Source organism: Micromonospora inositola (assembly GCF_900090285.1).
Classification (GTDB): domain Bacteria; phylum Actinomycetota; class Actinomycetes; order Mycobacteriales; family Micromonosporaceae; genus Micromonospora; species Micromonospora inositola.
In genome coordinates this window covers 3,037,529-3,093,914 of record NZ_LT607754.1, presented here as the reverse complement: position 1 = coordinate 3,093,914, position 56,386 = coordinate 3,037,529, and the positions used below count along the sequence as shown (strand labels likewise).

Sequence of the window (56,386 nt, the reverse complement as noted above, 5' to 3'; positions counted from 1 at the left end):
CGGCCGGTCGCGGAGTACCCCGGCTCGCGATGTTCATCACACTGTCACAGTCCCCTCTTTCCGCACGTCGGAGCGGTGGCGGGGCGGTGGGGAAGCGCGGGCCGTACTAGCGTGCAGGGCAGTTTCGGACCGGAGGGACAGCTTCATGCTCGTGTCGTACCCCGTTCGTCGTCGCCGATCCCAGCTCCGGCCGATCTTCACCGCGGTGACCGCGGCCGTGCTCGCCGCCGGCGCGCTGGCCGGGTGCTCGACGGAGGACGGCCCCGAGCGCAGCGTCGACGCGTTCCTGGCCGGCTGGCGCTCCGGCGACCTGCACACGGTCGGCTTCATCGACGCGACCGGCGCCCGGATGCCGGCGGCCGAGGTGACCAAGGAGATCCGGGCGCTCTCCGGGGAGCTGGTGGACACCCCGCCGGCGCTGAAGCGCAAGGGCGACGCCAAGATCACCGCGGACACCGCGACCGCCCAGGTGGAGGTCGCCTGGACGCTGCCGGGGCAGACCCGCTGGGCGTACGACCGGCCGGTCCGCCTCAAGCGCGGCGGCGACAACCAGTGGCAGGTGATCTGGGAGCCGGCGCTGGTGCAGGAGCAGCTGGAGGAGGGCGACCGGCTGGCGCTTCGCCGGCAGGCCGCGCCCCGGGCCGGGATGCTGGACGCCGCCGGCGACCCGATCGTCGCGCCCCGCCCGGTGGTCCGGGTCGGGCTGCAGCCGAGCGAGGTCACCGACGTGAAGGCGCTCAACCGGCAGCTCGACGCCGCGTTCAAGGCGATCCGGCCGGCGCTCACCCCGCCGGTCGACCTGTCCGACCTGCCCAAACGGCTCGCCGAGGCCGATCCCGGAGCCTTCGTCGAGGTGGTGACGCTGCGCGACGAGGCGTACCGGCAGATCCGCCCGCGGATCCATGACCTGCCCGGCACCAAGTTCCAGGCCGAGAACCTCGACCTGGCGCCGACCCGGGAGTTCGCCCGTGCGCTGCTCGGCTCGGTCGACCCGGCACAGGCCGACGACCTGAAGGCGCACCCCGACCGGTACGTCGCCGGCGACCTGGTCGGCCACGGCGGCCTCCAGGGCCGGTACGACGACCGCCTGCGTGGGGTTCCCGGGCTCACCGTCGTCACCGAGCGACCCAAGCCCGGAGAGCCGGGGATGACGACCGGGGCCGAGGTGTTCCGCAGCGAGCCGAAGGCCGGCCAGCCGTTGAAGACCACCATCGGCGTTACCACCCAGAACGCCGCCGACGCGGCGCTGCGCGGGGAGAAGCGCCGGTCCGCCCTGGTGGCGGTACGGATCAGCGACGGCGCGGTGCTCGCCGCCGCCAACGGACCCGGCCCGGCCGGGGAGAACCTCGCCTTCACCGCTCAGGTGCCGCCCGGCTCGACGTTCAAGACGGTCAGCGCGCTCGCCCTGCTGGACAAGGGCGCGGTGACCCCGGAGGCGACGGTCGCCTGCCCGAAGGCGTTCGTGGTGGACGGGCGGCCGTTCAAGAACTCGGACAACTTCGAGCTCGGGTCAGTGCCGTTCAGCACCGACTTCGCGAAGTCCTGCAACACCGCCTTCACCTCGCTGGCCCCCAAGCTCGGCCCGGACGGGCTCGCCGCCGCCGGCCGTACCCTCGGCTTGGAGGCGAAGTGGGACCTCGGCGCCGACGTCTTCACCGGCACGGTCTCCACCGGCGGCTCCGCCACCGAGCAGGCCGCCGCGGCGATCGGCCAGGGCACCACCGTGGTCAGCCCGCTCGCGATGGCCGGCGCCACCGCCGCCGTGGCCCGGGGTCAGTGGGAGCAGCCGAAGCTCGTGCTCGACCCGGCGCCGCGGCAGCCCGCCCCGCCGGGTCCGGCCCTCAAGGCGGAGTCCGTCGCGGCGCTGAAGACGATGATGCGCGCGGTGGTCACCGCCGGCACGGCCAGCGCGCTGCGGGACGTCCCCGGCGAGCCGGTGTACGGCAAGACCGGCACCGCCGAGTACGACAACAACCCGGCGCACACCCACGCCTGGTTCGTCGGCTGGCAGGGCGACGTCGCGTTCGCGGTCTTCGTCGAGCAGGGCGGGTCGAGCACGGACAGCGCGGTGCCGATCAGCGAGCGCTTCCTCCGCGCCCTCGCCGCCCGCTGACCGCCGGACGCGGGACCGGTCAGGCGATGCCGGCGCTGGGTCCGGGGGAATCGTCGTCGCCCGGCTCGGGCGTGGCCCCCACCTCCGGCGGCGACGTCCGGCGCAGCAGCGCGGGGCCGGCCGAGGCGGGCGGCCCCACCGGCTCCCGGCCCGCGAGGCTCTCCTCCTCGGGCGCGGCGACGCGACGCAGCAGCCCGGGTCCCGCCGACGCCCGGGACCCCAGCGGCTCCGGACCATCCGGCTGGGCCGGCGCGGCGGCCTCCACCGGCGTGGCGTCCTCGACGACCGGACCGATCGGCTCGACCGCAACCGCCGGGGCCGGCGTGACCAGGGGCGCCGGTGCCGCCAGCCCGCTCGGCTGGGGTCGCCCGTTGCCCCGCCTCGGGGACGGTGGCGCCGGGGTGGCCGGCAGCAGCCGCGGCGGCATGGCGGCCGGCGCGGAGACCGGCGCCAATCCGGACACCACGGTGTTGACGATCTCGGCCGCGTACGAGCCGTCGGGGTCGTAGTCGGGGTCGAAGACGGTCAGCTCGACGCCGAGGCAGTGCGGGGTGTCGACCAGGCCGGCGAGCAGGATCTCCAGCTCGGCGAAGGCGATCCCGCCGGGGTCCGGCGCGTCCACCGCTGGCATCACCGCCGGATCGAGCACGTCCACGTCGATGTGCACCCAGTAGCCGGCGCAGTCGGCGAGCTGCTCGTGCGCCCACTGCGCGGTCCGCGCGGCGCCCTCGGCGCGCAGCGCCGGCACCGGCCGGGTGGTGATCCCGGCGGCCTGCAGGTCCAGACGGTATTCGTCCTGCGCCCGGACGCCGAGGACCACCACGTCGATGTCCCGGAAGTACGGGCGGCGTCCCTCGATGGCGGCCAGGTCGGCCTGCCCCCGGCCGGTGACCAGGGCGAGGTCCTCCCCCGCCGCCGCGCCGACGTAGGAGGCGTTGCCGGGGTGCCGGAAGTCGGAGTGGCCGTCCACGAAGACCAGCCCGATCCGGCCGCCGACCGCCTCGCCGAGCCGGTGCATGGCCAGCGCGGAGCCGAGCAGCACCGAGCAGTCCCCGCCGAGCACCAGCGGGAACTCGCCGCGGTCGATGATCGCGCCGATCCGGTCGGCGAGTGTCACCGAGTATCCGGAGATCTCCGGGGCGTGGCAGACGCCGTCGCCGGGGCGCCAGTCACCGGGGTCGTACCGGGGCGGGGTGAGACAGCCGGCGTCCCGGGCCCGCAGCCGGGCGAGCAGGCCGTGGTCACGCAGCGCGCCGGGCGCCTTGGCGCAGCCGGGGACGGAGGTGGCGGTGGGTGGGCGCAGCCCCAGGTTGGTCGGCGCGTCGAGGACGGCGATCCGGCGCATCATGGGGCTCCCGTCCTCGATGGTCGGGCGGGCCGGCCGGAACGCCGGCCCGCGCTGGCGTGCTGTGAACTCAGAACAGTGCGCTGGCCAGGGCCCGGCGGGCCGAGGCCACGGCGGGGTCCTCCGGGCCGGCGATGGTGAAGAGGCTGACCAGGTGCTGGCGTACCTTCTCCCGGTCGTCGCCGGCGGTCCGGCGGACCAGGCCGACCAGTCGCCGGTAGGCCTGCTCGGCCAGGCCGCTGAGCACCTCGATGTCGGCGGCGAGGAGCTGAGCCTCGACATCGTCGGGGGCGCCCTCGGCGGCGGTGAGCGCGGCCTGCGGGTCGGCGCCGGCGACCCGGCGGGCCAGCCCGACCTGGGCCAGCCCGGCCTCGGCCGCGGCGTCCGCCGGGGACTCGGCCAGGATCTTCCGGTACGCCCGCTCGGCGGCGTCCAGGTCGCCGCTCATCAGCGCGTCGTCGGCCTCGTCGAGGCGGGGGTCCTCCGGCTCGGCCACGTCGACGCCGCCGGCCTTGAGCACGGCGGAGATCCACTGCCGGAGCTGGGCCTCCGGCACCACCCCGGAGAAGGCGTCGATCGGCTGCCCGCCGACCACCGCGTAGACCATCGGGATGCCCTGCACCCGGAACATCTGGGCGATCCGGGGGTTGGCGTCCACGTCCACCTTGGCCAGCACCCACGCGCCGTTGCCCTCGGCGGCCAGCCGTTCGAGCACCGGGGAGAGCTGCTTGCACGGCTCGCACCACTCGGCCCAGAAGTCCACCACCACGGGGGTGCTGAGCGAACGCTCCAGCACCTCCGACTGGAAGGTCGCCTCGGTCACGTCTATCACGAACACCCCGCCGCCGCCGGCGGGAGCGCCCGGAAGGCCGGTGGGCGGCCCGGACTGGGCCGGTGTGGCGGGACGGGCGGGGGCTGGTGTGCCGCGCAGCGCGCTGAGGTCGACCGCGCCGCGGGTGAAGATCGACGAGGTGATCCGTGGGTCGCTCATGGTTATCTAGTCTCGCACGGCCCCCGCCGAACTCAGATCCACCGCGACGGCGACAGTTGCGGTTCTCACCCTGCTCACCGCCCCTCCCACCGCCACCCCCGCCACCCCTCCGCGATCTTGCACTTTCCGCCCCGGCAAATGCGACAGATGCGGCATCAGGAGGGACCGAAGTGCAAGATCGCGGAGGGTGGGTGGGTCAGAAGCGGGCGGGTTCGCGGTAGACGCCCCACTCGGCGCGGAGGGCGTCGCAGATCTCGCCGAGGGTGGCCTCGGCGCGGACCGCCTCGAGCATGGCCGGGATCATGTTCTCGTCGGTGCGGCTGACCTCGACCAGGCGGGCGACGGCGGCCTTCACCGCGGTTTCGTCGCGGGCGGCCTTGCGCTCGGCCAGCACCCGACGCTGCTCCAGCTCCACCTCGTGCGAGATGCGCAGGATCTCCAGGTCCTTGGCGACCGTCCCGGTGTGGCAGTTGACCCCGACGATCTTCTTGTCGCCCTTCTCCAGCGCCTGCTGATAGACGAAGGCCGACTCGGCGATGTGGCCGGTGAACCAGCCGTCCTCGATACCGCGCAGGATGCCCGAGGTCATCGGCCCGATCTGGTGCGGCCCCTCGCCACCGAGCTGCCGGATCCGGGCGAAGATCTCCTCGGCCTCTGCCTCGATCTTGTCGGTGAGCGCCTCGACGTACCACGACCCGCCGAGCGGGTCGGCCACGTTGGTCACCCCGGTCTCCTCCATCAGCACCTGCTGGGTACGCAGGGCGATCTCGGCAGACTCGTCGGTGGGCAGCGCCAGGGTCTCGTCGAGGGCGTTGGTGTGCAGCGAGTTGGTCCCGCCGAGCACGGCCGCCAGGGCCTCGACGGCGGTCCGCACCACGTTGTTGACCGGCTGCTGGGCGGTCAGCGACACCCCGGCGGTCTGGGTGTGGAACCGCAACCAGAGCGCCTTCTCGCTGGTGGCGCCGTAGACGTCGCGCAGCCAGCGGGCCCAGATCCGGCGGGCGGCCCGGAACTTGGCGATCTCCTCGAAGAAGTCCACGTGGGAGTCGAAGAAGAAGCTCAGCCCCGGGGCGAAGACGTTGACGTCCAGCCCGCGCGACAGCCCCAGCTCGACGTAGCCGAACCCGTCGGCCAGGGTGTACGCCAGCTCCTGCGCGGCGGTCGAGCCGGCCTCGCGGATGTGGTACCCGGAGACCGACAGCGGCTTGTACCGCGGGATCTCCCGGGCGCAGTACTCCATCAGGTCGCCGATCAGGCGCAGGTGCGGCTCCGGGTCGAAGAGCCACTCCTTCTGCGCGATGTACTCCTTGAAGATGTCCGTCTGGAGGGTGCCGTCCAGGGTGGACAGATCGACGCCCTGCCGCTCGGCGGCGACCAGGTACATGCAGAAGACCGGCACGGCCGGGCCGGAGATGGTCATCGAGGTGGTGACGCCGGCCAGGCCGATGCCGTCGAAGAGCGCCTCCATGTCGGTCGCGGTGTCGATGGCGACGCCGCAGTGGCCGACCTCGCCGAGCGCCTGCGGGTCGTCGGAGTCGCGGCCCATCAGGGTCGGCATGTCGAACGCGACGGAGAGCCCGCCGCCGCCCGCGCCGAGGATCATCTTGTAGCGCTCGTTGGTCTGCTGGGCGTTGCCGAACCCGGCGAACTGCCGGATGGTCCAGGTCCGCCCGCGGTAGCCGGTCGGGTGGAGCCCCCGGGTGTACGGGAACTCCCCCGGCCAGCCGATCCGCTCGAAGCCCGGGTACGCGGCGCCCTCCGGCGGGCCGTACACCGGGTCCACGGTCATCCCGGAGAGCGTGGTGAAGTCCGCGTCCCGCTTGCGCGCGGCGTCGTAGCGGGCCTGCCACCGTGCCCGTCCGGCGGCGATCTCGTCGGCGTTCATCCGCGGAGCTCCTCCTCGAGTCCTCGACTGAAGACCGAGTGTAGAACGGACTCCTGAACGATCGCTAAGGATGTTCGTACCGGCCGGTAACCTGGTCAGGCCGAGGGCGCCGCCGGACCGCCCAGGGCCACGTCATCGACCCGGATGTTGATCTCGTCGACCCGCAGCCCGTACGCCTCGACCGCCGCCGTCACCGCGGACCGCACCGCGTCGGTCACCTCCGGCACCGGCCGGCCGCCGGAGATCACCAGCACCAGGTTGACCACCGCCGCGCCGTTCGTGACGTGTGCCGAGCAGCCCCGCCGGGCATCGCCCACCTGGTCCAGGCCGACCTTGTCGAGCACCGCGTTGAAGAACCGGGCCACGTCCCCGCCCAGCTCGGCCACCCCGGGCACGGACTTCGCGGCGGCCACCGCGATCTTCTCCACCACCTCGTCGGAGACGTGCGTCGTGCCGCCCGCCACCGCGTCCGGCGTCACGGACAGCTCCTGGGTCGCCTCGTCAGCCATGCTCTCCCACCACAGACACGCGCACCGCCCCACGGGTTCGTGAGGCGGTGCGAGCGTACTGGTTGACGCGGGTCGGGAGTGGACGGGTCAGGGCCGGTCCACGACCCGGCCCTCGGCGATCCGGGCCACCGCGTCCGGGGTGGCCAGCTCGTCGCGCAGCTCCGGGTGGGCGTCATAGAAGGTCAGCGCCCGCAGGACCGTCTCCGGATCGGCGGCCAGCCAGTACGTCCGGACGACCAGGAAGGGGACGAACCTCAGCTCCCCGGTGTCGAGCCGGCCCGTGTGCCGGCGCAGGACGCTCTCCTCCGACGGGTATGCCTTCACCACGATCACGGGTGTGCCCAGCCGCTGCGCCTCGACCGCGAAGACGGCGGACCAGGGGACGGCGTACAGGTGGGTGAGGCCGCGGTGCGCGATCCCCGCCGGCGAGAGCACCAGCTCACCGGGCGCGAGCCGGAGCATGGTGACCAGGAACCAGCCGAGCAGCACCGCTACCCCGGCCATGACGACGGCCACCATCCACCCGAAGACCGTGCCCGACGTCCCCGCCGCCAACGCCATGGCCAGGAAGATCAGGATGCAGGTCGCCAGCAGCGCGCTGAACCAGACATACGTCGCGGTCGAATAGCCGAACCGCACCCCCGAGGTGCCGCCGCCCGGCCACGGCGTCAGCGCCGGAGCCGGACCGGACCGCCCGCGGGACGAGCCGACCACGACGAGGAACCCGAACACGGAGGCAAGCAGGACGGCGGCGACGCCGCCCACGACCACCGTGGCCCAGTCTCCGGCCCGGACCGCCGCCACCGTCCCGGCCAGCACGCAGAGCGCCGCGACGAGGATTAGGACCATTCCCAGGATCGCCGACCCCGGCACGCGCCGGCCGGACCAGCCGACGGCCCCGGGCGGAGTCGACGTTCCACCCGGGCCCGCCGCGCTCTCGTCCGCGTCCATGCCGCCACCCCCACCGCCCCGGACCGTCGGAGGCACTGTGCCCCGGACGCCGTCCGGTCAACCCTCGCGGAGCGGGGGTCAGGAGCCGAGCTGGGCGAGCAGCTCGTCCGCCGCCGCGTACGGGTCGATGGCGCCCTCGGCCACCTTGGCGGCGAGCGTCGACAGCTCCGTGCCGTCGCGCAGGGAGCCGATCCGGGCGCGGAGGACGCCCAGCGCGATGGCCTCGATCTCGGCGGCGGCCCGCGTCTCCCGGCGGCGGCGCAGCTCGTCGTGCTGCTCCAGCCAGCCGCGGTGCTTGTCGATCGCGGCGGCGATGTCGTCGATCCCCTCGCCCCGCGCGGCGATGGCCCGCACCACCTGCGGCCGCCACTCCCCCGGCCCCCGCTCGCCCAGGGCGATCATGCCCTGGATGTCGCGGACGGTGGCGTCGGCACCGTCCCGGTCGGCCTTGTTGACCACGAAGACGTCGGCGATCTCCAGGATGCCGGCCTTCACCGCCTGGATCGCGTCGCCCATGCCCGGGGCGAGCAGCACCAGCGTGGTGTCGGCCAGCGAGGCGACCTCCACCTCGGCCTGCCCGACGCCGACGGTCTCCACCAGCACCACGTCGCAGCCGGCGCCCTCCAGCACCCGGACGGCCTGCGGGGTGGCCGCGGAGAGCCCGCCGAGGTGGCCCCGGCTGGACATTGAGCGGATGTAGACGCCCGGGTCGGTGGCATGGTCCTGCATCCGGACCCGGTCGCCGAGGATCGCCCCGCCGGTGAACGGGCTGGACGGGTCGATGGCCAGCACGCCGACCCGGTGGCCGCGCGCCCGCAGCGCCCGGACCAGCTCGTTGGTGGTGGTCGACTTGCCCACGCCCGGGGACCCGGTCAGGCCCACCACCTGGGCCTGACCGGCGTACGGCGCGAGGGCCCCCGCGACCTGCGGCAGCACCTCGTCGCCGGACTCGACCAGGGTGATCAGCCGGGCCACCGCGCGGGGGTCACCCGCGCGGGCCCGCTCCACCAGCATCGGGACGTCCCGGCTGCGGCGCACCGATCCGACGGCCGCCGCCGGGGCGTTCTCGACGGTCTCACTCACTGGTCATGTCCCCTGTTCGGCCCGCGGGATCGACTGGATCCCGCGCTCACTGCTGGGCTTCGCCGCCCGCCGGCACGTGGATGATCAGCGCGTCGCCCTGGCCGCCGCCGCCGCAGAGCGCGGCCGCACCGGTGCCGCCGCCGCGCCGCTGGAGCTCCAGCGCCAGGGTGAGCACCAGCCGGGCGCCGGACATGCCGATCGGGTGGCCGAGCGCGATCGCGCCGCCGTTGACGTTCACCTTTTCGGTGCTGACCCCGAGGTCCCGCGCGGACTGGATGCCGACCTGGGCGAACGCCTCGTTGATCTCGATCAGGTCGAGGTCTGCGACGCTGAGGCCACCCTTCTTGAGGGCGTGGTTGATGGCGTTGGACGGCTGCGAGTGCAGCGAGTTGTCCGGGCCGGCCACGTTGCCGTGCGCGCCGATCTCGGCCAGCCAGGTCAGCCCCAGCTCCTTCGCCTTGGCCTTGCTCATCACGACCACGGCGGCGGCCCCGTCGGAGATCGGCGAGGAGCTGCCGGCGGTGATGGTGCCGTCCTTCGTGAACGCCGGCCGCAGCTTGCCCAGCGACTCGGCGGTGGTGTCCGGGCGGATGCCCTCGTCCTCGCTGATCACCAGCGGCTCACCCTTGCGCTGCGGGATGATCACCGGGGTGATCTCGTCGGCGAAGTGGCCGTTCTTCTGCGCGGCTGCGGCCCGCTGGTGGCTGGCCGCGGCGAAGGCGTCCTGCTCCTCACGGCTGATGCCGTGCTTGACGCCGTGCCGCTCGGTCGACTCGCCCATCGAGCAGCAGTCCCAGGCGTCGCTGAGCCCGTCGAGGGCCATGTGGTCCTTGATCGTGACGTCGCCGTACTTGTAGCCGCTGCGCTGGCCGAGCAGCAGGTGCGGGGCGTTGGTCATCGACTCCATGCCGCCGGCCACCACGATGTCGAACTCGCCGGCCCGGATGAGCTGGTCGGCCAGGGCGATCGCGTCCAGGCCGGAGAGGCAGACCTTGTTGATGGTCAGGGCCGGCACGGACATCGGGATGCCCGCCTCGACCGCCGCCTGCCGGGCCGGGATCTGACCGGCGCCGGCCTGGAGCACCTGCCCCATGATCACGTACTGCACCTGCTCGGGGGCGACGCCGGCGCGCTCCAGCGCGGCCTTGATCGCCACCCCACCGAGCTTCGTCGCCGGGAGGTCCTTGAGGTTGCCCAGCAGCCGCCCCATGGGGGTACGCGCGCCGCTGATGATCACCGAAGCCATGCCTGCCTCCGAGGGGGGTGCCGACCTGTACGCCTTAACGATTGTTCGGTCAGACTAGCGCCATGGCTGAGAACTCCCCCGTCGAGTCCGCTGCGGACTACGTCACAGACATCGGGCTGCGCCGCATCGACCACGTCGGGATCGCCGTGGCCGACCTGGACGCCGCGATCGACTTCTACGAGCGCACCTTCGGGATGCGCTGCGTGCACACCGAGACCAACGCCGAGCAGGGCGTACGCGAGGCGATGCTGGCCGTCGGCCCGACCGCCGAGGGCGGCTGCGTGCAGCTGCTCGCTCCGCTGACGCCGGAGTCGACGATCGCGAAGTTCCTGGACCGCAACGGTCCGGGCGTGCAGCAGGTCGCGTACACGGTGGCGGACATCGACGCGGCCTGCGCGGCGCTGCGCGAGCGGGGCGTCCGGCTGCTCTACGAGAAGCCGAAGCGCGGCACCGCCGACTCCCGGATCAACTTCGTCCACCCGAAGGACGCGGGCGGCGTCCTGGTCGAGCTGGTCGAGCCGGCCGCCGGCCACTGAGCTGGTCGCGGGGCCCCGTCCGGGGCCCCGCGAGCGCGGCGGTGCGCGGTTGACGCTTCCCCCGGACACCTCCACGCATCGGTGGATGCAGTTTTTCACAGAGGACTTCCCGCCCTAGCTACCGTTCAGTAACGTCCGGCCCCACAAGGAGCGCGACCGGTGCCGGATGTGTCGATTGCCGACATGGCGGTCGGTCGCACCGGCGCCGACGATGGCAGCACCCCCTGCCCCCCGGCGTGGGTGCGGACGAACGGGAGGTCACCGTGCAGGACATCCTCGAAGCGATCATGGCGGCGGAGGGCTCCGGCCAGCCGGAGCGGGAGCTCGCCGGCCTCGCCGGCCTGCCGGTACCGGAGAGCTACCGGGGCGTGGTGGTGCGCGCCGAGGACACCCGGATGTTCGACGGGATGGCCACCCGGGACAAGGACCCGCGTAAGGCCCTGCATCTGCAGGAGGTGCCCACCCCGGAGCTCGGCCCCGGCGAGGCCCTGGTCGCGGTGATGGCCAGCGCGATCAACTACAACACCGTCTGGACCAGCATCTTCGAGCCGCTGCCGACCTTCAAGTTCCTCCAGCGCTACGGCCGACTCTCCGAGCTCACCCGCCGGCACGACCTGCCTTACCACGTGGTGGGGTCGGACGCCGCCGGCGTGGTGCTGCGCACCGGTCCCGGAGTGACGAAGTGGAACGCCGGCGACGAGGTGGTCGCGCACTGCCTGTCGGTGGAGCTCGAGGACGCGGCCGGCCACGACGACACCATGCTCGACCCGCAGCAGCGGATCTGGGGCTTCGAGACCAACTTCGGCGGCCTCGCCGAGCTGGCCGTGGTCAAGGCCAACCAGCTGATGCCCAAGCCGCGCCACCTGAGCTGGGAGGAGGCGGCCAGCCCCGGGCTGGTCAACTCCACCGCGTACCGGCAGCTGGTCTCCCATCACGGGGCCAACATGAAGCAGGGCGACGTGGTGCTGATCTGGGGCGCCTCCGGCGGCCTGGGCGGCTACGCCACCCAGATGGCGCTCAACGGCGGCGCGATCCCGGTCTGCGTGGTCTCCTCCCCGGAGAAGGCCGAGCTGTGCCGCAAGATGGGCGCCGAGCTGGTCATCGACCGCGCGGCCGAGGGGTTCCGGTTCTGGCAGGACGAGGAGACGCAGGACCCGGACGAGTGGCGCCGCTTCGGCGAGCGGATCCGCGAGCTGACCGGCGGCGATGACCCGGACATCGTCTTCGAGCACCCCGGCCGGGAGACCTTCGGCGCCAGCGTCTACGTGGCCAAGCGCGGCGGCACCATCGTCACCTGCGCCTCCACCAGTGGCTACCAGCACCAGTACGACAACCGGTACCTCTGGATGCACCTCAAGCGGATCGTCGGCAGCCACTTCGCCAATTACCGCGAGGCGTGGGAGGCCAACCGGCTCGTCGCGCTCGGGAAGATCCACCCGACGGTGTCGAAGACGTACCCGCTGGAGCAGACCGGCCAGGCCGCGTACGAGGTGCACCGCAACGCGCACCAGGGCAAGGTCGGGGTCCGGTGCCTCGCACCGACCGACGGCCTCGGTGTCCGCGACACCGAGCTGCGCGCCCGGCACGAAACGGCGATCAACCGGTTCCGGGGCCACTGACCCGTACGGGCGATGCCGGGATGACCATTGCGGCGAAGAGGCGATTGCCTTTCCATCGCCCGGGACGCCATTTGATTGCCGTCTGACAAAGGGCCGCGGGGCCTCGCCCCGCGGCCCTTTTTCCCGCTCACCTCGCGTCACGCCCGACCCGCCCGGGACCTGCCAAGATCGCCGTTTGGTCCGGTCGCGCCGGCGCTCGGAGTTGACCATGTAATGAGGACACGAAAGCTGCCCACCGCTCTTGCGAAGCACCCTGGGGCGTCTGCCAGTATGTCCCAATGCCCCAGCAGCAGTCCTCCCCTCTCGCGTTCTTCGATAACGCGAACTCGCAGCCCGATTTCACCGTTGGCCTGCGCGGATACAACACCGGTCAGGTCGATGACTTCATCGGTCGGCTGACCGCCGCGCTGACCCAGTCCGAGCAGGCCCGCGCCGAGGCCGAGCAGCGGATGAACGACGCCCAGCGCCGGCTCCGCCAGGCCGAACAGCGCCAGAGCGCGTTGGAGCAGAAGCTCACCGACACCAACAAGCAGCTCGAGGAGAACAGCCGGCCGACCCTGTCCGGCCTCGGCACCCGCGTCGAGCAGATCCTCCGCCTGGCGGAGGAGCAGGCCAACGACCACCGCAACGAGGCCAAGCGCGAGTCGGAGGGCATCCTCTCCGCCGCCCGCCTCGAGGCCCGCGAGATCACCGACAAGGCGCGCGCCGAGGCGGCCGCGATGAAGGCCACCGCGGAGCGGGAGGCCGGCAGCGTCCGCACCGCCGCGGAGCGGGAGGCCGCGGAGGTCCGGGTCCAGGCCCGCCGCGAGGCGGACACGCTGCGCGCGGACGCCGACCGGGAGACCAAGCAGCTGCGGACCGTCACCGCGCACGAGGTGGCCGAGCTGAAGTCCACCGTCGAGCGTGAGGTCGCCACCCTGCGGGCCACCGCGGAGCGGGAGATCACCCAGCAGCGGGCCAAGGCCGCGCGGGAGGCCGAGGAGAAGCGCGCCGAGGCGACCAAGCTGCTCACCGACGCGCGCGACAAGCGCGACAAGGACCTGCAGGCCCTGGAGCTCCAGCTCGCCGAGCGGCGGGAGAAGGCGGAGCGCGAGGAGTCCGAGCGGCACGCCGCGCAGGTCGCGCAGACCCAGAAGCTGGTCAGCGAGGCCGAGCATCGGGCCCGGGCCGCGCAGGAGCGGGCCAAGGAGATCGAGCAGCGGGCCGAGGCCCGCCGGGTCGAGTCCGAGCGCACCGCCAACGACACGGTGGAGAAGGCCAAGGCGCTGGCCGAGAAGACGCTCAACGAGGCCAAGGCCGAGTCGCAGCGCCTGCTCAGCGAGGCCCGCACCGAGGCCGAGCTGACCACTCAGGCGGCCCGCCGCGAGGTCGAGGACCTCACCCGGCAGAAGGACGCCGTCACCTCGCAGCTCGGTCAGATGCTCTCCGGTCTCGCCGGCATCGTGCCGGGCGTGCCGGCGGCCCCGGCCAAGCCGGAGGCGGCCAAGAAGGAGGGCTCCGAGGAGCGGGTCACCGCCGAGCCGGCCAGCTGAGCACCACCCGCATCGGGGCATGAGCCACGGCGCGGGGTGACACCGGGTAACCGGTGGAACCCCGCGCCGTCATGCTTTCGCCGCCCGTTCCGTCCTATCAGTGAAGTAGCTCCCAACAGGGGCGTCCGTATCGCCCCAGCAGAGCCGGTTGCGTGTGAGGATGGGGGCATGTCGCACGGCGAGGAACTGTTTGCTCTCGGCGGGGACGTGACCACGGAGCCCAGCTTCGAGTCCGCTCTGCGGGGGTACGAGAAACGACAGGTCGACCGGTACGTCGCTCGTGCGGAGCACGAGATCGCGACCCTGACGACCGAGCGGGAGCAGGCGTACACGCAGATCCACAAGCTGGCCGGCCAGGTCGAGGTGCTGCAACGCGACCTCGCCCAGGTGCGCAAGCAGGTGGGCGTGGTGGACCGGGCCTCGTTCCGGCACCTCGGTCTCCGGGTCGAGCAGATCCTCACCATGGCCGAGGAGCAGGCGGAGGAGATCCTCGCCTCCGCCAACGAGGAGATCGAGGCGCGGCGGGCGGCCGCCGAGCACATCATCTCCGAGGCCCGGGAGCAGGCCGCCCAGGCCCTCAAGGACTTCGAGATCGCCCTCGCCGCCCGGCGGGCCGAGGAGGAACGGCACACCGCCGCCCGCAAGGCCGAGACGGACGCCACGTTCAAGGCGGCCAAGGAGGAGGCCGGCAAGCTCCGCAAGGACGCCAAGGAGGAGGCCGGCAAGCTCCGCAAGGACGCCAACGACGAGGCCGCCACGCTGCGCAAGACCGCCCAGGAGGCGCTGGCCAGGGCACAGAAGGAGGCCACCCAGCTCCGGGACACCGCCAAGGAGATCCACACCCGGGCCCAGCAGGAGGCCACCCGGCTGCGAGAGACGGCCAAGGAGGCGCTGGCCAAGGCCCAGCAGGAGGCGACCCAGCTCCGCGAGGCGGCCAAGGAGGTGCACGCCAAGGCCCAGCAGGAGGCCAAGCGCCTCACCGAGTCCGCGACCGAGGCGAGCCGGGCCACCCACGCCAAGGCCCTCACCCAGGCCAAGCAGACCGTCGACGACGCGGAGGAGGCGGCGAAGGCGACCCGCGGCCGGGCCCGGGCCGAGGCCAACCGGCTGACCACCGAGGCCGCCGACGCCGGCAAGCGCAACCGGGCCGAGGTCGAGGCGTACGTCCAGCGGATGCGGAGCGAGACCGAGGCGTACGTGCAGCACGCCCGCGCCCAGACGCAGCAGGAGCTGGGCGCCTGGCGGGCCGGCGTGGAGCAGGAGGTCAACTCCCGACGGGAGGCGGCCGACAAGGAGCTGGCCCAGCGCCGCGCCGCCGCCGAGCAGGAATACGCCAAGCGCCGCGACGAGCTGGACAAGCAGCACACGACCCGGCACGCCGAGCTGGAGAAGCTGCACAAGACCCGGCAGGACGAGCTGGAGCAGACGTACACGACCCGGCGGAACGAGATCGAGCAGGGCGCCGCGGCCGTCCGCGAGGCCGCCGAGCAGGACGCGCTGACCCTGCGGCGCCAGGCCGACGAAGAGGCAACGGAGCTGCTCCGCCGGGCCGAGGCCGACGCCGCCGAGAAGCGCCGCAAGGCCGACGAGCACGTCGCCGCCTCGCGACGCCAGTTCGAGGAGTACGCGGCCACCACCCAGCAGCACCTGGCCACCACACAGCAACACCTCGCCGCCACCCAGCAGGAGGTGGCCGCCGGCCGGCAGCAGCTCGCCCAGGTGATGCTGGAGATCGCGCAGGCCCAGCAGGAGCTGGCCGACTTGCGGCAGGAGACCTGGAAGTCCCGGCAGGAGTCCGACGAGCTCCAGCGGAAGCTGGCCGAGCTCCGGTTGCCGGAGACCACCGGCACGACGTCCGCCGGCCTCGCGGCGACTCCGGTCGCCCCCGACGAGTTGGCCGGAACCGCCGGCGGCGGCGCGGGCCCGGGCAAGGGTGCGGGCCCGGGCAAGGGTGCGGGCCCGGGCAAGGGTGCGGGCCCGGGCAAGGGTGTGGAACCGGTCCCCGGCACGGGCAGGGCGCCGGTGAGCCCCAACGGCAGGGCGCCGGTCCCCGCCAACGGCAGGGAGCCGGCGACGGCGGCCCCGGCGGGAACCAGAGAGCCGGCCGGCGGCGCCGCCACCGCCGACGCCGGACCGGCCCGTCCGGTCGCCGAGTCGGTGACCACGGTGGACGGCGCTGGCGGGGTGGAGGGTGAGCCGACGGTCGCTGCCGTGCCGGGCGAGGGCGGCCGGGGCGTCACCCCGACGAAGATCACCAGCACCGGCGAGAACGGCAAGCGGCCGACGAAGCCGACCACCGACGAGCGCAGCGCCAAGCCGAGCGCCGTCACCGTCGAGTCCGACTGACCGCAGCGGGTCCGGCGCCCACCGATCCGCCACCGTCACGTCGACGCCGCCTGCTCCGGGCACCGGACGGCATCACTCGCCCGCCCGGTCGCTCGCGGGCCGGACGACCGCTGGCCCGCGAGCCCGCCGGGCCGCTAACCTCCCGGGCAGAGGCTCGTGCGGGCGCTGCCGGTCGGCTCGGCACGTCCGCCGCGGGCGCAGAGCTCCGGCGGCCACCCCGCCGGAGCGGGATCCGGGGAGGTCCGGTGTCGCAGGACGAGCCGTCGGGAACCGCCCGACCGGACGACGACCCGCTGGCCGCGCCCCGGCCAGAGGACGAGCCGAAGGCGAGCGGCACGCGGACCGACGGCCCGGTGTCGGACCCGACCGAGTTCGAGGTGGGCGGGCCGAGCGGGCGGTTCGGCACCCCCGGCAGGCCGTTGCGGCGCAGCAGCTTCCTGGTCGGGTTCACCGGCGCGCTCGGCGTGCTGCTGGCGTACGCGGTCTTCCTGGGCCTGCGCAACGCCGCCGGCATCCTCGTCCTGGTGATCATCGCGCTCTTCCTCGCCATCGGCCTTCACCCGGCGGTGGTCCGGCTGCGCGGCTGGGGACTGCCGCACGGGCTGGCGGTGGCGGTGGTGACGCTGACCGTGGTGCTGCTGATCATCGGCGGGGTGCTGGCGCTGGTGCCCCCGGTGGTGACCCAGTCCGGGCAGTTCGTCCAGCAACTGCCGAGTTACGTCGACGAGCTGCGCCGCAACCCGACGGTCAACGACCTGGTCGTGCGGTACGACGTGATGGAACGGGTCCGCTCGGCCGCGAACGCGGACACCATCGGCCGGGCCCTCGGGGGCGTGCTGGGCGGCGCGCAGTTGATCTTCGGTACCATCTTCCGGGCGCTGACCGTGCTGGTGCTGACGATCTACTTCCTGGCCTACTTCGACAAGCTGCGCGCCCTCGGGTACGCGCTGGTGCCCCGCTCCCGGCGGGAACGGGTGCAGCTGATCGGGGACGAGATCCTCACCCGGGTCGGCGCGTACATGGTGGGGGCGCTCAGCATCGCGGTGCTGGCCGGGGCGAGCACGTTCGTCTTCGCGCTGGTCGTCGGGCTGCCGTACCCGTTCGCCCTGGCGGTGGTGGTCGCGGTGACCGACCTGATCCCGCAGATCGGGGCCACCCTCGGCGCGGTCGTGGTGACGCTGGTGGGCCTCGCCACCGACCTGCCGGTCGGCATCGCCTGCCTGGTCTTCTTCCTCCTCTACCAGCAGGTGGAGAACTACCTGATCTATCCCAAGATCATGCGGCGGGCGGTCTCGGTCAACGAGGTGGCCGCGCTGCTCGCCGCCCTGCTCGGGGTGTCGCTGCTGGGCGTCGTCGGCGCGCTCATCGCGATCCCGACCGTGGCCGCCCTCCAACTGATCCTCCGCGAGGTGGTCCTGCCTCGGCAGGAGTCCCGCTGAGCCGCGCCGGCCGGAAACGGCGCGCCGGGCGCTCCCGCTGACCCGGCCGGTCAGGCCTGGTCGGGACGCGGGCCGGGAACCGGGATGTCGGCGAACGAGGCCACCGTCCGGTCGGCGTACGCGCTGACGTCACCGGTCTCCACCGGGCCGTCCCAGGTGGTCGGCAGCGGCACCGCCACCGCCGGGTTGACCCGCCGGACGATCTCGTCGAGCACGGTCTCCGCGTCGCCCACCCAGAGGTGCTTGGCGCCGGGCACCCCGACCACCTCGGCCTGCGGCACCGCCGCGAACCGCTCCCGGGCCTCCTCCGGCCGCAGGTAGTCGTCGAACTCGGGGACCAGCGCGGTCACCGGCTTGCCGCTCTCGGCCCACTGGGTCAGGTCGGCGGGGGTGGAGAAGCGCAGCGGCGGGGAGAGCAGGATCGCCCCGGCCACCGCCGGGTCGCAGCCGTACTTGAGCGCCAGGTCGGTGCCGAACGACCAGCCGACCAGCCAGATGTTCGGCAGCTCGGCGAACTCCGCGTACTCGATGGCGGCGGCGACGTCGAAGCGCTCGCCGACCGCGTTGTCGAAGGCCCCCTCGCTGGTGCCACGGACGCTGCTGGTGCCCCGGGTGTTGAACCGGAGCACGGCCAGGTCGGCCAGCGCGGGCAGCCGCCAGGCCGCCTTGCGGAACACGTGGCTGTCCATCATCCCGCCGTGGGTGGGCAGCGGGTGCAGGCAGACCAGGGTGCCGACCGGCTCCCGGTCCAGCGGGCGGGCCAGCTCGCCGACCAGCTTCAGCCCGTCGGCGGTGTGCAGCTCGACGTCCTCCCGGTGGCCGGGCAGGATCGACGACGCGCGGATCGGTGTGCTCACCGTCCCAGTCTCGCGCGCCGCCGCCCCGGTCGCCCGCGGGGGCGGAAACAGCGTGATCCAGATCGCTCAGCCGAGGCGGGGGGCGCTCCGGCCGCGCTGGATGACCGGTCCACGCCGGTCCCGGGCCCGCCAGCAGCCGCTGTGCCAGTGCCGCCGGTCGGTGAGGTCACCCCGGTCGTCCGCCGGCCAGGCCACCAGGTGCGCCACCCCCGGGCGGATCTCCTGGTCGCAGCCGGGGCAGCGGTACGTCTTGGTCGACGCCCCGCCGCTGATCCCGCGTACCTGCCAGTCGCCGTCGCGCCACTGCTGGACGGTGGGCACGCCCTGGCGTACCCGGTCGGAGTCCAGGTGGGCGGTCTCGTCCCGGCGGGGGCGGTTGCGACGGGGGCTCACGGTGACCAAGCGTACGTGCCGACGGCGGGACCAGCCCGGGACGGGCGGCCCCGCCGGGGCGGCCCCGGTCAGTCCCAGGTCTCCGGTCGGGTCAGGTCCTTCGCGACCCGGGCGCCGGCCAGCACCGTCGCCGCGTCCGTCTCGGTGAAGCCCTTCCCCGGCCAGCGGAAGTCGGCGATCAGGTGCGTCTTCGGGATGCCGAGCAGCTCCAGTTTGTCGCCGTCCGGGTAGAGGTAGGCGGGCCGGCCATCGACCGTCCGATTGCCGTCGGTCCGGCTGCCCGCGATCGCCACCGCGTACTGGAGGCGCACCCACATCGTCGAGGATTCGCCGCGCCGGAGTGTCAGCTCGACGTCGATCCCGCCGGGGAAGCCGGCGACGTTCACCGTGCAGCCGCCGATCGTCGCGCCCGGCGGCAGGTCGGTGAGGCGCAACGGGGCGACGCAGCGCCGCGCCTCGTCCCAGCGCAGCGCCGCCACGGACCGGTCGAACGCGTCCCGGTCGTAGCCGAGCATGGCCGCTCGGGCGTACACCCCGGGGACGGGCTGCCAAGCCTTGACCAGGCCACCGGTGGAGGCCGCCGGGCTGCCGGCCGGGCGCAGCGGACTACGCACCTCCCGGACCGCCCCGTCGAACCGGGGCGGGGTGGTCGCCACGTCGTTGGGGAAGTTCTCCAGGTAGAGGCCGTCGAACGCCTCGGCGCTCCGGGTCACCTGCACCCGCACCGGCACCCCGCGCACGGCCTCGAGCCGGACCTCCTCGACCTGCGCCCCGCTGGCGCTCCAACCCAGGTACCGGGCCTGGGCCGGGTCGACGCCGAAGTGCAGCACCTGCGGGTCGGTGCCGATCCGGGCCGGATCGGTGGCGGCCGCGGGCGCCCCGTCGGCGCGTGGCGGCACCGGCGCGGCGACGGCCGGCGTCGCCGCCGTCCACGGCAGCCGGCCGGGCAGCCCGGTGAGGTCCGTTCCGGTCACCCCCACCGCGCCGAGGACCCCGACCAGGGCCAGCGCGGTGCCCGTCGCGGCGCGGCGGCGCAGTTGGCGGCGGCGGCCCAGGGCGCGGGAGTCCCGGAGCAGTCGGTGGGTGTCGGTCTCCCCCTCGGCGCGCTCCCGCAGCACCGAGGCGATCCGCTGGTCGAGGTCGGTCACGGCCGGCTCCCGTTGGTCGTCGGGGCGCCGCAGCGCTCCCGGAGATGGGCGAGCGCCCGCATCGCGTGGGTACGGACGGTGACCGGCGAGCAGTCGAGGATCTGGGCGATGGTGGCGTCGTCCAGGTCCTCGTAGTACCGCAGCACCAGCACGGCGCGTTGGCGGTCGGGTAGGGCGCGGATCAGCCGCCACATCTCGTCCCGGTCCGCCGCCTCCCCGCCGAGGTCGCCGCGTTCGGCACGCTCGGCGAAGGTGTCCACGGCCAACTCCCGGCTGGACCGGCGGCGCCACCAGCTGTTGTTGGCGTTGACCAGCATCCGCCGGACGTAGACGTCGGGACGGTCGGCCCTGGCGATCCTGCGCCAGTGCACGTACGCGCGGGCCAGCACGTCCTGGGTCAGGTCCTCGGCCCGGTGCTCGTCGCCGGTCAGCAGCCGGGCCAGGCGGATCAGGGCCGGGCCGCGGCTGCCGACGTACTCCTCGAAGGTCACACCCTCAAGACGCCGTCACCCGCGCCCGGTGTTGACCCGGATCAGCGGTTGGTGTGGTCGCGGAAGCCGCGGCCGCTCTTGCGGCCCAGGTAGCCGGCGGTGACCAGGTGCTCCAGCAGCGGCGCGGGGGCGAAGCCCGGCTCGCGCAGCTCCAGGTAGAGCTCCCGCTGGATGGCCAGCGACACGTCCAGCCCGACCACGTCCAGCAACTCGAACGGGCCCATCGGGTAGCCGCAGCCCAGCTTCATCGCGTAGTCGATGTCGTCCGCGGTGGAGTAGCTGGCCTCCAGCATCTTCACCGCGTCGTTCAGGTACGGGAAGAGCAGCGCGTTGACGATGAAGCCGGACCGGTCACCGCAGACCACGCCGGTCTTGCCCAGCGCCGCGCAGACCGAGCGGGCGGTGGCGGTGGTCTCCGCCGAGGTGCGGATGGTCTGCACCACCTCGACCAGCGGCATGACCGGCGCCGGGTTGAAGAAGTGCAGCCCGACCACGTCCGCCGGCCGCTGGGTGGCCATCGCGACGTCGATCACCGGCAGCGACGAGGTGGTGGTGGCCAGCACTACGCCCGGCTTGCAGATCTCGTCCAGGCTGGCGAAGAGGGCCTTCTTGACGCTCAGCTCCTCGATCACCGCCTCGACCACCAGGTCCACGTCGGCGAGGTGCTCCAGGGTGGCGGACCAGTTGATCCGGCCGAGCGCCGCCTCGCGGTCGTCCTCGCTGAGCTTGCCGCGTACCACGCCCTTGTTGAGCGAGGTCTTGACCGCCTCGAAGACCTTGGCGGACTTCTCCGCGCCGCGGGTCACCGAGACGACCTCGTACCCGGCCTTGGCGAAGACCTCGATGATGCCGGTGGCCATCGTTCCGGAGCCGACCACGCCGACCTTCGCGATGGCGCGGGCGGCGTCGGCGAGCGCGGCCTGCGACGCCACGGGCGTCTGGTCGTCCGGTACGACCACCGGGGAGCCCGGCCGCTCGTAGGTGTAGAAGCCACGGCCGGACTTCCGGCCGAGCAGCCCCGCGGTGACCATCTGCTTGATCAGCGGCACCGGCGCGTGCCGGCGGTCCCGACCGCCGCGCCGGTACATGGTGTCCAGGATCTCGTACGCGGTGTCCAGGCCGATCAGGTCCATCAGGGCGAGCGGGCCCATCGGCAGGCCGCAGCCGAGCTTCATCGCGGCGTCGATGTCCTCGCGGGTGGCGTACCGCCCCTCGAGCATGCTCACGGCGTGGTTCAGGTAGCCGAAGAGCAACGCGTTGGCGATGAAGCCGGCCCGGTCGTTGATGGTCACGTCCACCTTGCCGAGCCGCTCGCAGAGCGCCTCCACGTCGGCCACCACGTCGGCGGAGGTGACCACGGTGCGGACCACCTCGACCAGCTTCATCACCGGGGCCGGGTTGAAGAAGTGGATGCCGATGACCTGGTTGGGGCGGGTGGTGGCGACCGAGATCTCGGTGACGCTGAGCGAGGAGGTGTTGGTGGCCAGGATCGCCTCGGGCTTGCAGACCCGGTCCAGCTCGGCGAAGATCCGCTGCTTCAGGTCGAGGTGCTCGGGGACGGCCTCGATCACCAGGTCCACCGAGTGCAGCGCCTCCAGCCCGACCTGGAAGTGCACCCGGGACAGCAGGGCGTCCCGGTCCGCCGCGGCGAGCTTGCCCTTGGCGACCGCCCGGTCGGTGGAGCCGGTGAGGATGGCCCGGCCGCGGTCCAGGGCGCCCTCGGAGATCTCCACCGCCACCACGTCGACGCCGTTGCGGGCGAAGACCTCGACGATGCCGGCACCCATGGTGCCCAGACCCACCACACCCACACTGGTGAACTCGCGCGCCACGACCGGCCTCCCCTGGTTGACTCCACCGTTGCCGACATGAACGGCCACTAAGGTTATGCGCCGGAGTCTGCCATGTGACGCTGCGTTGTCGAGACGTCGTGGGATATTTCACGCAGGGAGGCCTCAGGCGGTCGCGGGCACCCCCGTCAACGCCAGCAGCTCCGCCACGAACTCGACCGGCCGTTCCAGGTGCGGGCTGTGCCCGCAGCCGGGGAGCACCACCTCCCGGTACGTCCCGCCGGCCGCCGCGTACCGCTCCAGCACCGCCCGGGTCTGCCCGATCATCGGCTGGGGCGGGCAGTCCGCCTCCCCCGGCCAGCCGGGCACCACCCCGAGCGATCCCAGGTACGCCAGGTCGAACAGGGAGGTGTCCGAGACGATCACGTCGGCGTCGCCGCGTACCCAGGTGACCGGAGGCCCGGCCGGGACGGCGACCAGCTCGTCGGCGATCCGGAAGTGGGCCGGCGCGAGGGCGTTGAGCACGCCGCGCTCCCCCGGCGCGGTGCCCGGCCAGTGCGGCGAGGCAACGGCCGTGCCCGGGTAGTTGTCGTCCCCGGTGGCGGTGGACAGGACGCTGTCCAGCAGCAACTCCTCGTCCTCGCCGAGCGACGCGGGATCGGCAACGTAGGTGGCCCGCAGCACGTTGCGGGGGCTGGTCGGGGCGTCCTCGCCGCGGTCCTTCGCGGCGAGCCGGGCGACGAAGTCGGGGTTCGCCGTGCCGGCCCCGGTGCCGGCGAAGTCGAGCGTGGTGGGGGTGCCGTGGGCGTCCCGGGTGCCGCCGAAGCCGTACGGGGAGACCGGCGCCTCGAGCAGCAGGGCGGCCACCCGCTCGGGGTGGTCGACCAGCAGCCGCATCGCCACGCCCCCGCCGAGCGAGTGCCCGACGACCACCGGCCGGGCGTCGGCGGCGAAGAGCCCCGGCACGTCGAGCAGGGCGGCGACGTCGTCGGCGAAGTCGCCCAGCCCGCGCGTCGCGTCCACCGGCGCGGCCTGCGTGTCGCCGTACCCGCGCAGGTCGGGCGCGACCACCCGGAGGGTCGCCGGCAGCCGCCGGATCAGCGGCTCCCAGAAGGCCGCGGAGGAGGCGTTGCCGTGGACGAGCAGCACCGGCACGCCGTCCGGCGGGCCCGCGACCCGTACCGCCTGGGTGATGCCGTTCGCCGACACGGTGTGCTGCGCGCTCTCCATCGGCGCATGGTGGCACGTCGAGCCGCCCGGGTCCATGGGCCCGGCCCACATCCCGGGCCACCGGCCGGTGTGCCGGCCCGCAGGTCCCGGCTCAGCGGTGGGTGTCGACCGGGGCCGGTGGGAGCGGCAGGACGGCGCCGCGCGACTCCACCGCGGCCAGCGGTCCCGGTGGGACCGGCAGCGGCAGGGTCGGGCGATGGTTGCTGCGCGGCGCCCCGAAGGCCAGCCCGACCGGATCGGTCCGGGCGACGCCGGGGTCGAAGTACCGCAGTTCGGTACGGCCCAGCCGGATCACGTCGCCGTCGGTAAGGAGCTCGACGCCGGCGATCCGGCGGTCGTTGAGCCAGGTCCCGTTGGTCGAACGGAGGTCCACCAACGACACCCCCTCGTCGGTCAGCTGGACCGCGGCGTGCCGGCGGCTCAGGTGCCCATCGTCGAGCACGATCCCGGCGGTCGGCGCCCGGCCGATCACCTGCGGGTCACGGCCGACGCGGAAGCTGAATCCCCGCATCGTCCCGCCGGTCACCGTCAACAGCGGCATCAGTTCCGGATGATCCTCCATGGACCGTCGCCCTCCACCCCACCATCGCCCCGCGGGTCAGCGTGCCATCTCACGGGTTATCAACCCCACCACCGGGTGGTCACCTTCGCAATCCGGGCGGTCAGCTCCCTTCGCCGGTTCGGCGGGCGCGCCGGGGTTGGACCGCCACCCGGCCTGCTGCGCGACCACCCCGGGCGGGTGGTCTTCGGGGCGAGGCGAGGGCTACCGGCGAGTAATCCTCCGGTCTAGACTTCCGCCATGACGGCTGTGCATGTCCCGGGGACCCCGGTCATCGAGGAGGGTCGGCTGGTGTCGACCAGCCCGGCGACGGGCGCCGAGGCCGGGCGACTCCCGGTGGCGACCGCCGAGGACGTGGCCGGGGCGGTGGCCCGGGCCCGCGCCGCCGGCGAGTGGTGGGCCGGGCTCGGCTTCACCGGTCGCCGGGAACGGCTGCTGCGCTGGCGGAGCGTGCTCGCCCGCCGGATCGAGGAGCTGGCCGAGCTGATCCACATCGAGGGCGGCAAGCCGGTCGGCGACGCCATCGTGGAGATCCTCACCGCGCTCGAGCACATCGACTGGGCGGCCCGCAACGCGCGGCGGGTGCTCGGTCCCCGGCGGGTCCGCTCCCGGCTGATCCTCGCCGAGTTCACCGGCCACCTGGAATACCAGCCGTACGGGGTGATCGGCGTGATCGGCCCGTGGAACTACCCCGTCTTCACCCCGGTCGGCTCCGCCGCGTACGCGCTCGCGGCCGGCAACGCGGTGGTGTTCAAGCCCAGCGAGTACACCCCGGCCGTCGGGCAGTGGCTGGTCGACCGGTTCGCCGAGGTGGTCCCGGAGCAGCCGGTCTTCACCGCGGTGCACGGCCTCGGCGACGTGGGCGCGGCGCTGTGCCGCTCGGGGGTGGGCAAGCTGGCCTTCACCGGCTCCACCGCCACGGCGAAGAAGGTGATGGCCGCCTGCGCCGAGTCGCTCACCCCGGTGCTGCTGGAGGCCGGCGGCAAGGACGCGATGATCGTGGACTCCGACGCCGACCTGGACGCCGCCGCCGAGGCGTGCGTCTGGGGTGGGCTCACCAACGCCGGCCAGACCTGCATCGGCATCGAGCGCGTCTACGCCGTCGACCAGGTCTTCGACGCCTTCGTCGACAAGGTGGTCACCCGGGCCGGGCGGCTCACCGTGGGCCCCGACGGCGCCGACATCGGCCCGATCACCATGCCCTCGCAGCTCGACGTGATCCGCCGGCACATCGACGACGCCGTCGAGCGGGGCGGCCGGGCGGTGCTCGGTGGCCCCGACGCGGTCCGGCCGCCGTACGTCCACCCGACCGTGCTGGTGGACGTCCCCGAGGACTCGACCGCCGTACGCGAGGAGACCTTCGGCCCGACGCTCACCGTCAACCGGGTCCGCGACGTCGACGAGGCCGTCGACCGAGCCAACGCCCTGTCGTACGGCCTGGGGGGTTCGGTCTTCGGCCGCAAGCGGGCGGTGGCGGTCGCGCGACGGCTGCGCTCCGGGATGGCCTCGGTGAACTCGGCGCTCACTTTCGCCGGGATGTCCACGCTGCCGTTCGGCGGCGTCGGCGACTCCGGCTTCGGCCGGATCCACGGCGAGGACGGGCTGCGGGAGTTCGGCCGGGCCAAGGCCGTCACCCGCCGGCGGGCCCGCTCGCTGCTGCCGTCGATGACCTTCGAGCGCACCCCGGCGGACGTTGCCCGCCTGGTCAAGGCCGCCAAGCTGATGTACGGCCGGAACCGCTGACCGCCCGGCTCAGAACAGGGTCAGCTCGTCGCGCTCGATGCCGCGCAGCTTGTCGTAGTCGACCACGACGCAACGGATGCCGCGGTCGGTGGCGAGCACCCGAGCCTGCGGCTTGATCTCCTGGGCGGCGAAGACGCCGGAGACCGGGGCGAGCAGCGGATCCCGGTTCATCAGTTCCAGGTAGCGGGTGAGCTGCTCCACGCCGTCGATCTCGCCGCGCCGCTTCACCTCGACGGCGACGGCGCCGGAGTTGGCGTCCCGGCAGAGCAGATCGACCGGCCCGATGGCGGTCATGTACTCCCGGCGGACCAGCGTGAACCCCGCGCCGAGGGTCGTCGGGTTCGCGGCCAGCAGCTCCTGCAGGTGCGCCTCGACGCCGTCCTTGCGCAGGCCCGGGTCGACGCCCAGCTCGTACGAGGTGTCCTGGAAGACCTCCTCCAGAGTGATCCGCAGCTCCTCGCCGGCCTTGTTGACCACCCGCCAGACGCCGGGGGCCTCCTCCAGCCGGCAGGGCGGGCTCATCCAGTTCAACGGCTTGTACGCCCGGTCGTCCGCGTGGATCGACACCGAGCCGTCCGCCTTCACCATGAGCAGCCGGGTGGCCGGCGGCAGGTGAGCCGAGAGCCGTCCGACGTAGTCCACCGAGCATTTCGCAATCACCAACCGCACCCGACGAGGGTAGCCGAGCCCCCGCCCCTCGCCGACGAGCGCCACTGGCGTACCAGTGCGATATTGAGATCGTGCTCGAAGTCCTCACCGGTTCCGGCCTCGCCGCCTCGGCCGGCCTGAACGCCTACATCCCGCTGCTCATGATGGGTCTGCTGGCGCGCTACACCGATCTCATGGACCTGCCCAGCGGCTGGCAGTGGCTGGGCAACGGCTGGGTCATCCTGATCCTCGCCGTGCTGCTCGCCGTCGAGGTGGTCGCCGACAAGGTGCCGGTGGTCGACCACGTCAACGACGTGCTGCAGACGGTGGTCCGGCCCACCGCCGGCGGCCTCGCCTTCGGCGCCGGCTCCACCTCGGAGACCGTCACCGTCAGCGACCCGGACACCTTCTTCTCCACGCACCAGTGGGTGCCGGTCGTGGTCGGCGTGCTGATCGCGCTAGGCGTGCACCTGCTCAAGTCGGCCGCCCGACCGGTCATCAACGCGACCACCGCCGGCTTCGGCGCCCCGGTGGCCAGCACCGCCGAGGACGCCACCAGCGCCGCGATGTCGGTGGTGGCGATCCTGCTGCCGATGCTGGTGCTGGTCTTCCTGGTCGGTCTGGTGGCGTTCCTTTTCTGGTTCCTGCGGCGGCGCAAGGAACGTCGTCGTGAGCGCAGGGCCGCCCGAGCTTGACATTCCCCCGGCGAGGCGTATGCCTGCCGACACGGCGCTGGCCGGCACCCCTGTCTCGGGCACCGGCCAGCGGCGGCTTGTGGCTGTGCGGTTGTCAGCTGTTCCAGTGCTGGGCGACCAGGTCGGCGGCCTGCTGCTCCCACTGGGCGTAGGCGTCCGGGTAGGCCGACACCTGCACCGTCTGGGCGGCCTCGGTCAGCGGCATGTTGTGCCAGCCGTCGACCTGCTTGAGGCCCTTCTGGAACGCCATCGTGGAGTACTCGGGGTCGGTGATCTGCTTCGGCGTACCCCAACCCGAGCTCGGGCGCTGCTGGAACAGGCCCAGCGAGTCGTGGTCGTTGGCGTCGCCCAGGTGACCCAGGTTCTCCAGCTTCGACTCCTGCAGGCTCGTCGCGATCGAGATCACGGCGGCCCGCTCGTCCAGGCCCGACTTCTTCGTCGCCGCGATGATCGCCTTGACGTTGCCGACCTGCTCGTCGTTCAGGTCGATCCGCGACTGGGCGCCCTGCACGCCGTGCGGGACCAGCTTCGCGGTGTCCACGCCACCAGCCTTGTCGGCCTGCACGACGGCGGCCGGGGTGGTCGCGGTGGAGGTGGGCTCGTGGTGGTTCAGCGGACCGGCGGCGAGACCACCGGCGAAGGCCAGACCAGCGATACCGAGCACGCTCTTACGCAGCTTCGTGTTCATGGGAAAGCTCCATTCGGGGGTTGGCGCACACACCCGGTGGGGGCCGGGACGTGCGCGAGCACCGTCAGGCGCTGACAAGTAAAAGGGGGAAGTCTTCGCCCGGTTCGGCCGCGGGGCGGGGGGCCTCTTCGCGGCGCCGGGACCATGTACAACGACCGGCTGCCCACCATCATTCCGGGGCCCGTCCACCGGCCCGGTCGAGCGGGCCAGCTACTCGGTCGTACGGGATATGTAACGACCCCGAGCCCCCGGGGATTCCGGCCTGACGATGCCACCGGTCACCCGAAACGGACATCCGACACCAGACCGGACCGCCCCCGCAGGGCCGGAACGGTCCACGGAAGGAAGGAAGACCCGAACGCGAAACCGCCAAAAGCCTAAAATCGGGTCAAGAAGCCAAAGGAGGTCGCCATGACCGCGGCGATGGAGATGCCCCGGGTCCAGGAATGCGCCGTCGCGTCCTGCGCCTACAACCACACCAACGACTGCCACGCGTTCGCCATCACCATCGGCAGCAGCGACCACGCCCACTGCCACACCTTCGTGGAGCTGCCGGTACGCGGCGGGATCGACCAGCTCGTCGCGCAGGTGGGCGCCTGCTCGCGCTCGGACTGCCGGCACAACTCGGACCTGGAGTGCCACGCCCCGGCGATCACCGTCGGCCCGGACAACGACATGGCCGACTGCATGACCTACCAGAGCCGCTGAACCGGCCGGACAGCTCACCGCGACTACCGTCGGCACCGCGACGGACCGGTGCGCCGAGGGGTCCCGCTCCACGCGGGGCCCCTCCTCTCACGGCAGGTCGTTGGCCTCGCGGATCACGGTGACGAGCTGGTCGATGATGCCGGTCAGCGCGAAGTCCTTCGGGGTGAAGACCCGGGCCACCCCGGCGGCCCGCAGCGCCTCCGCGTCCCCGGTGGGGATGATGCCGCCGACCACCACGGGCAGGTCGCCCCGACCGGCGGCCCGCAGGCCGTCCAGCACCGCCGGCACGGCGGCCAGGTGCGAGCCGGAGAGCACCGAGAGCCCGACCAGGTCCACGTCCTCCTCGACGGCGGCGGCGACGATCTGCCCGGCGGTCAGCCGGATCCCCTGGTAGACCACCTCGAAGCCGGCGTCGCGGGCGCGTACCGCGATCTGCTCGGCGCCGTTGGAGTGCCCGTCCAGGCCGGGCTTGCCGACCAGCAGCCGCAGCCGGCCGCTGCCCAGCTCGCGCGCGGTGGCGGCAACCCGCTCGCGAACGGCCGCGAGCCCCGCGCCGCCGCCGGAACCGGCACCGCCGGCCAGGCCCGTCGGCGCCCGGTACTCGCCGAACACCTGGCGCAGCGCGCCGGCCCACTCGCCGGTGGTCACGCCGACCCGCACGCACTCCAGCGTCGCGGCCATCAGGTTCGTCGTGCTCGCGGCGTCCGCGCGGAGCCGGGCGAGTGCCGCGTCGACTGCCGCGCCGTCCCGGTCGGCCCGCCACTCGCGTACGGAGGCGACGGCCGCGGCCTCGACCGCGGGGTCGACCTGCTCGACGGCCTCGGCGCCGGCCGCGGTCAGCGGGGACGGCTCGGTCTCGGTGAACCGGTTGACGCCGACCACCACGTCGGCGCCGGACTCCATCCGCCGGCGCCGGTCGGCCAGCGAGGCGACCAGGGCGCCCTTCAGGTAGCCGGTCTCCACCGCGGCCACCACGCCGCCCATCTCCAGCACCTTCTCCAGCTCGATCCGGGCCCCGGTGACGATCCCGTCGACCAGCGCGGTCATCACGTGCGAGCCCTCGAACAGGTCGGGGTATTCGAGCAGGTCCGACTCGTACGCGAGGACCTGCTGCATGCGCAGCGACCACTGCTGGTCCCAGGGGCGGGGCAGGCCGAGCGCCTCGTTCCAGGCGGGGAGCTGCACCGCGCGGGCCCGGGCGTCGCGGGAGAAGGTCACGCCGAGCATTTCCAGCACGATCCGCTGGATGTTGTTCTCCGGCTGGGCCTCGGTCAGGCCGAGTGAGTTGACCTGCACGCCGTACCGGAAGCGGCGCTGCTTCGGGTCGGTGACGCCGTACCGGTCGCGGGTGATCTCGTCCCAGAGCACGCCGAACGCGCGCATCTTGGCGATCTCCTCGACGAAGCGGACCCCGGCGTTGACGAAGAAGGAGATCCGCTGCACCACGTCGCCCATCCGGTCGGCGGGCAGCTGGCCGGAGTCGCGGACCGCGTCGAGCACGGCGACCGCGGTGGCGAGCGCGAAGCCGACCTCCTGCACCGGCGTCGCGCCGGCCTCCTGGAGGTGGTACGAGCAGATGTTCACCGGGTTCCACTTCGGCATCTCGCGCAGCGTGTACGCGATGACGTCCGCGGTGAGCCGCAGCGACGCCGCCGGGGGGAAGATGTACGTCCCGCGGGAGAGGTACTCCTTGATGATGTCGTTCTGGGTGGTGCCGGCGCAGCGGGACAGCTCGGCGCCCTGCTCGGCGGTGACCGTGCCGTAGAGGCCGAGCAGCCACATCGCGGGCGCGTTGATCGTCATCGAGGTGTTCATCCCGGCGAGCGGAATGCCGTCGAAGAGGGCCCGCATGTCGCCGAGGTGCGCCACCGGCACGCCGACCCGGCCCACCTCGCCGGCGGCCAGTTCGTGGTCGGGGTCGTACCCGGTCTGGGTGGGCAGGTCGAAGGCGACCGAGAGGCCGGTCTGCCCCTTCGACAGGTTGCGGCGGAAGAGCGCGTTGGTCGCCGCGGCGGAGGAGTGCCCGGCGTACGTGCGCATCACCCAGGGGCGGTCGCGCTCCGGCAGCCGGCCCGGGAGAGCCTTCTCGTCCATGGCCGGAGTCTAAGTTACCGTTCAGTAAAACGGGCTGTGGAAAACCACACAGGTCCATGTCGCGGACGTCCGGGCGGGAAGCGCCCGACATGGCCGCGACCACCACACCCCGGGCTCCCCGCGCCGGCGGCCAGGTCGCACACTTGACGGCATGGATGACGAGCTCGCGATCTCCGTACGGGGACTGCGCAAGGCGTACGGCGACAACGTCGCGGTGGCGGGGGTGGACCTCGACGTCCACCGCGGCGAGGTGTTCGCCCTGCTCGGCCCGAACGGCGCGGGCAAGACCACCACGGTGGAGATCCTGGAGGGCTACCGGCGGCGCGACTCCGGCGAGGTGTCCGTCCTCGGCAGCGACCCGGCCCATCCGGCGCCACACTGGCGCTCGCGGGTCGGCATCGTGCTCCAGGGCACCGGCGAGTTCGACGAGCTGACCGTCGCCGAGGTGGTCCGGCACTTCTCCGGCTTCTACGCCGAGGCGGACGACCCGGACAAGGTGATCGAGCGGGTGGGGCTCGGCGGCAAGGCGAAGGCGCGGACCCACACCCTCTCCGGCGGCCAGAAGCGCCGCCTCGACGTGGCGCTGGGCATCATCGGCCGCCCGGAGCTGCTCTTCCTCGACGAGCCGACCACCGGCTTCGACCCGGAGGCCCGGCGGGAGTTCTGGGAGCTGATCCGGGACCTCGCCGCCGCCGGCACCACCATCGTGCTGACCACGCACTACCTGGACGAGGCGGAAGCGCTCGCCGACCGGGTCGGCGTGATCGCCGCCGGGCGGTTGGTCGAGGTGGCCCCGCCGAACCGGCTGGGCAACCGGCAGGAGGCCCTGGCCACGGTCTCCTGGCGTACCCCGGACGGAGCGCTGGAGACCGCGGAGAGCGCGACGCCGACGGCCCTGGTGGCGGAGCTGGCCGCGCGCTACGGCGGCGAGGTCCCGGGCCTGACGGTGACCCGGCCGACCCTCGAAGACGTCTACCTGAAGATGATCGGACAGTCATGACGACCACCACGAAGCCGGCGGCCCCGGTCGCCGCCGCCCCGGCCCGGCGGCTCGGCCCGGGCGCGCTCGCGCTGCGGCAGGGGCGGCTGGAGATCACCCAGTTCCTGCGCAGCCGGGAGTCCGTCGTCTTCACGATGGGCTTCCCGATCATCATGATCCTGATCTTCGCGTCGATCTTCCGCGGTGAGATCGGCGGCGGGGTCAGGTTCACCCAGTACTTCATCACCGGCATGATCGCGACGGGCCTGATGACGGTGAGCTTCCAGAACCTGGGCATCTGGATCCCGATCGAGCGAGACCGGGGCGTGCTCAAGCGCTACCGGGGCACGCCGATGCCGAAATGGGTGTACTTCGCCGGCAAGGTGATCATGGTGGTGGCGATCGGTGTGGCCGAGACCGCCCTGCTGCTCCTCGTCGCGGTGCTGCTGTTCGATTTGAAGCTGCCCGACACCGTCGGCAGGTGGCTGACCTTCGGCTGGGTCTCCGCGCTCGGCGTCACCGCCTGCACCCTCTGCGGCATCGCCATCTCCTCCCTGGCCCGCACCGCCCGCAGCGGCTCTGCCGTGGTCACCCCCGTGGCGCTGGTGCTCCAGTTCATCTCCGGGGTCTTCTTCGTCTTCACCGAGCTGCCGAGCTGGATGCAGCAGGTCGCGGCGCTCTTCCCGCTGAAGTGGATGTGCCAGGGTCTGCGCGCGGTCTTCCTGCCGGAGAGCTTCGGCGCCCAGGAGCCGGGCGGCTCGTTCGAGCTGGGCCGGGTCGCCCTGGTGCTCGCCGCGTGGTGCGTGATCGGCCTGCTCCTCTGCCTGACCACCTTCCGCTGGACCACCCGGCGCGACGGCTGAACTGCCGCCCGGCGGGGCCCGCCGGCCACTGCGGCGTCCGCCGGACGCGCCCGGCCGTCCGGGGTCGGTCGGGCGGGCCGGCGGGTGTCACACTCGCCTGCATGGCTCATGCTCTGACCCGGCGCCGGCTGCTGCTGGCCGGCGCCGGCACGGCCGCCGTCGCCGTGGTCGGCGGCCTCACCACCCGGGAGCTGTCCCGCCCCCGGCCCGGGCCGGTGCCCGCGCCCCCCGACGCCCCCGCCGGCGACGAACGCCTGATCCAGATCCGGTCGGCCGCCAGGGGCCGCGAGGTGGACTTCTGGACCGCCGTCCCCGAGGGGTACGGCGACGGCCGGGGTCTGCCCATCTGCCTGGTGCTGCACGGCGCCTCGGCCACGCCCCGGGACTTCGGGCGCCTCGGGCTCGCCCGCTTCCTCACCGACGCGGTCCGCCGGGGCGCGCCGCCCTTCGTGCTCGCCGCCGCCACCGGCGGCCGGCTCTCCTGGCGGCGCTCCGGCGACGACGACATGCAGCGGATGGTGCGCGAGGAGGTGCCCACCTGGTGCGCCCGGCGCGGCTTCGACGTCGACCGGACGGCGGTCTGGGGCTGGTCGATGGGGGGCTTCGGCGCGCTGCTGCTCGCCGAGACGTACCCGGGATGGCTGCACGCGGTGGCCGCCTTCTCCCCCGCCGTCCGGCCCGGGGACGCGGTCTTCGCCGGGGCGGCGCGGCTGCGCGGCACCCCGGTCGGCCTCTGGTGCGGCCGGCAGGACAACTTCCTCCGCGACGTGCGCGCCCTGGCCCGGGCGCTGCCCGAGCCGCCGGTACGCGCGGCTTGGGCCGACGGCCGGCACAACTTCGCCTACTGGGGCACGGTGATCCCGGACGCCTTCGCCCTGCTCGGCGCCGCGCTCAGCCCGCCCCGGCCGTGACCGGGCGCGGGCGACGGACGGTCCCGCCGTCGCCCGCGGTGCCGGCTCAGTACGTGTAGAAGCCCTTTCCGGTCTTCCGGCCCAGGTCACCGGCGGTGACCATGCGCTGGAGCAGCTCCGGCGGGAAGAACTTCTCGTCGGCGGTGTCGGTGTAGATGTTCTTCGAGGCATGCAGCAGCACGTCCACGCCGGTCAGGTCGGTGGTGGCCAGCGGGCCCATGGCGTGGCCGAAGCCGAGCTTGCAGGCAGTGTCCAGGTCCTCCGCCGAGACCACGCCGGACTCGACCAGCTTGACCGCCTCGACGACCAGCGCGGAGATCAGCCGGGTGGTGACGAAGCCGGCGATGTCCCGGTTGACCACGACGACCGTCTTGCCGATCTCCTCGGCGAACGCCTTCACCGTCGCCAGGGTCTCGTCACTGGTCTTGTAGCCGCGGACCAGCTCGCAGAGCTTCATCATCGGCACCGGGGAGAAGAAGTGGGTGCCGACGACCGACTCCGGCCGCTCGGTCACCGCCGCGATCTGGGTGACCGGGATGGCCGAGGTGTTGGTGGCCAGCACCGCATCGGCCTTGCAGATCTTGTCCAGCGCGCGGAACACCTCGTGCTTGATCTCCAGCCGCTCGAAGACCGCCTCGACCACGATGTCCGCATCGGCGACCGCCTCCAGGTCCGTGGTCGGGGTGATCCGGCCCAGCGCCGCATCGACCTCGGACGCCTCGATCTTCCCCTTCTCGGCGAACTTCTCCAGCGACTTCCGGATGCCGTCGACGCCCCGCTTGGTGGCCGCGTCGTCCAGGTCGCGCAGCGTCACCTGCCAGCCCGCCTGCGCCGCCACCTGGGCGATGCCCGAGCCCATCAGCCCGGCACCGACGACCGCGAGTCGACCTGCCATCTGCTTCTCCCTCGCCTGTTTGAGTACCTGCCAGCACCCTAGTCGGCGAGCCTGAACGACGGCTAAGCCCTCTCCTGGATCAGATTTCCAGGGCCGGCTCGTCCGGGATCGTGCCGCGCTCGACCTCGATCCCGAGAGCCCGCAGGTCGGCGACGAAGTCCGGATAGCCGCGGTCCACGTGGTGCACGTGGGAGACCTCGGAGACCCCGTCGGCGCAGAGCCCGGCGATGATCAGACCGGCGCCGGCCCGGATGTCGGTGGCGCGGACCGGGGCGCCGGAGAGCCGGTCCCGGCCGCGTACCACCGCGTGGTGGCCGTCGGTCTTGATGTCCGCGCCGAGGCGCATCATCTCGTTGGCGAACATGAACCGGCCGTCGAAGATGTTCTCCGTGATCAGCGACGCCCCGTCGCTCACCGCCGCCAGCCCCATCGCCATCGGCAGCAGGTCGGTGGCGAAGCCCGGGTAGGGCAGGGTCACCACGTCCACCGCGGTCGGGCGGTCGTCCACGCGTACCCGGAAGGCGTCGCCACGGGTCTCCACCAGGCCGCCGGCCGAGACCAGCTTGTCCAGCGCGACCTCCAGGAACGCCGGGTCGATGCCGGTGACCGTGACGTCCCCCCGGGTCATCGCGGCGGCGAACGCCCAGGTACCGGCGACGATCCGGTCCCCCACCGTGGCATGCCGCACCGCGCGCAGCTCCGGCACGCCCTTGATGTGCAGGGTCGAGGTGCCCTCCCCCTCGATCCGGGCGCCCATCTGGATCAGCATCGAGCAGATGTCGACGATCTCCGGTTCCCGGGCGGCGTTGTCGATCACCGTGCTGCCCCGGGCCAACACCGCCGCCATCACCAGGTTCTCCGTCGCACCGACGCTGGGGAAGTCCAGCACGATATCCGCGCCGTGCAGCCCGTCGGGGGCGGACGCGATGACGAAGCCGTGCTCACCGGAGATGTCCGCGCCCATCCGGGTCAGCCCGGAGATGTGCATGTCCAGGCCACGGGAGCCGATCGCGTCCCCGCCGGGATGCGCCACCCGCACGTATCCCCGGCGGGCCAGCAGCGGGCCGAGCACACAGATCGACGCGCGCAGCCGCCGGACCAGGTCGTAGTCGGCCTCCGCGCCGGGCCGCTCCGGCACGTCGATGAGGACCGACCGGGAGCGTTCCACCCCGCCGCGGGCCACCATCGGATCGACCGGGTCGTCGGCGCCGAACCGTACGTCGCAGCCGAGCCGGCGCAGCACCTCACCCATGATGGCGATGTCGGTGATCCGGGGGACGTTGGTGATCACGCTCCGCCCGGGCGCGAGGAGCGCGGCCGCCATCAGCTTTAGCGCGGAGTTCTTCGCCCCGACGACGTGGACCGTGCCGGCCAGCCGCGCGTTGCCAGGCACCCGGATGACGTCGACGTCGTTGACCGCCGGATCGCCGGCGTCACCCGGACCGACACCGGCCGGCCAGCCGGCCTGGCCCGGCCGCGCCGGGATGGTCAGGTCCGGTATCCGTAGGCTGTGCGTCATGGCCGTCCACCTCACGCGCATCTACACCAAGGCCGGCGACGCCGGCATGACCAGGCTGAGCAACAACGAGCAGGTGCCGAAGACCGATCCACGGATCGCCGCGTACGCCGACGTCGACGAGTGCAACGCGGCGATCGGCGTCGCGCTCGCGCTGGGGCAGCTCGACGACGAGCTGCGGGCGGTGCTGGGGTCGATCCAGAACGACATGTTCGACGTCGGCGCGGACCTGGCCACCCCGGTCGAGCCGGACCCGAAGTACCCGCCGCTGCGGGTCACCGAGGAGTATGTGGAGCGCCTCGAGGGCTGGTGCGACGAGTACAACGCACGCCTGAGCAAGCTCGACTCCTTCATCCTCCCCGGCGGCACCGCTGGCGCGGCGCTGCTGCACGTGGCACGGACGATCGCCCGGCGCGCCGAGCGTGCGGCGTGGGCCCTGGTCGCGCATGATCCAGACCGGACCAGTCCCCTTCCGGCAAAGTATCTCAACCGCCTCTCCGATCTGCTCTTCATCCTGTCAAGAACGGCAAATCCGGACGGAGATGTGCTATGGGTGCCGGGCGGGAAGCGATGACCGTCGGCGCGCTGCACCACGTCGAGGTCTGGGTACCGGACCTCGACGCGGCCCGGTGCAGCTGGGGCTGGCTCCTCGGCGAGCTGGGCTGGACGCCGTTCCAGGACTGGCCGGCCGGCCGGTCCTGGCGGCTCGGCCCGACCTACCTGGTGCTGGAGGAGTCCCCCGGGCTCTCCGGGCGGATGCACGACCGGCTCGCGCCGGGGCTCAACCACCTGGCCTTCCACGCCGGCCCACCGGCCGCGGTGGACGCCCTGGTCGTCGCCGCCCCCGACCACGGCTGGGAGTTGCTCTTCCCGGACCGGCACCCGCACGCGGGCGGTCCGGGGACGTACGCCGCCTACCTCGCCGACGGGCAGGGGTATGAGGTGGAGCTGGTCGCGGGGGTTTGATCCGTGGTTGCGGTGGGGGCTGGGGGCGACCGTCCCCGGCTCCGGGCGGTCAGGCTTGATCCCTGCGCCGGGGACGGCCGCCCCCAGCCCTGACCTTGGTCACGGTCCGCGCGGGTCACGGTTCTTCTGCGGTACGTGAAAACGCCGCTGGCCGGCACCCCGTGTCTCGGGGTGCCGGCCAGCGGCTTGTTGCCTTGTTCGGTTGGGTCAGCTGTTCCAGTTGGCGGCGACGATGTCGGCGGCCTGCTGCTCCCACTGGGCGTAGGCGTCCGGGTAGGCCGACACCTGCACCGTCTGGGCGGCCTCGGTCAGCGGCATGTCCTGCCACCCGTCGACCTGCTTGAGACCCTTCTCGAACGCCAGGGTCGCGTACTCGGGGTCGGTGATCTGCTTCGGCGTGCCCCAACCCGAGGACGGACGCTGCTGGAACAGGCCCAACGAGTCGTGGTCGTTGGCGTCACCCAGGTGACCCAGGTTCTCCAGCTTCGACTCCTGCAGGCTGGTCGCGATCGAGATGACCGCGGCCCGCTCCGGCAGACCCGCCTTCTTCGTCGCCGCGATGATCGCCTTGGCGTTGCCGGTCTGCTCAGCGTTCAGGGTGATCTTCGACTGCGCGCCCTGCACACCATGCGGAATCAGCTTGCCCTTGTCCACGCCCGGCTTGTCGGCCTGCACAGCGACCGGCTTGCCGGCCACCGGGGTGGCGTCGGCGTGCGCGGCGACCGGACCGGCGAACACGCCACCGGTGAAAGCCAGACCAGCAATACCCAGAACGCTCTTACGCATGATCGTGTTCATGGTGAAGCTCCATTCGGGGGTCGGCGTCACCGCCGAGGGGGGCCGGCACGTGCGCAAGCACCGTCAGGCGCTCAAAAACTGCAAGGGGGAAAGTCTCTGCCCGGTCCGGCCGCGGGGCGGGGCCTCTTCGCAGCGCCGGGACCACGTGTAACGACCGCCGGCCCGCCATCATTCCGGGGCCCGACCACCAACCCGTCGAGCGGGCCAGGTACTCGGTCGTACGGGAGATGTAACGACCCCGGCCCGGCCACGATTCCGGCTGGGGGATGCCGCCGGTCACACCCAGAAACGGACATCCCGCCCAGTCCGGCGGTGGCCGGGCGGACCGAACCGGACAGCCGGCACCAGATCGCCGACGTGGCGGGATCCGCGCCCATCGGACACCGCCAACATCGGGGACACGGAGTCGATCACGCCCAAGCGGGCACCGGAGCCCACCCAGGCGGCGAACCGGAACCCGTACCCGAAAAGCCACCTGGCGCACCGGGCGGACGGCGACCAAATCAGGGCTGGGGGGCGACCGTCCCCGGCGCAGGGATCAAGCCTGACCGCCCGAAGCCGGGGACGGTCGCCACCGGCCCCACCGCAACCAAAGAACGGGAGAGCGGGGAGCCGGTCACGGCGGGCCCACCCCAAAGAGCCGGGTGAGTCAGGCGGCGGGCCAGTCCTGGGAGGCCAGACGCGGCGAGGCCGCCCCGGGCGGGGCGGCCTCGAGCCAGGAGAGGAAGCCGGTGACCGTGGACCGTGCCATGGCGATCTCCACCGGCGCATGGTTGCTGGTACAGCGGAGGATCACCCAGTCCGCGGGCATGGAGAGGCGTTCCTGCCCCTCCGGGAGCCGGCGGCGCTCCACGGCCAGCCCTTTGCGGGAGAGCACCCGCTTGGGGCGCAGGGCGAAGCTGAACATCCGGTACCACCGCAGCTGGTCGCCGGCGAACCGGCCGAAGCCGGGTGACCAGCCCCGACCGTCCAGGATCGTGGAGACCCGGACGCTGAGCCGGATGATGCCTCCGCTGCGGGTGAACAGGGCCCGCCGGATGAAGAGGATCAGAAGCGCGGCGAGCACGACCGCGACGCCGATTCCGATCCCTTCCACGATCTTCATCGGCGGGTCGGCTCAGCGGGCCGGAGTGGCGGGGGTGGCGCTCTCGGCGAGGACGGTGACGCCCTCACCGGTCACGGAGAGGAAACCGCCGGCGACGTCGTACGCGACCTGCTGGCCGCCGGCCTGCTTGATGCGGACCTGGCTGGGCTCCGCGAGCTGGCCGAGCAGCGGCGCGTGGCCCGGGAGCACACCCAGCTCACCCTCGGTCGTCCGGGCGACGACCATCTCGGCCTCGCCGGACCAGACCTTCTCCTCGACGGCTACGAGCTCGACGTGAAGCTGCTGTGCCACGCTGTCTCCTTGCTGCGGCGGCGGATTGCCGAAAGTCTAGTCGCGACCCCGGGGGCCACCCAACGCGGGTGGCGAGAGCTGCGCCACGGGAGGTGCCCGGTGCCACACGAGCGGGCCCCGGCGTGCGCCGGGGCCCGCTCGCGCTCACGTTAACTGTTCTTCTGCTTGAAGTCGGGGTGCTCCAGCATGAAGGCGTCCACCTGCTCGGTGCGGATGGCGGTGAAGAAGTCCTGCGCCGTGGGCAGCAGCCGCTCCCCCTTGTACGCCGAGCCGGTGCCGATGCCCCCGCCGGGGAGCTTGATGGTCTCGATCGAATCCGACCGGATGCCCTTCAGGGCGATCGCGAAGTCGACCACGCTGTAGCCGCGGCCGTTGAAGATCAGCGACTGGCCGGCGGCCCGGATGACTCGGTCCAGCTTGATCGGGTTGGTCACCACGTCGGCGCTGAACGCCTGGTTGACCATCGCCTTGATGAACTGCTGCTGGTGCCGCTGCCGGCCGTAGTCGGCGTCCGGCACACCGTTCTTCGGGTAGCGCTGGCGGACGTAGTCCAGCGCCTGCCAGCCGTTGAGGTGCGCGTTGCCCTTCTTGTACTCGGCCTGCGGGCCGAGGTAGCCCCCGCCGCCCGGCTTGAGCTGGCGCGCCGTGCCGTCCGGCTGCAGGTGCTCGGACTTCACGTCCCGCTCGATGTTCATGTCGACGCCACCCATCGCGTCGACGATCTTCTTGAAGCCGGTGAAGTTGATGATCGCGCCGGCGTCGAAGCGCTGGATCCCGGTGACCTGCTGCACGGTCTTCGCGAGCAGCTCGAAGCCCTGCGCGGCGTCCGGGTTCTTGCCCGGGACCCGACTGCCGAACGACATGGCGGCGTTCAGCTTGTCCGTACGGCCCGGGAAGTTCGCCTTGGGGAACTGCGGGATGTCCACCCGCAGGTCCCGCGGCAGCGAGAAGAGGTAGCCGCGGTCCATCCCGGCGGGCACGTGCAGGATCATGATCGAGTCCGCCAGCGGCGGGGTCTCCGGTTTGCGGGGGTCGATGCCGACCAGCAGGATGTTCAGCGGGCCCTTGATGTCGCTCTTGCGCTCCTGGGCACCGGCGGCCTCGTCGCCGAAGAGGTCGCCCTTGCCGACCGCGCCCTCATAGCGGGACAGCAGCGCCTCGTAGCCGACCAGCACCGCGCCGCTGAGCACCATGAGGACCACACCGAAGGCGGTGCAGACGCGGGCCCACCGGGGCACCCCACGCCAGAAGGACCGCTTGCCGCCGTCCGTGCCGGCCTTAGCCACGAGCACCTCCATTCGTCACGCCCACGACTGGAAGACGGGCGCTGGCGACCGTTTCGTTGCAAAGATCAACGCTCATACGTGAGCGCCGCGCCACGAACGGTACCCCGCGTCTCGGCGAACCGCTTGCCGCCGAAGCGGACATCTGCTATCACCGGACCCGAACGGACGGAGGCCACCCCGGCTACGCCGGGATGGCCTCCGTGGGTGTGACCGAGGTCTAACCCTCCATCAGCTCCTTGGCCTTGGCCTCGAGGTCCTCGAGACCGCCGCACATGAAGAACGCCTGCTCGGGGAAGTGGTCGTACTCGCCCTCGCTGATCTTCCTGAACGCCTCGATGGTCTCGGCGATCGGGACCGTCGAGCCCGGCACGCCGGTGAACTGCTCGGCGGCGTAGGTGTTCTGCGACAGGAAGCGCTCGATCCGCCGGGCCCGGCCCACGGTGATCTTGTCTTCCTCGGAGAGCTCCTCGATACCGAGGATGGCGATGATGTCCTGCAGGTCCTTGTAGCGCTGCAGGATCCGCTTCACCTCGGTGGCGACCTGGAAGTGCTCCTGGCCGACGAACTCCGCGGCGAGGATCCGGGACGAGGACGCCAGCGGGTCCACGGCCGGGTAGATGCCCTTGTCGGAGATCGACCGCTCCAGGTTGGTGGTCGCGTCCAGGTGGGCGAACGTGGTGGCCGGCGCCGGGTCGGTGTAGTCGTCGGCGGGCACGTAGATCGCCTGCATCGAGGTGATGGCCTGACCCCGGACGGAGGTGATCCGCTCCTGGAGCTCGCCCATCTCGTCGGCCAGGGTCGGCTGGTAACCCACGGCGCTCGGCATGCGGCCGAGCAGCGTGGAGACCTCGGAACCGGCCTGGGTGAAGCGGAAGATGTTGTCGATGAAGAGCAGCACCTCCTGCTTCTTCACGTCGCGGAAGTACTCCGCCATGGTCAGCGCGGACAGGGCGACCCGCAGCCGGGTGCCCGGCGGCTCGTCCATCTGGCCGTAGACCAGCGCCGTCTTGTCGATGACGCCGGACTCGGTCATCTCGGCGATGAGGTCGTTGCCCTCGCGGGTGCGCTCACCCACGCCGGCGAAGACCGAGGTACCACCGAAGTTCCGGGCCACCCGGGTGATCATCTCCTGGATGAGCACCGTCTTGCCCACGCCGGCACCGCCGAACAGGCCGATCTTGCCACCCTTGACGTACGGGGCGAGCAGGTCGATGACCTTGATGCCGGTCTCCAGCATCTCGGTCTTCGGCTCCAGGTCCGCGAAGGCCGGGGCCTTGCGGTGGATGACCCAGTGGTCGTCCGGGGTGAGCGTCTCGCCCTCGGTCAGGTTGAGCACCTCACCGATCGCGTTGAACACGTGGCCCTTGACCGCGTCGCCCACCGGCACGGTGATCGGCGAGCCGGTGTCGCGCACCTCGGTGCCGCGGACCAGGCCGTCGGTCGGCTGCATCGAGATGGCGCGGACCATGTTGCCACCCAGGTGCTGGGCGACCTCCAGGGTCAGCGTCTTCTCACCGCCGGAGAGCGTCACGCTCACGTGCAGGGCGTTGAACAGGGCCGGCATGGCGTCGCGCGGGAACTCGGCGTCGACGACCGGGCCGATGACCCGGACCACGCGACCCGTGGCCGTCTTGGTCTCTACTGGGGCAGTCATCACACTTCACTTCCCGACGCGGCGAGCGCGTTCGCGCCGCCGACGATCTCGCTGATCTCCTGGGTGATCCCGGCCTGGCGGGCCGTGTTCATCTCGCGCGTGTACTTCTCGATCATGTCTTCGGCGTTGTCGGTGGCGGCCTTCATCGCCCGCCGCCGGGCCGCCGACTCACTCGCCGCCGACTCGATCAACGCCGCGTAGATCCGCGTGTTGATGTACTTCGGCAGCAGCGCGTCGAGCAGCGACTCCGCCTCCGGCTCGAACTCGTACGCCGGCAGCAGGCCCTCGGACCGCGGACGGTCCTCGACCTGCATCGGGCCGATGATCTTCGCGACCGGCGTCTGGGTCATCAGGGAGTGGAACTCGGTGAAGACGATGTGCAGCTCGTCGATGCCGAGTACCCCGTCCGCCCCGCCGCGGCCGTCCACGTCGTCCGCGCCGGCCGAGAACGCCTTGATCAACGTCTCGCCCACCTCGCGGGCATCCGCGAAGGACGGCTGCTCCGAGAAGCCCGTCCAGCTCGCCGCGATGTCCCGGTTGCGGAACCGGTAGAACCCGACGCCCTTGCGCCCGACGACGTAGAGCACCGGCTCCTTGCCGTCGGCCTTGAGCCGGGCGATCAGCGACTCCGCCGTCCTGATCGCGTTGGAGCTGTAACCGCCGGCCAGGCCCCGGTCGCTGGTGACCAGCAGGACGCCGGCCCGCCGCACCCGCTCACGCGGGGTGAGCAGCGGGTGGTCGATCCGCGCGTTGGACGCCAGCGCCGTGAGCACGCCGGTGATGGCCTGGGCGTACGGCAGCGACGCCTCCACCCGCGCCTGGGACTTGGCGATCCGGCTCGTCGCCACGAGCTCCATCGCCTTGGTGATCTTCTTCATCCCCTTCGCCGAGCGGATCCGCTGGCGAAGAACGCGAACCTGGGCCGCCATGGATCAGCTCTCTACCGGGCGGTCGGTCGAGCCGTCCCGGAAGCGGGTCACCGTCTCGCGGTTCTCCTCGCCCGCCAGCGGCTTCGCGGCGGGCTCGTTGATCCGCTGCTCGTCCTCCTTGCCCAGGAACATCTGCTTGAACTCGGTGATGGCCTGGTCCAGGGTGCCGATGATCTCGTCGTCCCACTTGTTGTCAGCGATCGCCACGAGAGTGCCCTCGTGCTTGTGCCGGAGGTACTGGAGGAACTCCGACTCGAAGCGACGGACCTCGCCCACCGGGATGTCGTCCAGCTTGCCCTCGACGCCGGCCCAGACGGAGACGACCTGCTCCTGCACCGGGTACGGCGAGTAGTTCGGCTGCTTGAGCAGCTCGACCAGGCGGGAGCCGCGCTCCAGCTGGGCCCGGGAGGCCTTGTCCAGGTCGGAGGCGAAGGCGGCGAACGCCTCCAGCTCGCGGAACTGGGCCAGGTTGAGCCGGAGCGAACCGGCGACCTTCTTCATCGGCTTCACCTGCGCGGCGCCACCGACCCGGGAGACCGAGGTGCCGACGTTGATGGCCGGCCGGACGCCCTGGTTGAACAGGTCGGTCTCGAGGAAGATCTGGCCGTCGGTGATCGAGATGACGTTGGTCGGGATGAAGGCCGAGATGTCGTTGGCCTTCGTCTCGATGATCGGCAGACCGGTCATCGAGCCGCCGCCCAGCTCGTCGGAGAGCTTCGCGCAGCGCTCAAGCAGCCGGGAGTGCAGGTAGAAGACGTCACCCGGGTACGCCTCGCGGCCTGGCGGGCGACGCAGCAGCAGCGACACGGCGCGGTACGCCTCGGCCTGCTTGCTCAGGTCGTCGAAGACGATCAGGACGTGCTTGCCGCCGTACATCCAGTGCTGCCCGATGGACGAGCCGGTGTAGGGGGCGAGGTACTTGAAGCCGGCCGGGTCGGACGCCGGGGAGGCGACGATGGTGGTGTACTCCATCGCGCCCGCCTCCTCCAGGATGCCCTTGATCGAGGCGATCGTGGAGGCCTTCTGGCCAATGGCGACGTAGATGCAGCGAACCTGCTTCTTCGGGTCGCCGGAGCGCCAGTTGTCCCGCTGGTTGAGGATGGTGTCCAGGGCGACCGTGGTCTTGCCGGTCTTGCGGTCACCGATGATCAGCTGCCGCTGGCCCCGGCCGATCGGGGTCATCGCGTCGACCGCCTTGATGCCGGTCTGCATCGGCTCGAAGACGGACTGCCGGGCCATCACGTTCGGAGCCTGCAGCTCCAGCTCGCGGTAGCCCTCGTTCGCGATGTCGCCGAGGCCGTCGATCGGCTGGGCGAGCGCGTTGACCACGCGGCCCAGGAAGGCGTCGCCGACCGGCACGGAGAGCACCCGCTCGGTCCGCTTGACGCGCTGCCCCTCCTCGATCCCGCCGTAGTCACCGAGGACGACGACACCGATCTCCCGGACGTCGAGGTTCAGCGCCAGGCCGAGCGTGCCGTCCTCGAACTCCAGGAGCTCGTTGGTCATGGTCGAGGGGAGACCCTCGACGTGGGCGATGCCGTCGCCGGCGTCGGTGACGGTGCCGACCTCCTCGCGGGAGACGTCGGCCGTGTAGGAGGAGACGTAGCGCTCCAGGGCGCCGCGGATCTCCTCCGTCGAGATGGTCAGCTCGGCCATCCTCTGCTTCCTTAAATTTCAGGGGCCCGGGATACCTAGTACCGACCGGTCCGATGGGGTCGAATCAGGGCTGCGGAGACGCTGGTCAGCGCTTCGCGAGCGCGTTGCGGGTCTCGTTGAGGCGGCGCAGGACGGTGCCGTCGTACAGGTCGGAGCCGACCCGCACGCTCACCCCACCGAGCACCTCGGGGTCGACCGTCTGCTTGACGGAAACCTCTCGACCGTACATCTCGGAGAGGCGGGCACCGAGGCGTCGCTCCTCCTCGTCACTCAACGGAGCCGCCACGGTCACGTACGCGACCTGACGGTCCCGCCGGTCGGCGGCCAGCTCGACCAGCCGGGTGAGCGCACCGCTGAAGGAGCGTCCCCCGAACCCGCCGAGCGCGGCCTCGACGAGGCGGACGGTGACCGGGCGGGCCTGGCCGGCGAGCAGGTCGCGGGCCAGGGTGGCCCGCCGCTCGGCCGGGGCGATCGGGTCGGAGAGCGCGTTGGAGAGCGCCGACTGACCGGAGACGACCTGACCGAAGCGGAACAGCTCGTCCTCGACCTCGCCGAGGTCGCCGGCCTTGTCAGCGCTGGCCAGCAGCGCCTCGACGCCGAGCCGCTCGGTGCCGTCGAGCAGTTCCGACGGCGCCGACCAGCGGCCGGACACCAGGCCGGTCAGCAGGTCGAGCGCGTCCGCGCCCACCTTGCCGCCCAGGATGCCGGTCAGCAGCCCGGCACGGTCCTCGGCGGACCGGGCCGGATCCGACAGCGCCCGGCGCAGCCGCGGCTCGCGCCGCAGCAGCGTGGCGGCGGAGAGGATGTCGTCGGCGGTGGAGGCCACCGCCGACGGCTCCGCGCCGCGGGCGTACGCGTCGAGGCGCTCGGCCGCGACCTTGTACGACTCCCGGCTGGCGGCCTGCATCAGCGGGCCCCCGCGCTCTCGAGACCGCTCAGGAACCGGTCCACGGTGCCCTTGCGCCGCGCCTCGTCGACGAGCGACTCACCGACGATCTTGCTGGCCAGGTCCACCGCGATGGTGCCGACCTCGGTGCGCAGCTCGCGCACGATGGTGGCCCGCTCGGCGGCGAGCTGCTCCTTGCCGGCCGCGATGATCCGGTCGGACTCCTCCCGCGCCTTGGCGAGGATGTCCTGACGGATGCCCTCGGCGTCGGCCCGGGCGTCGTCCCGGATCTTGGCGGCGTCGGTACGCGCCTCGGCGAGCTGCGCCCGGTACTGCTCGAGCAGCTGGTTGGCCTCGGCCTGGGCGGCCTCGGCGCGCTTGATGCCGCCCTCGATCGCGTCGACCCGGGCCTGGAACGTCTGCTCCATGCGGGGGAAGACGAACTTCATCAGCACGAAGCAGAGCAGGATGAAGGCGATCCCACCCACCACGATCTCCTGCCAGGCAGGAATGATCGGGTTGTGGGTCGCTCCACCGCCCTCAGCGGCGAGGAAGAACATGGGTGACCTCCCGGTCGAGGGGCGGGATCAGGAAAGCGTGCCCTGCCAGATGAAGCCGAAGGCGATGCCCAGCAGCGCGAGCGCCTCGATGACGGCGAAGCCGATCCAGACGTACGGCAGGGTCATCCGCGACGACTCCGGCTGGCGGGCGGTCGACTGGATGTAGGCGGCGAAGACCAGGCCGACGCCGATGCCCGGGCCGATGGCCGCGAGACCGTAGCCGATGGCGGCGGTGCTGCCAACTACACCTTGCGCGGCGAGAACGTCCATTGGTTGGTTCCTCCTGGTTATCACGCGTGACGGTCACGCGGGACGACAACGGGTTGGTGCGAAGTGGATCAGTGCTCTTCGGCGAGCGCGCCCTGCACGTAGCTGGCGGTCAACACCGTGAAGACGTAGGCCTGCAGGACGATCACCAGGAATTCGAGGAAGGTGAGCGCGATGGTCATCACCCAGGACAGCACCGAGACCGGCGCCAGCCAGGCGTTGGCGGAGAGCATCGCGAAGCCGCCGAGCGTGAAGACCAGCAGGAGCATATGGCCGGCGAACATGTTCGCGAAGAGACGGACGGCCAGCGAGAACGGCCGGACCAGGAAGGTCGAGAAGAACTCGATCGGGATCAGCAGCGGCAGGATGTACCAGGGCGCCGGCGGGAGGAGCGAGTTCTTGAAGTACTTCACGAAGCCGTGGTGCCGGATGCCGATGTAGTTGAACAGCACGTAGCTGATCACGGCGAGGAACGCCGGGAAGGCGATGTGCGAGTTCGGCGAGATCTGGAAGAACGGGATGATCGCGAACGCGTTCGTCAGCAGGACGAAGCAGAACAGCGTCGTGAAGTACGGCGCGAACCGCACCCCCGCGTGCCCGATCATGTCGACCGCGATGTTGTTCCGCACGAAGCCGTAGATCGACTCGGCGAACCACTGCCTCTTCGTCGGCACCAGCTGCGGCTTCCGATAGCTGGCCAGGAAGAAGATGATCAGGACGCCGACGGCGATCCAGACCATCGCAGTGATCTTGGTGAACCAGTACGAGTCGTGCGCACCCCAGGGCAGGATGCTGGGCAGGTAGAAGTCCTCCACGCTGGGTGGGAATTCCGCCTGGCCCGCTGCCAGGACGTTCGCCTGTCCGAACACCGCGTCCCTTCCTAAGTAGGCGTGCCGAGTCGGCGGACGACCAGGATGATCCCCCCGGCCATGCCGAGCACGACGCCGATGCCGGTGGCGATGCCACCGGAGTCGAGCCACTGGTCGACCAGCCAGCCGATGAAACCCCAGACCAGCATGCCCCCGATGAGGTACGAGAGCGCGGTCCAACCCTGGCCGGCACCGGACGGAACGTCGTCCGAGCCGCCAGTGCTGGGGGGTTTCTGGTCACCGGCCATGACGGGGCGAACGATATCAGTCGAGAGGACGAGGCTGTGCCTCACCCCCCGCACAACCTGGTTGTGTGGGACACGGGCGGGCGAAGTCGTCTGGAGGCACGCTACTCCCCTCCCGGCACTGAGAGAATGACCGATCGCGGACACACCGGCGTGCCGTCCGAAAGCTGGGACGGCGGCCGGCGACGGGTCGGTCAGTTGTGGACGCGACGGGCGTGCACCGTGGCCAGCCACCAGATGTGCACGCCGGTCCAGACCGCCACCCCGGCGGCGATGCCCAGGCAGAGCGGGATCAGCCCCGACCAGCCGGTCGACGCCACCCCGACCATCACCGCCCCGAGCAGGGTGAACTTGGCCGCGTACAGGCCGAGTCCGAACGGCAGCACCAGCTGCGGGTCGCGGGCGTCGGCCCAGGCCAGCACGACCGTGGTGAGGGTGTAGCTGACCGCGGTGACGGCCACCCCGGCCGCCGCGCCCAGCGCCGCGTCGGCCCCGCCGGTCACCCCGCCGACCACCGCGGCCAGCGCGCCCAGCACCGCCGAGGCGATCAGCAGCACCGGCAGGTGGCGCAGCCGCCAGCCACGGTCCGCGGCCGCCTCCGCCGCGCGCGCCCCGGGCTCAGCCACGGGGGTACGCCGGGAAGGCGGCGACCAGCTCGGCCACCTCGGCGGCGATCCGGGTCAGCTCGTCGGCGCCCCCCGGACCGGAAGGGTCGGTGCGGACCGCCCGGGCGATCAGCGCGGCCACCTGCCGCATCTCCCCCTCGCGCATGCCCTGGGTGGTGACGCTCGGCGTGCCCACCCGGATGCCCGAGGCGACCATCGGCGGCTGCGGGTCGTACGGGATCGCGTTCTTGTTCAGCGTGACCGCCGCGGCGTCGCAGCGGGCCTCCGCCTCGGCCCCGGTCACCCCGGCCTCGCGCAGGTCGATCAGGGCGAGGTGGGTGTCGGTGCCGCCGGACACCGGGCGCATCCCCTCGGCGGCCAGGCCGGCGGCGAGCGCCTGGGCGTTGCTCACCACCTGGGAGGCGTATGCCCGGAACTCGGGCTGGGCGGCCTCGCGCAGCGCGACCGCCTTGGCGGCGACGGCGTGCATCAGCGGGCCGCCCTGAGTGAACGGAAAGACCGCCTTGTCGATCCGGGGCGCCAGCGACTCCCGGCACAGGATCATGCCGCCGCGCGGGCCGCGCAGCACCTTGTGGGTGGTGAAGCAGACGACGTCGGCGTACGGCACCGGCGACGGGACGGCCCGCCCGGCGACCAGCCCGATGAAGTGCGCCGCGTCCACCATCAGGTACGCGTCGACCTCGTCGGCGATCTCGCGGAACCGGGCGAAGTCGATCAGCCGGGGATAGGCCGTGGCTCCGCAGATGATCATCTTCGGGCGGTGTGCCCGGGCGAGGTCGCGCACCTCGTCGTAGTCGATCAGCTCGGTGTCCGGCCGGACCGTGTAGCCGACGGCGTGGAACCACTTGCCGGAGAAGTTCACCCGGCTGCCGTGGGTGAGGTGCCCGCCGTGCGGCAGGTCCATCGCCAGCACGGTGTCCCCCGGCTGCACCAGGGCGGCGTACGCGGCCAGGTTGGCGCTGGCACCGGAGTGCGGCTGGAGGTTGGCGTGCTCCGCGCCGAAGAGCTCCTTCGCCCGGGCGATGCCGATCTCCTCGGCCCGGTCCACCTCGGCGCAGCCGCCGTAGTAGCGCCGGCCCGGGTAGCCCTCGGCGTACTTGTTGGTCAGCGTCGAACCGAGCGCGGCGAGCACCGCCGGGGACGTCAGGTTCTCGCTGGCGATCAGCTGCAGGCCGCCGCGCAGCCGCTCCAGCTCGCCGAGCACCACCCCGGCGATCTCCGGGTCGACGGCGCTGAGCTGCTGGAAGTCCGGCCCCCAGAAGGTGTCCCTCGCGTTCTCCACAGCGAAGGAGTCTATGGGGCCGCAGACTGGGAGTCGTGCGATGCCTCGTCACCGGGGCCACGGGTCACCTCGGCGGGCGCCTCGCGCCCCGCCTGCTGGCCCCGCGGGGCCGGCGTACGGCGGGATCATCCTGCCGGTGCGGCCGCTGACACCGTCGCTCTCTCGAACTGGGTCGGTCTGGTCACCCCGGTGCCGAACGCCATCGCCCGGTACGTCCCCGACCCGCCCGAACTGCAGGATCGGCGGGGCACGGGGGCCTAGTTGCCGGTGCGGGGAGCGGTGACGCGGTGGGCGGTGGTCTGGCTGGGCGGGACGAAGTCGACGATTGGCTGGTTGCGGAGGGCGTACGCGAGGAGCCGGCCCACCGCGGCGATCTGCCGGGCCTGCACGCCGCCGCCGACCGCGTCCCGGGGGTCGTCCGGGTTCGCGGCGATGGTGGCGACCGCGAGCTGCGGGGTGAAGGCCACCACCGTCTCCGTGGCGTTCCGGTCGGAGCTGCCGGTCTTGCCGGCCAGCGGCCGGCGCAGCCCGGGCTGGAGCTCCTCGGCGGTGCCGCCGTCGCAGCTCCGGTACATCGACTGGTCGCCGACCGGGCATCGGGCCGCGTCCGCCGCCGCCCGGGCCACCTCGGTGTCGAGCACCTGCCGGCAGTCCGGATCCCCGGCGGCCACCTTCCGGCCGGCTCCGTCGGTGATCGAGGCGACCGGCGTCGGCGCGCACCAGGTTCCCTCGGCCGCCACCGTGGCGTACGCGTTGGCCAGGTCGAGCGGGGTGGTGGCGGCGACACCGAGGGTGAACGGTCCCCAGCCCTTCGCGCCGTTGCGGGCCAGCGCGGCGTCGTCCTTGGCGCGCAGCACGATGCCGAGCCGCTCGGCCATCTCCACCACCCGGTCCGCGCCCACCTTCTCGGTCAGCCAGGCGAAGTAGGTGTTCACCGAGCGGCCGAAGGCGCTCCACATGGTGCGGTCGCCGTCCATCCACGCCGGGTTGGCGTTGGTCGGGCACCAGTAACCGCCGCAGCTGGCCGGACCGCCGCCGACCTGGTAGTCGGTGACGAGCCGGGACGGCGAGTCGAAGGAGGTGGCCAGCGGCAGCCCCGCCTCCAGGGCGGCCAGCAGGGCGAAGAGCTTGAACGTCGAGCCGGCCTGGTAGCCGACGATGTCCCCGCCGCCGGCGACGAGCTGGTTGACGGTGTTCGGGTAGTTCCGCTGGCCGGGCGGGTTGGCCGCCACGCTGAAGTTCCGGTTCACCGCCATGGCCAGCACCCGGCCGCTGCCCGGCTGGACCACCGCGGTCGGCACGGCCCGCTTGTTGCCGACGGGATAGACCTGCAGCACCTGCTCGGTGGCCTTGCGCTGCATGTCCGGATCGAGCGACGAGATGATCTTGAAGCCACCGCGGCGCAGCGTCCGCTGCCGCTCGTCGGCGGAACCGCCGAAGGCCGGCTGCGCCTTCCACCACTGGGTGAACCAGTCGCAGAAGAAGCCCCAGTCGTTGTGCTCGGCGGGCACGGCGGCGCAGTCGTTCGGCGTCGCGCTGGGCCTCAGCTTGAGCTGCTCGTCCTTGGCCCGGGCGGCGTCGGCCGCGCCGACCTGGCCGGTCTCCACCATCCGGTCCAGCACGTACGCCCGGCGGCGCAGCGCCTCGTCGGCATCGCCGTTGATCGGGTCGTCGCTGTCGGGTGAGCGGACCAGGCCGGCGAGCAGCGCCGCCTGGGCCAGGGTCAGCTTCGCCGGCTCAGTGGAGAAGTAGCGCTTGCTGGCCGCCGCGATGCCGTACGCGCCGGCGCCGAAGTAGGCGATGTTCAGGTACCGGCTGAGGATCTGGTCCTTGTTCAGCTCCCGCTCCAGGGCCAGCGCGTAGCGCATCTCCCGGATCTTGCGGCCCGCGGTGATCTCGGTGGCCCGGGACCGCTGCTCCTCGGTCAACCGGGGATCGCTGGCCAGCACGTTGCGGACGTACTGCATGGTCAGCGTGGAGGCGCCCTGTCGGGTCGTTCCGTCCCGCCGGTTGACGGTGAAGGCCCGGACCACGCCGCGGACGTCCACGCCGTGGTGCTGGTAGAACCGGACGTCCTCGGCGGCCAGGATGGCCTGCCGCATCACCAGGGCCACCTCGCCCACCGGCACGTCCATCCGGTCCTCCAGGTAGAAGGAGGTGATCAGGGTGCGGCCGTCGTCGGCGTACAGGTTGGACCGCTGCGCCGGCTGCGGCGTACGCAGCGACTCGGGCAGCTCCGAGTAGGGCATCAGCCCCTTGAAGCCCAGCCCGAACACCAGCGCGACCGGCAGCGCGGCCGCCGCCAGGGCCAGCCCGGCGAGCACGCCGGCGAGCATGACGGTGAACAACTTGTCGAGATGGGCCCGGTTCATCAGCTCTCCCCGCAGGAGCCGGCCACGTTCGGACCCGTTCAGGATGACCGGAAACAGCGGTCACGCCGCCCTCTTCCCCCGAAACACGCAGGAATTTCGCGGAGAAGGATGAAGGTGGACAGAAACCCCAACCTTCGGGGCTGCCGGGCTCAGGGCAACAGCGCGACGGCCAGCGGGTGGACCGTCTCCTCGACCTCGTCGGCGACCCGGCTGAAGCACTGGTCGCCGCGACCCCACGGGTCGTCGAGGTCGTCGGCGGGCAGCGGGGAGGCCCCCTGCCGAGCCGCGTCGGCGGCGGCCACCAGGGCCACCCCGCGGGCGTACACGGCATCCGGGGTGGCCTCCACCGGGGGCAGCCCGGCGGCGTCCACGGCGGCCAGCAGCCGACCGAACTCGCCCAGCACGAAGGTGCGAGCCGCCGCGTCCGGACGCAGCGCCACCACGTACTCCTGCTGGTCGGCGGTGGCGGTGAGGACCAGGTCGGCGGCGTCGATGAGGTCCGACCGGAGCTTGCGGGCGGCGAACCCGTCCACGCCACCGCCGCGCGACACCACCTGCCGGGCCGCCGGCGGATTCATCTCCTCGCCCGCGTGCCAGCCCCCGGTGCCGGCGCTGTGGCTGTGCAGCAGCTCGTCCGAGCGGGTCGGGTCGACCCCGAGCCGGCCCAGCCGCTCCCGTACCGCGAGCACCAGCAGCCGTTCGGCCATCGGGGAACGGCAGATGTTGCCCATGCAGACGTGCAGCACGGTGAACGGCGGCACTCAGACCCCCCGCTCGTCGAGGATGTCCGGCACCACGTCGCGCAGCTTCTCCAACCCGACGGCGCCCTGGCGCAGCACCCGCGGCACCTCGCCGGTGAGGTCGACGATGGTGCTCGGCACCGGGTCCGGGGCGGGCCCGGCCTCCAGGTAGGCGCGGACCGAGTAGCCGAGCTGGTCCCGCGCCTCCTCGGCGGTGACCGCGGCCGGCTGGCCGACCTTGTTGGCCGACGCCACCGCCATCGGGCCGGTCTCCCGCAGCACCTCCAGGGCCACCGGGTGCAGCGGCATCCGCACCGCCACCGTGCCGCTGGAGTCGCCCAGGTCCCAGGACAGACTCGGCGAGTGCTCCACCACGATGGTCAGCGCGCCCGGCCAGAACGCCTCGACCAGCTCACGGGCCGAGCGGGGCAGCGAGAACACCAGGCCGTCGAGGGTGTGCCGCGACCCGATCAGCACCGGCGGCGCCTGCCGCGCGCCGCCCTTGGCGTCCGCGAGCGCCTTCACCGCGTACGGGGTGAAGGCGTCAGCGCCGATCCCGTAGACCGTGTCGGTCGGCAGGACGACCAGCTCGCCGTTCTTGACCGCCTCGATGGCAGCGGCGATGCCGCGGTCCCGGTCGGCGGGCGACCGACAGTCGTAGAGCATCACGAGGAGCCAGTCTGCCACGCCGGGCCGCCGGCGGCGTGCTGGCCGTCCGCTCGCCGCGACGCCGTGGCGAACCGGGGCCGGTCGACCAGGTCCCGGTGCTCCTCGACGTCGGCGAACCGGCCGTCCGCCGCGAGCAGCGCGGGCACCGCCGCGCCGTGCGTGTCGTCGTGCTCGACGCCGAGCACCCCACCGGGGCGCAGCAGGTCGGCCGCGCGGCCGATCACCGGTCGGATCACCGCCAGCCCGTCCGCCCCGCCGAAGACCGCCTCGTCCGGATCGTGTCCGGCCACCTCTGGCGGCACCACCACCGACCGCGGCACGTACGGCGGGTTGCAGAGCAGCACGTCGACCCGGCCGACCAGCTCCTCCAGCAGCTCCGGGTCGGTGACGTCGGCGGCCACCACCTCGATCGGGGTGTCCCTCGCGGCGGCCCGGTCGGCGGCGTTGCGCCGCAGCCACGCCAGCGCCGCCGGGGACCGCTCCACCGCCACCACGCGGGCGTCCGGCAGTTCCTGGGCAACGGAGAGGGCGATCGCGCCGGAGCCGCTGCACAGGTCGACCACCAGCGGCGCGCTCCGCCGTCGCCCCTGCTCGACGCCCCAGCCGGCGAGCAGCTCGGTCTCCGGCCGGGGCACGAAGACGCCCGGGCCGACCGCCAACTCCAGGTGCCGGAAGCCGGCGACGCCGGTGAGGTGCTGCAACGGCTCCCGGGCGACCCGCCGGCCGACCAGCGCGTCCAAGCGGTCGAGGTCGTCGGCGCTGAACCCGTCGGCCAGGGCCAGCCGACCCCGGGGGACGCCCAGCACGTACGCGGCCAGCAGCTCGGCCTCCGCCCGGGGCGCCTCGACCCCCGCCTCGGCCAGCGTGCGGGCCGCCCGAGCTATCGCCAGCGAGGGCCGCTGGCGTTCTGTCCCTTCGGACGGGTGTTGCGGGAGGGAGGTCACGACATAATCATGAAGCGTCGCGGGTCACATCACGAGCGGGTGCGGCCGGACGCACACCGACAGGGAGGTGCTGGTGAGCTGGCTCGACCGGGTCGACGACCAGGTTGACGCCCTCCGGCACGCCCGGGCGTTGCAGGAGGCCAGCCGCTCGGCGGAGGCCTGCGCCATCCTGGACCGGGTCATCCGTACCACCAGCGACCCGAACGCCCGCGCCGACGCCCTGGTCCAGCGCCTCTCCGCGCTGATCAACCTCGGTCGGACGGCGGAGTTCACCCGGGCCATCGAGGAGGCGTCCAGCGCCACCCGCGACCTGGCCGAGCCCTACCTGCGCGGGCACCTCAACGCGCTGGCCGCGCTGGCCGCGCACCACCAGGGGGCGCTGGACCGCTGCGTCACCCACCTGGTCAAGGCCTCCCGCTGGCTCGGCACCGTCGACGACCCGGACCGGGACACCGCCTGGGGCTGGCATGACCTGGCGATGGCCTACTCCTACCTCAGCTTCCACGGCCACGCCCTCGGGGCGATCGAGCGGGCCCGCCAGGTCGGGCTGGCCGCCGGCATCCCGGAGGAGACCTTCGCCGCCCCCGGCATCCGGCTGCGCAACGCGGTCGCGCTGGACCACAACGGGGACAGCGACGGCTGCCTGCGGGTCCTCCGGGACGTCGCCGGGGACCTCAACCGGTTCCTGCGCGCCGGGCGGGCCGGCAACCTGCGGCCGAGCAGCCTGGCCGCGTACGGCTACGCGGCGGCCCGCCGGGCCGCCCTCGGCGACCGGGTGGAGTCCGGCACGGACGCCGACCCCGCCCGGCTGCTCGGCCACGGCGGCGACAGCGCCCGGGCGCGGGACATGCGCCAGCTCGGCCAGGTCTGCCTGGCCGTCGCCGACGGCCGGCCGATCGAGGCGGTGACCCGGCTGGACGCCGCCCAGGTCTCGGCCGAGACGCTCGGCGCGGCCGAACCGTCCCGGCTGCGCAGCATCGCCCTGGCCCGGGCCGGCGACCACGCCGCCGCGCACCAGGCCGACCGGCACGCGTTCCGGCTGGCGGCGCAGCGCAACGACCGGCTGCGCGACGTCTACATCGACGGGATCGCCGCCCGGATCGACCACGAGGAGATGCGCCGGGAGGCGGCCCGGTACGAGGGCGAGGCGCTCACCGACCCACTGACCGGACTGCCCAACCGGCGCCGCCTCGAGCGGTACATCGGTGCGGTCGTGGCCGGGGGTGAGCGGGTGGTGATCGGCGTCTGCGACCTGGACGGCTTCAAGGCGGTCAACACCCGGCACGGCCACCACTCGGGCGACCTGGTCCTCCAGCGGATCGCCGGAGTGATCAACCGGGTGATGCGGCGCGGCGACTTCGTCGCCCGCTACGGCGGCGACGAGTTCGTGGTGGTGCTGGCCGGGGCCGGGATGTCGGAGGCCGCCGAGGTGGCCCGCCGGATCGACGCCGCGGTCCGCACCGAGGACTGGGAGTCCCTGGTGCCCGGCACTCCGGTCGGGGTGAGCATCGGCTTCGCCGAGGTGGGCGGCACCGGCGCGAGCCTGCGGGAGGCCCTCGGCACCGCCTTCGAGCTGGCCGACCGGGAGATGCTCCGCGCCAAGTCCCGCCCCCGCGCTTCCTGACCCCGACCCGTTGCTCCCCCGCGCCGGCGCGGGCCGAGCAGGGGGCGGGTGGTCAGCGGCGGGTCAGTTCGGTTTCGCCGGCCAGGCGGGCGGCGCGGTCGGCCTCCGCCAGGGCGTCGAGGACGCCGTCCAGCTCGCCGGCGAGGGCCAGGTCGAGGTTGTACGCGGTGTAGCCGATCCGGTGGTCGGTGATCCGGTTCTGCGGGAAGTTGTAGGTGCGGATCCGCTCCGAGCGGTCCACCGTCCGGACCTGCGCCTTGCGGGCGTCCGAGGCGGCCGCGTCGGCCTGCTCCTGCGCCGCCGCGAGCAGCCGGGCGCGCAGGATCCGCATGGCCTGCTCCCGGTTCTGCAGCTGGGACTTCTCGTTCTGGCAGGAGACCACGATCCCGGTCGGCACGTGGGTGATCCGGACCGCCGAGTCGGTGGTGTTCACCGACTGGCCACCCGGCCCGGACGAACGGAACACGTCGATCCGCAGGTCGTTCGGGTCGATGGTGACGTCCACGTCCTCGGCCTCCGGCAGCACCAGCACGCCGGCCGCGCTGGTGTGGATCCGGCCCTGCGACTCGGTGACCGGGACGCGCTGCACCCGGTGCACCCCGCCCTCCCACTTCAGCCGGGACCAGACGCCGTTGCCCCCCTCGGGCACGCCCTTGGTCTTGATCGCCAGCGAGACGTCCTTGACGCCGCCGAGGTCGGAGTCCTGCGCGTCGATCACCTCGGTGAGCCAGCCGCGCCGCTCGGCGTACCGGGTGTACATCCGCAGCAGGTCGCCGGCGAACAGGGCCGACTCCTCGCCACCCTCGCCGGCCTT

The 56,386-nt window shown here is 72.5% G+C and carries 52 protein-coding genes and 1 pseudogene (1 of these 53 only partly in view); 15 read left to right on the top strand and 38 right to left on the bottom strand.

What is annotated here, in order from left to right; all coding sequences use genetic code 11:
- Positions 1–145 precede the first annotated feature (145 nt).
- Positions 146–2,113 carry a penicillin-binding transpeptidase domain-containing protein gene (locus GA0070613_RS14835; protein ID WP_089012846.1) on the top strand — a complete coding sequence of 656 codons (1,968 nt, stop codon included), beginning with the start codon at positions 146–148 and terminating at the stop codon, positions 2,111–2,113.
- A gap of 402 nt (positions 2,114–2,515) precedes the next feature.
- On the opposite strand, the pseudogene GA0070613_RS14830 reads toward GA0070613_RS14835, so the two are convergent.
- The 7 genes and pseudogenes from GA0070613_RS14830 to GA0070613_RS14800 form a co-directional block, all read right to left on the bottom strand.
- Positions 2,516–3,461: pseudogene (locus GA0070613_RS14830) on the bottom strand (arginase family protein); the annotation flags it as partial.
- Between the two features lie 67 nt (positions 3,462–3,528).
- Entirely contained in the window at positions 3,529–4,449 is a 921-nt protein-coding gene (locus tag GA0070613_RS14825; protein ID WP_089012845.1) for a tetratricopeptide repeat protein, read from the bottom strand.
- A 196-nt stretch (positions 4,450–4,645) separates the two neighbouring features.
- Positions 4,646–6,334, bottom strand: coding sequence for an acyl-CoA mutase large subunit family protein (locus tag GA0070613_RS14820; protein ID WP_089012844.1), 1,689 nt, complete (start codon positions 6,332–6,334; stop codon positions 4,646–4,648).
- A 95-nt stretch (positions 6,335–6,429) separates the two neighbouring features.
- Positions 6,430–6,843: an Asp23/Gls24 family envelope stress response protein gene (locus GA0070613_RS14815; protein ID WP_089012843.1), complete on the bottom strand. Its 414-nt coding sequence runs from the start codon at positions 6,841–6,843 to the stop codon at positions 6,430–6,432.
- Positions 6,844–6,930: 87 nt separating this feature from the next.
- Positions 6,931–7,794 (bottom strand): hypothetical protein, encoded by an 864-nt coding sequence (locus GA0070613_RS14810; RefSeq protein ID WP_089012842.1) that lies wholly within the window; start codon positions 7,792–7,794, stop codon positions 6,931–6,933.
- A 78-nt stretch (positions 7,795–7,872) separates the two neighbouring features.
- Positions 7,873–8,808 (bottom strand): methylmalonyl Co-A mutase-associated GTPase MeaB, encoded by a 936-nt coding sequence (meaB, locus tag GA0070613_RS14805; RefSeq protein ID WP_408631002.1) that lies wholly within the window; start codon positions 8,806–8,808, stop codon positions 7,873–7,875.
- Positions 8,809–8,923: 115 nt separating this feature from the next.
- Positions 8,924–10,123, bottom strand: coding sequence for an acetyl-CoA C-acetyltransferase (locus GA0070613_RS14800; protein WP_089012840.1), 1,200 nt, complete (start codon positions 10,121–10,123; stop codon positions 8,924–8,926).
- Between the two features lie 62 nt (positions 10,124–10,185).
- Here GA0070613_RS14800 and mce point away from each other — a divergent pair, with 62 nt between their 5' ends.
- The 5 genes from mce to GA0070613_RS14775 all read left to right on the top strand — a co-directional run bounded on the left by mce (position 10,186) and on the right by GA0070613_RS14775 (position 17,595).
- Positions 10,186–10,659 (top strand): methylmalonyl-CoA epimerase, encoded by a 474-nt coding sequence (gene mce, locus GA0070613_RS14795; RefSeq protein WP_089012839.1) that lies wholly within the window; start codon positions 10,186–10,188, stop codon positions 10,657–10,659.
- 263 nt (positions 10,660–10,922) lie between these two features.
- Positions 10,923–12,278 (top strand): crotonyl-CoA carboxylase/reductase, encoded by a 1,356-nt coding sequence (ccrA, locus tag GA0070613_RS14790; protein WP_089015951.1) that lies wholly within the window; start codon positions 10,923–10,925, stop codon positions 12,276–12,278.
- Positions 12,279–12,556: 278 nt separating this feature from the next.
- Positions 12,557–13,810, top strand: coding sequence for a DivIVA domain-containing protein (locus tag GA0070613_RS14785; RefSeq protein ID WP_089012838.1), 1,254 nt, complete (start codon positions 12,557–12,559; stop codon positions 13,808–13,810).
- Between the two features lie 168 nt (positions 13,811–13,978).
- On the top strand, positions 13,979–16,156 hold the full coding sequence (locus GA0070613_RS14780; protein ID WP_089012837.1) for a coiled-coil domain-containing protein: 2,178 nt from the start codon (positions 13,979–13,981) through the stop codon (positions 16,154–16,156).
- A 353-nt stretch (positions 16,157–16,509) separates the two neighbouring features.
- On the top strand, positions 16,510–17,595 hold the full coding sequence (locus tag GA0070613_RS14775) for an AI-2E family transporter (protein WP_089015950.1): 1,086 nt from the start codon (positions 16,510–16,512) through the stop codon (positions 17,593–17,595).
- A 50-nt stretch (positions 17,596–17,645) separates the two neighbouring features.
- Here GA0070613_RS14775 and GA0070613_RS14770 read toward each other — a convergent pair whose 3' ends face one another.
- From GA0070613_RS14770 to GA0070613_RS14740, 7 genes are all read right to left on the bottom strand, one after another.
- Complete coding sequence (locus GA0070613_RS14770; RefSeq protein ID WP_089012836.1) at positions 17,646–18,452, bottom strand: alpha/beta hydrolase; 807 nt, start codon at positions 18,450–18,452, stop codon at positions 17,646–17,648.
- Positions 18,453–18,518: 66 nt separating this feature from the next.
- Complete coding sequence (locus GA0070613_RS14765) at positions 18,519–18,845, bottom strand: hypothetical protein (RefSeq protein WP_172875823.1); 327 nt, start codon at positions 18,843–18,845, stop codon at positions 18,519–18,521.
- Between the two features lie 68 nt (positions 18,846–18,913).
- Positions 18,914–19,993 carry a hypothetical protein gene (locus GA0070613_RS14760; protein ID WP_089012834.1) on the bottom strand — a complete coding sequence of 360 codons (1,080 nt, stop codon included), beginning with the start codon at positions 19,991–19,993 and terminating at the stop codon, positions 18,914–18,916.
- Positions 19,990–20,484, bottom strand: a complete 495-nt coding sequence (locus tag GA0070613_RS14755) for a SigE family RNA polymerase sigma factor (RefSeq protein ID WP_089012833.1) — start codon at positions 20,482–20,484, stop codon at positions 19,990–19,992. Before GA0070613_RS14755 ends, GA0070613_RS14760 begins: the two co-directional genes overlap by 4 nt.
- A gap of 41 nt (positions 20,485–20,525) precedes the next feature.
- Complete coding sequence (locus GA0070613_RS14750; protein ID WP_089012832.1) at positions 20,526–22,316, bottom strand: 3-hydroxyacyl-CoA dehydrogenase family protein; 1,791 nt, start codon at positions 22,314–22,316, stop codon at positions 20,526–20,528.
- Between the two features lie 123 nt (positions 22,317–22,439).
- The gene (locus GA0070613_RS14745; RefSeq protein ID WP_089012831.1) at positions 22,440–23,504 is read right to left on the bottom strand and encodes an alpha/beta fold hydrolase; all 1,065 of its coding nucleotides are present in this window, start codon (positions 23,502–23,504) and stop codon (positions 22,440–22,442) included.
- 91 nt (positions 23,505–23,595) lie between these two features.
- A complete protein-coding gene (locus GA0070613_RS14740) occupies positions 23,596–24,066 on the bottom strand; it encodes an FHA domain-containing protein (protein ID WP_089012830.1) in 471 nt (156 codons plus the stop codon).
- A gap of 237 nt (positions 24,067–24,303) precedes the next feature.
- On the opposite strand from GA0070613_RS14740, the gene GA0070613_RS14735 reads away from it, so the two are divergent.
- Positions 24,304–25,806, top strand: a complete 1,503-nt coding sequence (locus GA0070613_RS14735; RefSeq protein ID WP_089012829.1) for an aldehyde dehydrogenase family protein — start codon at positions 24,304–24,306, stop codon at positions 25,804–25,806.
- 9 nt (positions 25,807–25,815) lie between these two features.
- Here GA0070613_RS14735 and nucS read toward each other — a convergent pair whose 3' ends face one another.
- Positions 25,816–26,475 (bottom strand): endonuclease NucS, encoded by a 660-nt coding sequence (gene nucS, locus GA0070613_RS14730; RefSeq protein ID WP_089015949.1) that lies wholly within the window; start codon positions 26,473–26,475, stop codon positions 25,816–25,818.
- Between the two features lie 71 nt (positions 26,476–26,546).
- Here nucS and GA0070613_RS14725 point away from each other — a divergent pair, with 71 nt between their 5' ends.
- On the top strand, positions 26,547–27,149 hold the full coding sequence (locus tag GA0070613_RS14725; RefSeq protein ID WP_089012828.1) for a DUF4126 domain-containing protein: 603 nt from the start codon (positions 26,547–26,549) through the stop codon (positions 27,147–27,149).
- 94 nt (positions 27,150–27,243) lie between these two features.
- Here the strand turns inward: GA0070613_RS14725 and GA0070613_RS14720 are convergent, their stop codons facing one another.
- On the bottom strand, positions 27,244–27,837 hold the full coding sequence (locus GA0070613_RS14720) for a hypothetical protein (RefSeq protein ID WP_089012827.1): 594 nt from the start codon (positions 27,835–27,837) through the stop codon (positions 27,244–27,246).
- A 411-nt stretch (positions 27,838–28,248) separates the two neighbouring features.
- Between GA0070613_RS14720 and GA0070613_RS14715 the strand changes: the two genes are divergently transcribed.
- On the top strand, positions 28,249–28,545 hold the full coding sequence (locus tag GA0070613_RS14715) for a DUF1540 domain-containing protein (protein WP_089012826.1): 297 nt from the start codon (positions 28,249–28,251) through the stop codon (positions 28,543–28,545).
- Positions 28,546–28,632: 87 nt separating this feature from the next.
- Here the strand turns inward: GA0070613_RS14715 and GA0070613_RS14710 are convergent, their stop codons facing one another.
- Positions 28,633–30,639: a protein meaA gene (locus GA0070613_RS14710; protein ID WP_089012825.1), complete on the bottom strand. Its 2,007-nt coding sequence runs from the start codon at positions 30,637–30,639 to the stop codon at positions 28,633–28,635.
- Positions 30,640–30,790: 151 nt separating this feature from the next.
- Between GA0070613_RS14710 and GA0070613_RS14705 the strand changes: the two genes are divergently transcribed.
- The 3 genes from GA0070613_RS14705 to GA0070613_RS14695 all read left to right on the top strand — a co-directional run bounded on the left by GA0070613_RS14705 (position 30,791) and on the right by GA0070613_RS14695 (position 33,392).
- Complete coding sequence (locus GA0070613_RS14705) at positions 30,791–31,639, top strand: ABC transporter ATP-binding protein (RefSeq protein ID WP_089012824.1); 849 nt, start codon at positions 30,791–30,793, stop codon at positions 31,637–31,639.
- Positions 31,636–32,481, top strand: coding sequence for an ABC transporter permease (locus GA0070613_RS14700; protein WP_089012823.1), 846 nt, complete (start codon positions 31,636–31,638; stop codon positions 32,479–32,481). Before GA0070613_RS14705 ends, GA0070613_RS14700 begins: the two co-directional genes overlap by 4 nt.
- A 101-nt stretch (positions 32,482–32,582) precedes the next feature.
- Positions 32,583–33,392 (top strand): alpha/beta hydrolase, encoded by an 810-nt coding sequence (locus GA0070613_RS14695; RefSeq protein WP_089012822.1) that lies wholly within the window; start codon positions 32,583–32,585, stop codon positions 33,390–33,392.
- Positions 33,393–33,438: 46 nt separating this feature from the next.
- Here GA0070613_RS14695 and GA0070613_RS14690 read toward each other — a convergent pair whose 3' ends face one another.
- Together GA0070613_RS14690 and murA are read right to left on the bottom strand one after the other, a co-directional pair.
- Positions 33,439–34,287: a 3-hydroxyacyl-CoA dehydrogenase family protein gene (locus GA0070613_RS14690; protein WP_089012821.1), complete on the bottom strand. Its 849-nt coding sequence runs from the start codon at positions 34,285–34,287 to the stop codon at positions 33,439–33,441.
- Positions 34,288–34,366: 79 nt separating this feature from the next.
- Entirely contained in the window at positions 34,367–35,806 is a 1,440-nt protein-coding gene (murA, locus tag GA0070613_RS14685; protein ID WP_089012820.1) for a UDP-N-acetylglucosamine 1-carboxyvinyltransferase, read from the bottom strand.
- On the opposite strand from murA, the gene GA0070613_RS14680 reads away from it, so the two are divergent.
- Both GA0070613_RS14680 and GA0070613_RS14675 read left to right on the top strand, forming a co-directional pair.
- Positions 35,805–36,377 (top strand): cob(I)yrinic acid a,c-diamide adenosyltransferase, encoded by a 573-nt coding sequence (locus GA0070613_RS14680; protein WP_089012819.1) that lies wholly within the window; start codon positions 35,805–35,807, stop codon positions 36,375–36,377. The genes murA and GA0070613_RS14680 overlap by 2 nt on opposite strands.
- The gene (locus tag GA0070613_RS14675; RefSeq protein WP_089012818.1) at positions 36,353–36,769 is read left to right on the top strand and encodes a VOC family protein; all 417 of its coding nucleotides are present in this window, start codon (positions 36,353–36,355) and stop codon (positions 36,767–36,769) included. Before GA0070613_RS14680 ends, GA0070613_RS14675 begins: the two co-directional genes overlap by 25 nt.
- A 207-nt stretch (positions 36,770–36,976) precedes the next feature.
- Here the strand turns inward: GA0070613_RS14675 and GA0070613_RS14670 are convergent, their stop codons facing one another.
- From GA0070613_RS14670 to prmC, 18 genes are all read right to left on the bottom strand, one after another.
- Positions 36,977–37,567 carry a hypothetical protein gene (locus GA0070613_RS14670; RefSeq protein ID WP_089015649.1) on the bottom strand — a complete coding sequence of 197 codons (591 nt, stop codon included), beginning with the start codon at positions 37,565–37,567 and terminating at the stop codon, positions 36,977–36,979.
- 649 nt (positions 37,568–38,216) lie between these two features.
- Positions 38,217–38,672 (bottom strand): DUF2550 domain-containing protein, encoded by a 456-nt coding sequence (locus GA0070613_RS14665; protein WP_089012817.1) that lies wholly within the window; start codon positions 38,670–38,672, stop codon positions 38,217–38,219.
- 12 nt (positions 38,673–38,684) lie between these two features.
- Positions 38,685–38,963 (bottom strand): F0F1 ATP synthase subunit epsilon, encoded by a 279-nt coding sequence (locus GA0070613_RS14660; RefSeq protein WP_089012816.1) that lies wholly within the window; start codon positions 38,961–38,963, stop codon positions 38,685–38,687.
- A 149-nt stretch (positions 38,964–39,112) separates the two neighbouring features.
- Positions 39,113–40,255, bottom strand: coding sequence for an LCP family protein (locus GA0070613_RS14655; RefSeq protein WP_089015948.1), 1,143 nt, complete (start codon positions 40,253–40,255; stop codon positions 39,113–39,115).
- 211 nt (positions 40,256–40,466) lie between these two features.
- On the bottom strand, positions 40,467–41,903 hold the full coding sequence (atpD, locus tag GA0070613_RS14650; RefSeq protein WP_089012815.1) for a F0F1 ATP synthase subunit beta: 1,437 nt from the start codon (positions 41,901–41,903) through the stop codon (positions 40,467–40,469).
- Complete coding sequence (locus GA0070613_RS14645) at positions 41,903–42,832, bottom strand: F0F1 ATP synthase subunit gamma (protein ID WP_089012814.1); 930 nt, start codon at positions 42,830–42,832, stop codon at positions 41,903–41,905. Before GA0070613_RS14645 ends, atpD begins: the two co-directional genes overlap by 1 nt.
- Positions 42,833–42,835: 3 nt before the next feature.
- Positions 42,836–44,488, bottom strand: a complete 1,653-nt coding sequence (gene atpA / locus GA0070613_RS14640; protein WP_089012813.1) for a F0F1 ATP synthase subunit alpha — start codon at positions 44,486–44,488, stop codon at positions 42,836–42,838.
- A gap of 85 nt (positions 44,489–44,573) precedes the next feature.
- Positions 44,574–45,395, bottom strand: a complete 822-nt coding sequence (locus GA0070613_RS14635) for a F0F1 ATP synthase subunit delta (RefSeq protein WP_089012812.1) — start codon at positions 45,393–45,395, stop codon at positions 44,574–44,576.
- A complete protein-coding gene (locus GA0070613_RS14630; RefSeq protein WP_089012811.1) occupies positions 45,395–45,934 on the bottom strand; it encodes a F0F1 ATP synthase subunit B in 540 nt (179 codons plus the stop codon). The genes GA0070613_RS14635 and GA0070613_RS14630 overlap by 1 nt, the downstream gene beginning before the upstream one ends.
- A gap of 27 nt (positions 45,935–45,961) precedes the next feature.
- Complete coding sequence (locus tag GA0070613_RS14625) at positions 45,962–46,204, bottom strand: ATP synthase F0 subunit C (RefSeq protein WP_089012810.1); 243 nt, start codon at positions 46,202–46,204, stop codon at positions 45,962–45,964.
- A gap of 68 nt (positions 46,205–46,272) precedes the next feature.
- The gene (gene atpB / locus GA0070613_RS14620; RefSeq protein ID WP_089012809.1) at positions 46,273–47,070 is read right to left on the bottom strand and encodes a F0F1 ATP synthase subunit A; all 798 of its coding nucleotides are present in this window, start codon (positions 47,068–47,070) and stop codon (positions 46,273–46,275) included.
- 11 nt (positions 47,071–47,081) lie between these two features.
- Positions 47,082–47,318 carry an AtpZ/AtpI family protein gene (locus tag GA0070613_RS14615; RefSeq protein WP_089012808.1) on the bottom strand — a complete coding sequence of 79 codons (237 nt, stop codon included), beginning with the start codon at positions 47,316–47,318 and terminating at the stop codon, positions 47,082–47,084.
- A 191-nt stretch (positions 47,319–47,509) separates the two neighbouring features.
- Positions 47,510–47,941 (bottom strand): hypothetical protein, encoded by a 432-nt coding sequence (locus GA0070613_RS14610; RefSeq protein ID WP_089012807.1) that lies wholly within the window; start codon positions 47,939–47,941, stop codon positions 47,510–47,512.
- A complete protein-coding gene (locus tag GA0070613_RS14605) occupies positions 47,934–49,223 on the bottom strand; it encodes a serine hydroxymethyltransferase (protein WP_089012806.1) in 1,290 nt (429 codons plus the stop codon). The genes GA0070613_RS14610 and GA0070613_RS14605 overlap by 8 nt, the downstream gene beginning before the upstream one ends.
- Positions 49,224–49,480: 257 nt before the next feature.
- Positions 49,481–51,595 carry a transglycosylase domain-containing protein gene (locus GA0070613_RS14600; protein ID WP_089012805.1) on the bottom strand — a complete coding sequence of 705 codons (2,115 nt, stop codon included), beginning with the start codon at positions 51,593–51,595 and terminating at the stop codon, positions 49,481–49,483.
- 149 nt (positions 51,596–51,744) lie between these two features.
- On the bottom strand, positions 51,745–52,356 hold the full coding sequence (locus tag GA0070613_RS14595) for an arsenate reductase/protein-tyrosine-phosphatase family protein (protein ID WP_089012804.1): 612 nt from the start codon (positions 52,354–52,356) through the stop codon (positions 51,745–51,747).
- Positions 52,357–53,001 carry an L-threonylcarbamoyladenylate synthase gene (locus GA0070613_RS14590; protein ID WP_089015947.1) on the bottom strand — a complete coding sequence of 215 codons (645 nt, stop codon included), beginning with the start codon at positions 52,999–53,001 and terminating at the stop codon, positions 52,357–52,359.
- Positions 53,001–53,948 (bottom strand): peptide chain release factor N(5)-glutamine methyltransferase, encoded by a 948-nt coding sequence (gene prmC, locus GA0070613_RS14585; protein ID WP_089012803.1) that lies wholly within the window; start codon positions 53,946–53,948, stop codon positions 53,001–53,003. The genes GA0070613_RS14590 and prmC overlap by 1 nt, the downstream gene beginning before the upstream one ends.
- 73 nt (positions 53,949–54,021) lie before the next feature.
- Between prmC and GA0070613_RS14580 the strand changes: the two genes are divergently transcribed.
- Positions 54,022–55,572, top strand: coding sequence for a GGDEF domain-containing protein (locus tag GA0070613_RS14580; RefSeq protein ID WP_089015946.1), 1,551 nt, complete (start codon positions 54,022–54,024; stop codon positions 55,570–55,572).
- A 52-nt stretch (positions 55,573–55,624) separates the two neighbouring features.
- On the opposite strand, the gene prfA is transcribed toward GA0070613_RS14580, so the two are convergent.
- Positions 55,625–56,386, bottom strand: the 3' portion of a protein-coding gene (prfA, locus tag GA0070613_RS14575) for a peptide chain release factor 1 (RefSeq protein WP_089012802.1). 327 nt of this gene lie beyond the right edge of the window; 762 of the gene's 1,089 nt are visible here — the last part of the coding sequence; the start codon falls outside the window, past its right edge — the gene reads right to left on this strand; the stop codon is at positions 55,625–55,627.

Excerpts from the sequence above, each read along its gene's own strand:
- GA0070613_RS14835 (WP_089012846.1), top strand. The coding sequence starts at position 146 with ATGCTCGTGTCGTACCCCGTTCGTCGTCGCCGATCCCAGCTCCGGCCG.
- GA0070613_RS14825 (WP_089012845.1), bottom strand. The coding sequence starts at position 4,449 with ATGAGCGACCCACGGATCACCTCGTCGATCTTCACCCGCGGCGCGGTC.
- GA0070613_RS14820 (WP_089012844.1), bottom strand. The coding sequence starts at position 6,334 with ATGAACGCCGACGAGATCGCCGCCGGACGGGCACGGTGGCAGGCCCGC.
- GA0070613_RS14815 (WP_089012843.1), bottom strand. The coding sequence starts at position 6,843 with ATGGCTGACGAGGCGACCCAGGAGCTGTCCGTGACGCCGGACGCGGTG.
- GA0070613_RS14810 (WP_089012842.1), bottom strand. The coding sequence starts at position 7,794 with ATGGACGCGGACGAGAGCGCGGCGGGCCCGGGTGGAACGTCGACTCCG.
- meaB (WP_408631002.1), bottom strand. The coding sequence starts at position 8,808 with ATGCTGGTGGAGCGGGCCCGCGCGGGTGACCCCCGCGCGGTGGCCCGG.
- GA0070613_RS14800 (WP_089012840.1), bottom strand. The coding sequence starts at position 10,123 with ATGGCTTCGGTGATCATCAGCGGCGCGCGTACCCCCATGGGGCGGCTG.
- mce (WP_089012839.1), top strand. The coding sequence starts at position 10,186 with ATGGCTGAGAACTCCCCCGTCGAGTCCGCTGCGGACTACGTCACAGAC.
- GA0070613_RS14785 (WP_089012838.1), top strand. The coding sequence starts at position 12,557 with ATGCCCCAGCAGCAGTCCTCCCCTCTCGCGTTCTTCGATAACGCGAAC.
- GA0070613_RS14780 (WP_089012837.1), top strand. The coding sequence starts at position 13,979 with ATGTCGCACGGCGAGGAACTGTTTGCTCTCGGCGGGGACGTGACCACG.
- GA0070613_RS14745 (WP_089012831.1), bottom strand. The coding sequence starts at position 23,504 with ATGGAGAGCGCGCAGCACACCGTGTCGGCGAACGGCATCACCCAGGCG.
- GA0070613_RS14740 (WP_089012830.1), bottom strand. The coding sequence starts at position 24,066 with ATGGAGGATCATCCGGAACTGATGCCGCTGTTGACGGTGACCGGCGGG.
- GA0070613_RS14735 (WP_089012829.1), top strand. The coding sequence starts at position 24,304 with ATGACGGCTGTGCATGTCCCGGGGACCCCGGTCATCGAGGAGGGTCGG.
- GA0070613_RS14720 (WP_089012827.1), bottom strand. The coding sequence starts at position 27,837 with ATGAACACGAAGCTGCGTAAGAGCGTGCTCGGTATCGCTGGTCTGGCC.
- GA0070613_RS14715 (WP_089012826.1), top strand. The coding sequence starts at position 28,249 with ATGACCGCGGCGATGGAGATGCCCCGGGTCCAGGAATGCGCCGTCGCG.
- GA0070613_RS14710 (WP_089012825.1), bottom strand. The coding sequence starts at position 30,639 with ATGGACGAGAAGGCTCTCCCGGGCCGGCTGCCGGAGCGCGACCGCCCC.
- GA0070613_RS14705 (WP_089012824.1), top strand. The coding sequence starts at position 30,791 with ATGGATGACGAGCTCGCGATCTCCGTACGGGGACTGCGCAAGGCGTAC.
- GA0070613_RS14700 (WP_089012823.1), top strand. The coding sequence starts at position 31,636 with ATGACGACCACCACGAAGCCGGCGGCCCCGGTCGCCGCCGCCCCGGCC.
- GA0070613_RS14695 (WP_089012822.1), top strand. The coding sequence starts at position 32,583 with ATGGCTCATGCTCTGACCCGGCGCCGGCTGCTGCTGGCCGGCGCCGGC.
- GA0070613_RS14690 (WP_089012821.1), bottom strand. The coding sequence starts at position 34,287 with ATGGCAGGTCGACTCGCGGTCGTCGGTGCCGGGCTGATGGGCTCGGGC.
- GA0070613_RS14680 (WP_089012819.1), top strand. The coding sequence starts at position 35,805 with ATGGCCGTCCACCTCACGCGCATCTACACCAAGGCCGGCGACGCCGGC.
- murA (WP_089012820.1), bottom strand. The coding sequence starts at position 35,806 with ATGACGCACAGCCTACGGATACCGGACCTGACCATCCCGGCGCGGCCG.
- GA0070613_RS14675 (WP_089012818.1), top strand. The coding sequence starts at position 36,353 with ATGGGTGCCGGGCGGGAAGCGATGACCGTCGGCGCGCTGCACCACGTC.
- GA0070613_RS14670 (WP_089015649.1), bottom strand. The coding sequence starts at position 37,567 with ATGAACACGATCATGCGTAAGAGCGTTCTGGGTATTGCTGGTCTGGCT.
- GA0070613_RS14665 (WP_089012817.1), bottom strand. The coding sequence starts at position 38,672 with ATGAAGATCGTGGAAGGGATCGGAATCGGCGTCGCGGTCGTGCTCGCC.
- atpD (WP_089012815.1), bottom strand. The coding sequence starts at position 41,903 with ATGACTGCCCCAGTAGAGACCAAGACGGCCACGGGTCGCGTGGTCCGG.
- GA0070613_RS14645 (WP_089012814.1), bottom strand. The coding sequence starts at position 42,832 with ATGGCGGCCCAGGTTCGCGTTCTTCGCCAGCGGATCCGCTCGGCGAAG.
- atpA (WP_089012813.1), bottom strand. The coding sequence starts at position 44,488 with ATGGCCGAGCTGACCATCTCGACGGAGGAGATCCGCGGCGCCCTGGAG.
- GA0070613_RS14635 (WP_089012812.1), bottom strand. The coding sequence starts at position 45,395 with ATGCAGGCCGCCAGCCGGGAGTCGTACAAGGTCGCGGCCGAGCGCCTC.
- GA0070613_RS14630 (WP_089012811.1), bottom strand. The coding sequence starts at position 45,934 with ATGTTCTTCCTCGCCGCTGAGGGCGGTGGAGCGACCCACAACCCGATC.
- GA0070613_RS14625 (WP_089012810.1), bottom strand. The coding sequence starts at position 46,204 with ATGGACGTTCTCGCCGCGCAAGGTGTAGTTGGCAGCACCGCCGCCATC.
- GA0070613_RS14615 (WP_089012808.1), bottom strand. The coding sequence starts at position 47,318 with ATGGCCGGTGACCAGAAACCCCCCAGCACTGGCGGCTCGGACGACGTT.
- GA0070613_RS14600 (WP_089012805.1), bottom strand. The coding sequence starts at position 51,595 with ATGAACCGGGCCCATCTCGACAAGTTGTTCACCGTCATGCTCGCCGGC.
- GA0070613_RS14590 (WP_089015947.1), bottom strand. The coding sequence starts at position 53,001 with ATGCTCTACGACTGTCGGTCGCCCGCCGACCGGGACCGCGGCATCGCC.